Annotated in this window: 48 protein-coding genes (2 of these 48 running past the window's edge); 15 read left to right on the top strand and 33 right to left on the bottom strand. The window is 48.1% G+C overall.

Annotation, left to right across the window (positions count from 1 at the left end; genetic code table 11):
* From PTQ21_RS10690 to PTQ21_RS10660, 7 genes are all read right to left on the bottom strand, one after another.
* Positions 1–968, bottom strand: the 5' portion of a protein-coding gene (locus tag PTQ21_RS10690) for an ABC transporter permease (RefSeq protein WP_274569814.1). Its footprint begins 28 nt before the window's first position; the window shows 968 of its 996 coding nt (coding positions 1–968); its start codon is at positions 966–968; the stop codon falls past the left edge of the window.
* A gap of 41 nt (positions 969–1,009) precedes the next feature.
* On the bottom strand, positions 1,010–2,653 hold the full coding sequence (locus tag PTQ21_RS10685) for an ABC transporter substrate-binding protein (protein ID WP_274569813.1): 1,644 nt from the start codon (positions 2,651–2,653) through the stop codon (positions 1,010–1,012).
* A gap of 310 nt (positions 2,654–2,963) precedes the next feature.
* Positions 2,964–3,476 carry a nickel-responsive transcriptional regulator NikR gene (gene nikR, locus PTQ21_RS10680; RefSeq protein ID WP_274569812.1) on the bottom strand — a complete coding sequence of 171 codons (513 nt, stop codon included), beginning with the start codon at positions 3,474–3,476 and terminating at the stop codon, positions 2,964–2,966.
* A 108-nt stretch (positions 3,477–3,584) separates the two neighbouring features.
* The gene (locus PTQ21_RS10675) at positions 3,585–4,478 is read right to left on the bottom strand and encodes a hypothetical protein (protein ID WP_274569811.1); all 894 of its coding nucleotides are present in this window, start codon (positions 4,476–4,478) and stop codon (positions 3,585–3,587) included.
* Positions 4,479–4,923: 445 nt separating this feature from the next.
* Complete coding sequence (locus tag PTQ21_RS10670; RefSeq protein ID WP_274569809.1) at positions 4,924–6,951, bottom strand: hypothetical protein; 2,028 nt, start codon at positions 6,949–6,951, stop codon at positions 4,924–4,926.
* Positions 6,926–7,828 carry an ABC transporter ATP-binding protein gene (locus PTQ21_RS10665; RefSeq protein WP_072735169.1) on the bottom strand — a complete coding sequence of 301 codons (903 nt, stop codon included), beginning with the start codon at positions 7,826–7,828 and terminating at the stop codon, positions 6,926–6,928. Before PTQ21_RS10665 ends, PTQ21_RS10670 begins: the two co-directional genes overlap by 26 nt.
* Positions 7,821–8,210, bottom strand: coding sequence for a GntR family transcriptional regulator (locus PTQ21_RS10660; RefSeq protein ID WP_053783970.1), 390 nt, complete (start codon positions 8,208–8,210; stop codon positions 7,821–7,823). The genes PTQ21_RS10665 and PTQ21_RS10660 overlap by 8 nt, the downstream gene beginning before the upstream one ends.
* Positions 8,211–8,697: 487 nt before the next feature.
* Between PTQ21_RS10660 and PTQ21_RS10655 the strand changes: the two genes are divergently transcribed.
* Both PTQ21_RS10655 and PTQ21_RS10650 read left to right on the top strand, forming a co-directional pair.
* Entirely contained in the window at positions 8,698–9,570 is an 873-nt protein-coding gene (locus PTQ21_RS10655) for a futalosine hydrolase (RefSeq protein ID WP_269053533.1), read from the top strand.
* Complete coding sequence (locus PTQ21_RS10650) at positions 9,567–10,409, top strand: 1,4-dihydroxy-6-naphtoate synthase (protein WP_063568235.1); 843 nt, start codon at positions 9,567–9,569, stop codon at positions 10,407–10,409. The genes PTQ21_RS10655 and PTQ21_RS10650 overlap by 4 nt, the downstream gene beginning before the upstream one ends.
* A gap of 263 nt (positions 10,410–10,672) precedes the next feature.
* Here the strand turns inward: PTQ21_RS10650 and PTQ21_RS10645 are convergent, their stop codons facing one another.
* Both PTQ21_RS10645 and PTQ21_RS10640 read right to left on the bottom strand, forming a co-directional pair.
* Complete coding sequence (locus PTQ21_RS10645; protein ID WP_072735167.1) at positions 10,673–11,293, bottom strand: pyroglutamyl-peptidase I; 621 nt, start codon at positions 11,291–11,293, stop codon at positions 10,673–10,675.
* 21 nt (positions 11,294–11,314) lie between these two features.
* Positions 11,315–12,316, bottom strand: coding sequence for a Gfo/Idh/MocA family protein (locus PTQ21_RS10640; protein ID WP_063568237.1), 1,002 nt, complete (start codon positions 12,314–12,316; stop codon positions 11,315–11,317).
* Positions 12,317–12,544: 228 nt separating this feature from the next.
* On the opposite strand from PTQ21_RS10640, the gene PTQ21_RS10635 reads away from it, so the two are divergent.
* From PTQ21_RS10635 to PTQ21_RS10595, 9 genes are all read left to right on the top strand, one after another.
* On the top strand, positions 12,545–13,285 hold the full coding sequence (locus tag PTQ21_RS10635; protein WP_269053532.1) for an ABC transporter ATP-binding protein: 741 nt from the start codon (positions 12,545–12,547) through the stop codon (positions 13,283–13,285).
* 9 nt (positions 13,286–13,294) lie between these two features.
* A complete protein-coding gene (locus PTQ21_RS10630) occupies positions 13,295–14,044 on the top strand; it encodes an ABC transporter permease (protein WP_064640349.1) in 750 nt (249 codons plus the stop codon).
* 33 nt (positions 14,045–14,077) lie between these two features.
* Complete coding sequence (locus PTQ21_RS10625) at positions 14,078–15,796, top strand: AraC family transcriptional regulator (protein ID WP_072735165.1); 1,719 nt, start codon at positions 14,078–14,080, stop codon at positions 15,794–15,796.
* A gap of 202 nt (positions 15,797–15,998) precedes the next feature.
* Entirely contained in the window at positions 15,999–16,970 is a 972-nt protein-coding gene (locus PTQ21_RS10620) for a FecCD family ABC transporter permease (protein WP_274570477.1), read from the top strand.
* Positions 16,971–16,972: 2 nt separating this feature from the next.
* A complete protein-coding gene (locus PTQ21_RS10615; RefSeq protein WP_063568241.1) occupies positions 16,973–17,989 on the top strand; it encodes a FecCD family ABC transporter permease in 1,017 nt (338 codons plus the stop codon).
* Positions 17,990–18,079: 90 nt separating this feature from the next.
* On the top strand, positions 18,080–19,027 hold the full coding sequence (locus PTQ21_RS10610; protein ID WP_063568242.1) for an iron-hydroxamate ABC transporter substrate-binding protein: 948 nt from the start codon (positions 18,080–18,082) through the stop codon (positions 19,025–19,027).
* A 202-nt stretch (positions 19,028–19,229) separates the two neighbouring features.
* Complete coding sequence (locus PTQ21_RS10605; RefSeq protein ID WP_063568243.1) at positions 19,230–19,664, top strand: MarR family winged helix-turn-helix transcriptional regulator; 435 nt, start codon at positions 19,230–19,232, stop codon at positions 19,662–19,664.
* Positions 19,665–19,734: 70 nt separating this feature from the next.
* A complete protein-coding gene (locus PTQ21_RS10600; RefSeq protein ID WP_111620346.1) occupies positions 19,735–21,456 on the top strand; it encodes an ABC transporter ATP-binding protein in 1,722 nt (573 codons plus the stop codon).
* Entirely contained in the window at positions 21,440–23,275 is a 1,836-nt protein-coding gene (locus tag PTQ21_RS10595) for an ABC transporter ATP-binding protein (RefSeq protein ID WP_274569805.1), read from the top strand. Before PTQ21_RS10600 ends, PTQ21_RS10595 begins: the two co-directional genes overlap by 17 nt.
* Before the next feature lie 97 nt (positions 23,276–23,372).
* Here the strand turns inward: PTQ21_RS10595 and lpxA are convergent, their stop codons facing one another.
* The 4 genes from lpxA to PTQ21_RS10575 all read right to left on the bottom strand — a co-directional run bounded on the left by lpxA (position 23,373) and on the right by PTQ21_RS10575 (position 27,858).
* Positions 23,373–24,149 (bottom strand): acyl-ACP--UDP-N-acetylglucosamine O-acyltransferase, encoded by a 777-nt coding sequence (gene lpxA / locus PTQ21_RS10590; protein WP_063568245.1) that lies wholly within the window; start codon positions 24,147–24,149, stop codon positions 23,373–23,375.
* Positions 24,146–25,171 (bottom strand): UDP-3-O-(3-hydroxymyristoyl)glucosamine N-acyltransferase, encoded by a 1,026-nt coding sequence (gene lpxD, locus PTQ21_RS10585; RefSeq protein ID WP_063568246.1) that lies wholly within the window; start codon positions 25,169–25,171, stop codon positions 24,146–24,148. The genes lpxA and lpxD overlap by 4 nt, the downstream gene beginning before the upstream one ends.
* Before the next feature lie 20 nt (positions 25,172–25,191).
* Positions 25,192–26,022, bottom strand: a complete 831-nt coding sequence (gene lpxC / locus PTQ21_RS10580; RefSeq protein ID WP_274569803.1) for a UDP-3-O-acyl-N-acetylglucosamine deacetylase — start codon at positions 26,020–26,022, stop codon at positions 25,192–25,194.
* A gap of 279 nt (positions 26,023–26,301) precedes the next feature.
* Positions 26,302–27,858 (bottom strand): ATP-binding protein, encoded by a 1,557-nt coding sequence (locus PTQ21_RS10575; RefSeq protein ID WP_274569802.1) that lies wholly within the window; start codon positions 27,856–27,858, stop codon positions 26,302–26,304.
* 274 nt (positions 27,859–28,132) lie between these two features.
* Between PTQ21_RS10575 and PTQ21_RS10570 the strand changes: the two genes are divergently transcribed.
* A complete protein-coding gene (locus tag PTQ21_RS10570; RefSeq protein ID WP_274569799.1) occupies positions 28,133–28,468 on the top strand; it encodes a hypothetical protein in 336 nt (111 codons plus the stop codon).
* Between the two features lie 63 nt (positions 28,469–28,531).
* Here the strand turns inward: PTQ21_RS10570 and mglC are convergent, their stop codons facing one another.
* The 6 genes from mglC to PTQ21_RS10540 form a co-directional block, all read right to left on the bottom strand.
* Positions 28,532–29,551, bottom strand: a complete 1,020-nt coding sequence (mglC, locus tag PTQ21_RS10565) for a galactose/methyl galactoside ABC transporter permease MglC (RefSeq protein ID WP_274569797.1) — start codon at positions 29,549–29,551, stop codon at positions 28,532–28,534.
* A 15-nt stretch (positions 29,552–29,566) separates the two neighbouring features.
* Positions 29,567–31,072, bottom strand: coding sequence for a sugar ABC transporter ATP-binding protein (locus PTQ21_RS10560; protein WP_090807858.1), 1,506 nt, complete (start codon positions 31,070–31,072; stop codon positions 29,567–29,569).
* Between the two features lie 74 nt (positions 31,073–31,146).
* Complete coding sequence (locus PTQ21_RS10555; protein ID WP_063567849.1) at positions 31,147–32,208, bottom strand: galactose ABC transporter substrate-binding protein; 1,062 nt, start codon at positions 32,206–32,208, stop codon at positions 31,147–31,149.
* 121 nt (positions 32,209–32,329) lie between these two features.
* Positions 32,330–33,391 (bottom strand): substrate-binding domain-containing protein, encoded by a 1,062-nt coding sequence (locus PTQ21_RS10550; RefSeq protein WP_274569791.1) that lies wholly within the window; start codon positions 33,389–33,391, stop codon positions 32,330–32,332.
* Positions 33,392–33,494: 103 nt separating this feature from the next.
* On the bottom strand, positions 33,495–35,312 hold the full coding sequence (locus PTQ21_RS10545; protein ID WP_274569789.1) for a cache domain-containing sensor histidine kinase: 1,818 nt from the start codon (positions 35,310–35,312) through the stop codon (positions 33,495–33,497).
* Positions 35,309–36,928: a response regulator gene (locus PTQ21_RS10540; RefSeq protein WP_274569788.1), complete on the bottom strand. Its 1,620-nt coding sequence runs from the start codon at positions 36,926–36,928 to the stop codon at positions 35,309–35,311. The genes PTQ21_RS10545 and PTQ21_RS10540 overlap by 4 nt, the downstream gene beginning before the upstream one ends.
* Positions 36,929–37,146: 218 nt before the next feature.
* Between PTQ21_RS10540 and PTQ21_RS10535 the strand changes: the two genes are divergently transcribed.
* Positions 37,147–37,668, top strand: a complete 522-nt coding sequence (locus PTQ21_RS10535; protein ID WP_274569787.1) for a hypothetical protein — start codon at positions 37,147–37,149, stop codon at positions 37,666–37,668.
* A 66-nt stretch (positions 37,669–37,734) separates the two neighbouring features.
* Here PTQ21_RS10535 and PTQ21_RS10530 read toward each other — a convergent pair whose 3' ends face one another.
* Positions 37,735–38,661 (bottom strand): tyrosine-type recombinase/integrase, encoded by a 927-nt coding sequence (locus tag PTQ21_RS10530; RefSeq protein ID WP_274569786.1) that lies wholly within the window; start codon positions 38,659–38,661, stop codon positions 37,735–37,737.
* A gap of 169 nt (positions 38,662–38,830) precedes the next feature.
* Between PTQ21_RS10530 and PTQ21_RS10525 the strand changes: the two genes are divergently transcribed.
* Positions 38,831–39,031, top strand: coding sequence for a cold-shock protein (locus PTQ21_RS10525; protein ID WP_062320808.1), 201 nt, complete (start codon positions 38,831–38,833; stop codon positions 39,029–39,031).
* Positions 39,032–39,166: 135 nt separating this feature from the next.
* Complete coding sequence (locus PTQ21_RS10520) at positions 39,167–39,439, top strand: HU family DNA-binding protein (protein ID WP_053783990.1); 273 nt, start codon at positions 39,167–39,169, stop codon at positions 39,437–39,439.
* Positions 39,440–39,710: 271 nt separating this feature from the next.
* Here the strand turns inward: PTQ21_RS10520 and PTQ21_RS10515 are convergent, their stop codons facing one another.
* The 13 genes from PTQ21_RS10515 to PTQ21_RS10455 form a co-directional block, all read right to left on the bottom strand.
* Positions 39,711–40,511 carry an ABC transporter ATP-binding protein gene (locus PTQ21_RS10515; RefSeq protein ID WP_274569783.1) on the bottom strand — a complete coding sequence of 267 codons (801 nt, stop codon included), beginning with the start codon at positions 40,509–40,511 and terminating at the stop codon, positions 39,711–39,713.
* Between the two features lie 60 nt (positions 40,512–40,571).
* Positions 40,572–41,684: an ABC transporter ATP-binding protein gene (locus tag PTQ21_RS10510; RefSeq protein WP_274569782.1), complete on the bottom strand. Its 1,113-nt coding sequence runs from the start codon at positions 41,682–41,684 to the stop codon at positions 40,572–40,574.
* A gap of 4 nt (positions 41,685–41,688) precedes the next feature.
* Positions 41,689–42,525 carry an ABC transporter permease gene (locus PTQ21_RS10505; RefSeq protein ID WP_063567844.1) on the bottom strand — a complete coding sequence of 279 codons (837 nt, stop codon included), beginning with the start codon at positions 42,523–42,525 and terminating at the stop codon, positions 41,689–41,691.
* Between the two features lies 1 nt (position 42,526).
* Positions 42,527–43,537 carry an ABC transporter permease gene (locus PTQ21_RS10500; RefSeq protein ID WP_063567843.1) on the bottom strand — a complete coding sequence of 337 codons (1,011 nt, stop codon included), beginning with the start codon at positions 43,535–43,537 and terminating at the stop codon, positions 42,527–42,529.
* Positions 43,538–43,626: 89 nt separating this feature from the next.
* A complete protein-coding gene (locus tag PTQ21_RS10495) occupies positions 43,627–45,438 on the bottom strand; it encodes an ABC transporter substrate-binding protein (protein ID WP_274569780.1) in 1,812 nt (603 codons plus the stop codon).
* 203 nt (positions 45,439–45,641) lie between these two features.
* On the bottom strand, positions 45,642–46,328 hold the full coding sequence (locus PTQ21_RS10490; RefSeq protein ID WP_274569779.1) for a response regulator: 687 nt from the start codon (positions 46,326–46,328) through the stop codon (positions 45,642–45,644).
* Complete coding sequence (locus tag PTQ21_RS10485; protein ID WP_274569778.1) at positions 46,328–47,545, bottom strand: sensor histidine kinase; 1,218 nt, start codon at positions 47,543–47,545, stop codon at positions 46,328–46,330. The genes PTQ21_RS10490 and PTQ21_RS10485 overlap by 1 nt, the downstream gene beginning before the upstream one ends.
* Positions 47,546–47,599: 54 nt before the next feature.
* Positions 47,600–48,046: a DUF1453 family protein gene (locus PTQ21_RS10480; RefSeq protein WP_072735153.1), complete on the bottom strand. Its 447-nt coding sequence runs from the start codon at positions 48,044–48,046 to the stop codon at positions 47,600–47,602.
* 249 nt (positions 48,047–48,295) lie between these two features.
* Complete coding sequence (locus tag PTQ21_RS10475; RefSeq protein ID WP_079695080.1) at positions 48,296–48,940, bottom strand: Vat family streptogramin A O-acetyltransferase; 645 nt, start codon at positions 48,938–48,940, stop codon at positions 48,296–48,298.
* A 105-nt stretch (positions 48,941–49,045) separates the two neighbouring features.
* The gene (locus tag PTQ21_RS10470; protein ID WP_274569775.1) at positions 49,046–51,031 is read right to left on the bottom strand and encodes a CotH kinase family protein; all 1,986 of its coding nucleotides are present in this window, start codon (positions 51,029–51,031) and stop codon (positions 49,046–49,048) included.
* Positions 51,032–51,258: 227 nt separating this feature from the next.
* The gene (locus PTQ21_RS10465) at positions 51,259–55,608 is read right to left on the bottom strand and encodes an alpha/beta hydrolase fold domain-containing protein (protein WP_274569774.1); all 4,350 of its coding nucleotides are present in this window, start codon (positions 55,606–55,608) and stop codon (positions 51,259–51,261) included.
* Between the two features lie 42 nt (positions 55,609–55,650).
* Positions 55,651–57,201 carry an extracellular solute-binding protein gene (locus PTQ21_RS10460; protein WP_274569773.1) on the bottom strand — a complete coding sequence of 517 codons (1,551 nt, stop codon included), beginning with the start codon at positions 57,199–57,201 and terminating at the stop codon, positions 55,651–55,653.
* A 135-nt stretch (positions 57,202–57,336) separates the two neighbouring features.
* On the bottom strand, positions 57,337–57,671 hold the end of the coding sequence (locus PTQ21_RS10455) for a heparinase II/III domain-containing protein (protein WP_274569772.1). Its footprint extends 2,035 nt past the window's final position; 335 of the gene's 2,370 nt are visible here — the last part of the coding sequence; its start codon lies off the right edge, out of view; it ends in the stop codon at positions 57,337–57,339.

The raw sequence follows: 57,671 nt of genomic DNA, 5'->3' as shown, positions 1-57,671 counted from the left end.
GGATCAATAATACGGTATAGAATGTCGGCAATCATATTGCCTGTAAACACAAAGATCGCACTGCACAACACAAGTCCAAGCAGCAGCGGCACATCACCGCGCAATCCCGCCTGGACCGTTGCTTGACCCAATCCGGGATAGGAAAATACTTGCTCTGCGAGCACAGCCCCACCGAACAATTCACTAAAAGATGCAAATTGCAGCGTCAAAGCTGGCAGTACCACATGCCTGAACCCATGACGACGAAACAGTTGAATACCTCGCTCACCTCGTGCCCTCGCAAAAAGAATATAATCCGAGTCCAGCACATCCACGAGCTTCTGCCGGGTGTGTAAGGCAATAGCAGCTACGCCCGTCAGACTCAACGTCAGCGCAGGCAGAATCATGTGCATGGCCCGATCTCCCCATGTCACTTGATCTGCTGCCATGCCCGCAGGTACACCAAGTCCGATTGGCAGCCAGCCAAGCCATACACCGAATACCATGAGTAATAACAGCGCGATCCAGAATACCGGCGTGGAAGCCAGTGTGTAACAGTACCAACAGATCAGATGATCCAGCCGTGAATCCCTTTTCATGGCAGCAGCGACGCCCAGACCGAATCCAATCAGACCGGATAACACCCATGCCACCGCCATAAGAGCAACAGAATTCATGAATCGTTCCTGGATGATGTCCGCAACCGGCTGTCTATAGATCATCGATGTTCCCAGATCTCCCTGAACTAGTGCCTGCCCCCAAGTAAACAGCCGTTCTACGGGTGAATCATTGAGTCCCCAACGTTCTTCAATAAGACTGCGTTGTTCTGCGCTCACCCTGATCATATCTCCACCAATATAAGCCTCCACCGGGTCCACTGGAGAGAACTGCATTAATATAAACGACACCACGCTGACTCCTGCCAGCAAAGATAACAGCCGTAACATTTTAAATCCGACGAATCTGGCCCATCCCATCCTGTCCTCCATCCAATCTCTCCCCAATTCAGGCTAAAGCTACTGCAGCGTTTCTATTTCAATTCTTCCTCCCAGGACCATTCTTCCAGGTTGGATGTCACCGGCCACCCATGACCATGTGGATGGATCTGCTGTTCACCGATATTCAAACCATTCTTCACCAGATACAGATGATCAATGTTCACCAGCCATGCCCATGGCGCATCGCCTTGGTAACTAAATCCTGTCGATCCATCCCACTCCGCCTTCTGCCAGAAGGGCAGTGCTTCTTCTTCCGTTGTCGCTTGGAGAGCTTGTTGCATCCAGTTGTCCACAGTTGGGTTACTGTACAATCCAGTGTTGTAGTAACCTTCGCCTTTATGGGTACTACTGTAGAGGTTGTATGTCTCAAGCGGATCATGACTTCCCCACCCAAATAATACGGCATTAGTATAAGCCAGCTTTTTGGTCTCTTCCCTGCTCTTTCCCTCTACATTGACCTTGATCCCTGCCTGGGCCACCATATCCGCAGCAGCCAGCGCTAAAGATTGTCTCGTTAGATCCCCTGCAAAATAAATCAGATTGAACTCGGCCTTTGTGCCGTTTTTTTCTACAATTCCATCACCATCTGTATCCACCCAGCCGCCATCAGCCAGAATCTGCTTCGCTTCATCGGGATTCGCATCTGCAAATACAGAATCCGGATTGCTCCACGGCAGGTCGTCGCTAACCGAGTAGGCTGGACGACCTTGCCCCTCCAGTACACCCTCCACCAATGCAGTGCGATCAATTGCGACATTTACCGCTTTACGAATGGAGATGTCGGATGTAACATCATTGCCTGCGGGCAGGCCGTCACCAGACTTCGCGCCTGCGGGTTGCATCGGGAACATGATGCCTCGGTTATCGACTGTTTTCACTGATTCCAGCTTCATGCCGCTCACCTGCTGCTTGCTGAATGCCGCCGGGATAGCCGCAATATCGACTGTTCCGGCTTGCGCCGCTGCAAAGGCTGCATCCTCATCCAGATAGAGGAACGTCAGTTTATGGAATGTGGACTTTTTCCCGTAATATTGTTCGTTAGCCTCGACGATCGCCTGCTGACCCTTATCCCACTGCACCAGCTTGTATGGACCAGAACCAACCGGATGCTCGGCATAATCAGGACCATAGGCGTGCTCAGGTACAATACCGAGTGTAGTCAGAAGACTGATAAACGTGGACTGCGGCGACTTCAATGTAAAGACGACAGTTGTTGTATCCGGTGCTTCCACATCAGCCATATTGGTAAGATCAATGACCGAACCGCTCTTGGCAGCCGTTTCAAACGTAAATCTGACATCTTCGGCCGTCAGTGACTCACCATCGGAGAACTTTACATCATCCCGGAGTGTGACGGTCCAAGTCAGCCCATCTTCACTGACGAAATGCTCTGTCGCCAGATCATTGACCAGTTGGAGTTTGGCATCCCTTTTCAGCAAAGTGCTCTGAAAGAGCGGCGAACCGTACTGTCCCCAACCCGTAGTGGGATCAAATCCACCTTCCGGTTCCGTGCCAACGGCCAGCACCAATTCTTCTTTGGGAAGAGAAGTCGCCGCCTGATGGACGCTCTCTGTTGAGGATGTCCCCTGTGTACATCCCGACAGCCCAACTGTGCATATCAGTAAAATGCCTACTCCCGCTCTAACTGATCGTTTCCCCCATGAAAATCCACGCATTTACGTTGTTCCCCCCTCTAATTTTTACGATTCAATCCAATTCCGTGTTACTTTTTTTGAAAATTGTAGCACAAAATAGATTTATTGTGTCAACAAACTTAACTTCAAAATCCATTTATTTTCATTTACAGGGAATTTAAACGAGATTAATAGAGCTGTAAATAGATGATCCACTACTTGAAGTTAGGTATTATAACAAAACAAAAAGAACAACAGATTATCGGTATTGGACCAATAATCTGCTGTTCTAAATACGTGCTATGGACAAAGTCGGCTAAAGCCAATGAATCGGTTATTGAAATTTTGAAAGTTAATTCGTTGAGGAATCAGGATGATGGTGATGACTTTGTTGATTTTGGCTGTGATCATGATTGTGAGGACTGTGGTGGCTTGCCATTTTGTTGAGTTCATCCACATACGTTACGGACAGCTCTGCATACAGTACTCCTTTTTGAACCTGGATCTGCTGATGCAGATGACGCAATCGTCCTAGGTTGCCCCGTACCGCAATGACCTCCAGACACTGATTATGGTTCAGGTGCACATGCATATTGGAGATGATGTCATGGTGTGCCTCGTGCTGCAGCTCCATTAACCGAATAGGAAGATCACTGATATGGTGGTCATACACCATCACAATAGTTCCAGCTACATCCTGCTCGGAATGCAATGCAGAGGGCTCCAGCAATGTTTTACGGACCAAATCACGAAAAGCTTCCGAACGGTTCTTGTATCCCTGCTCTTCAATATAGCTGTCAAACTGTTCGATCAGAGGCGTGGGAAATGCCACACCGAACCGGGTCAAATCTTCTTTGTCTGCCATTCATATCCTCCTGCCGCCTCGTTTGCTTCGAGTGTACCACAGTCCTGTCTTCTCATCGACTATACTGTTGTTACTCGGTAGTCGCAAAAAGGATAATGTAGCTCGCTTTTATTTAGGACTCTTGGTCAGTTCCTGTCTGACTTTGGCATAGGTAGCACTTACCTTCTGTTCCAGTGTATAGATATGTTGTTTGGCGCCTGCCCATTTCTCTGTCGCTGCAGCCAATGAGTTCAACGAACTTAACACACGTGATGACTGGCCTTGCTTCGTACTCTGCTTGAACTGCTGTAACGCGTTTGAATATCGCTCTTTCGATAGGCTCGCCTGTTTTTTGCCCGTTTGAATCTGCTTCTTCACGGGATCAGCTCCAGCCAGTAAAGTACGCAACCGTTTCACTTCTGTGCTCTTTCGTTTGCGGGCTTCGGCAAGCTCCTTTTTCTTGAAACGAATGTCTTGTCGAGCAAGCTGAACAACTGGTTTCAACGTATCCGCTTGGGTGCGAATAGCCGCACTCCATTCCTTGTTTTTGATCGCTTTGGCGGCGTCGAGCTGCCTATTCACTGAACTGTACAAGGCAAACAAAGACTCATACCGTGCCTCGGTTTGTTTTACCTTTTCGATTAAACCAGCGATCTTTGCATCATCGATTTGCCTTATACTCACACGTAATTGTTCCAGCTCCTTGGTATTGGCGGCATGAATGGTTTTTGTCTTTTGTTCCCAAGCTTGTTCCTGCGTCGTCCAGTTGCCAACGTTCTCGTACGCTCGTTGCAGGGACAACTTGGTCTGCGAATCGGCCTTGCTCAGCACGGTCTCCCACGCCTTCTGGGCTGTTACGCCAAGCTCAGGACCCGCCGCTTCAGCAGCGGAGGAATAGTAAATCACACTGATACTGAAGATGATGATGAGTCCCAGACTCATACGCGTCCATACGTTAGCACAAAGGTTAGGGTGTGCCCCGTATCGGTTGCTAAGGTTGCTCATGAAACTACGATCTCTCATGCTCCTCATATGGGATTGATTCATAGTCTTTTGCCTGTCATCATTTCCCTCAATTATGCGGCTTTGCCTGGCTTGCACTGAACATGAACAATGACCCACCTGATGATTTCCCTTGTCCTCCAAAACTTCAATTTGCATTCTCTTCTGCTCCCTTCAAATTGAATTGATAGTTAGAACCTGCTGGAGTATCTGTGCGGTGACTCGATTACGATCCCTGATATACAAACTGGCAAAAAAACAAAAAAAGCACCCGCAAGTCAGGCGTATTGCCTGCTCTTACGGGTGCTTCCCTCATAAGCCGTTCCATTTGGGATTCGCCGAAATGGTCATCATCTCGAATCGAATCATTACCTTTTTCTAATATATTCCATACTTGTATTCTGGTCAAGTCAGATCGAGAAATCAGCATATTTACCGGGAGAACCCTTCCCGCTTGCAGATTAACTTACTGTCCGGCCAGGATGGCTTTCATTTCTTCTGTCAGGTCTTCTTCCTTCAGGATCATGTAAATATTCTCCCCTTGGGTAACATTCAATTTGATCTGATAGATGGTATCTCTCTCTGTTTGATAACCGGACCGTTGACGCTTGAGCAGTTGGCTGATAATTTTTTTATTTTTGGTTGCGACCTGTTTATTGCCAGTAGCATTCCCGTCCACATACTCTGACTGAGGATAGAGCATCTGAGGATTCCCAGGACTGTTAACCTCTTGCTTCACAAACTGCGCGGAAGCCACCTCATCTACTGAAAATTCCAGTTGTTCGTATAATTTGTTTTCTTTCAGCCAACCCAATACCCGATCATAGCTTGGTTTGATCTCAAAATTCCACATCTCCTTAGGCTGAAAAGGATCATTCGATGAAGAATCCTGATTCATTTCCGCAATTGCAAAAGACTGCCACGGGGAACGTTGTTCCTCGTATGTCTGGTCCATGATATCCTGCTTCAGCAGTTCCTTGAACTCACGAACTTGCTGCGGATTACTGATGTACACTTTCAGATAAGGACTAATCGTTGAGCGAATGCCAATACTTAGCGCGTCCTCATCCAGCTTATACGTATCAAATGCAAATTTTTTGTAAGCCTGAGATTGCTTCAGCGCCATCAATTCCTGACGAAATTCAGGTTCGGGAATGTAATATTTGCGTTTCATCACCTTGCCGTTATCCAGCTTGTAATTAATAAATACATACTCGTCATTACGCATACCTGGATTGATGGGATCATCCAGCAAAGACAGATCAGAATCCACGATCTTCTGATGAAGAGCAATAACGGCTTTCATATATTCAGAATCACTTGAATAGAAAGGGCCATCATCCAACTTCGATGAAACACCGTTAGTATAAGTGTATCTCTCTCCACCAAGCTTGATATTGTTGACCTTGTTCAACTCAGGCACTCGTGCAGCATATCCATTCCAACTGGCAACAGGCACGTACAGAATCAATCCGGCAACAATACCATATAAAACCATCTTGGGCAGCAGCTTGCTGCTCCAGATCAACCACGTCTTGCGAATAATCATCTCGGCAACAATATAACCGACAACTCCACCGAGGATATATCCGAAGATTCCCCACCCCGATGATCCTCTTGGAGCAATAATGGTGAAGTAGGCTCCACTAATTAAAACCAGCGTAAACATTAAACCAAATCGGAATATGGGTTTAACAAGCGTAAACGTCACCGCTTGGGTAGCAGATTCCACCTGTCTCTTCGCATAGAATACGTAAGACAACGGGATGAATAACAGTGTCAATGTCGAATAAATAATGAGTTCCCAACCGATCACAGGAGTTCCACTAATCGAAGCCATGCGAAGAACTAAAGATATTTTTTCTGCATTTCGCCCAACCTCATCGTACGGATATCCAAGCAGGTAATGCTGGAGATGCAAGGAAAAAATGAACCATACAACAACAGGCAACAATAGAAGCGCATACACGGTGAGTCCCTGCAACACGGACTGTCCAATGCACATACCAACCACCACGGTCAGCATGAACATAAACAACGAGTAGATGCTCATACTGAGGCCCCACATCCAGATTGAACTACCTTCGAATATAAATGCGGGCTGATCCAGTGCTGCCCATACCCAGCCTGTAATGGCAGTCGTTATCCAGACCGGAAGCAGGATCATTATAAATCCTGTCAACAAATTAACGGTTAACAGATGCTTTCGGCGCAGCGGCAAACTGTGGAACAGATCTGAAGGTGCACCTGATTGCACATACCGGAACAGAAAAATGCCCGCAGCTACCGGGAACGTGATGGCAAACAGAATTTGCACTTCTCCATTCGCCTGAAACAAACTCGTAATCTTCTGTGGTAAATCCCGATACTCTGTACCGATATGGAGCGGTAGCGAAAACAACAAAGTGATCAGGTACAAGATGCCGATCCATCCATGCTGCCTGAAATTTTGGAACAGGATGCCCCGGTTACAGAACAATCGGTTGAATATCATATCCTGCATCCTCCATTTCATAGATAAATATTTCTTCCAGCGTCAGCGGCAGCACATCCAGCAGATAGGGATCAAATGCACGGAACCGTTCCGTCACAGCCTCGCGATTGCCTTTCACAATAAACAGGGATACACTTCCACGCTGCTCTTCATGCAAAATATTCACCTGTTCGTCCATAGCCTTGGCATGATCAGGATGGCGGAAAGCGACCTGAATTTTATGTGTATCAGCCTTCAGATCATCCAGATCTTTCTCTACGATAATCCGCCCTTTGTGCATGATGGCAACATGATCGCATAGGTCTTCAATCTCGCGCAAATTGTGAGACGAGATCAGAATCGTCACCTGACGCTCCGCTGCTTCCTGGAACAGCAGGTTCTTGATCTGCTGCCGCATGACCGGATCAAGCCCATCAATTGGCTCATCCATGAGCAGCACTTCAGGCATGCAGCTAAGTCCAAGCCATACGGCTGCCTGACGGCGCATGCCTTTGGACATGCGATGCAGTTTACGTTTCACATCCAGTTTAAATACACTGCCGAGCTGTACAAAACGCTCCTCATTCCAGCGCGGATATACCGAACGGTAGAAGGCAGCCATCTGATGGATGGACGATTGCGGGAAAAAGTATGGCGCATCCGCCATAAAAATGGTGCGTCCCTTGAGGTCCATATTTTCATATACTTCTTGTCCCTCAATGCGAACCGTTCCGCTATCCTGACGATAGATGCCTGCCAGTATTTTGAGCAGCGACGTTTTGCCTGCCCCGTTGGAACCGAGTAAACCGTAGATCGATCCCTTATGTACTTGCATCGTGACGCCATCAACGGCTTTTTCCTGTTCAAATGCCTTAATGACCTGATTCAGCTCAATCATGAGGCTCCCCCTTCTCTATACGGGCCATCGCTTCCTCAAATAAAAGCGTCATATCGGCTTTGCTCAAACCGGAATATGAAGCTTCCGCAATCAGCTTCACCAGAGCGGCTCTGATTTCATCTCTCATGGCTGCATTCGGATGTTCCACGGACGATGATACGAAGCTCCCTTTTCCCTGCAATGAGTAGATATAACCTTCACGTTCAAGTTCCCGGTAAGCTTTCTGAATCGTATTCGGATTAACCGTGAGCTGCCCGGACAGTGTGCGAACGGAAGGCAGTTGCTCATCGGGTTGGAGAACACCGTACACGATCATTTCTTTGATTTTGTCCACTAGTTGCTCATAGATCGCCTTACGGCTGCGTACATCCAATTCGAACATCCCGCACCTCCTCTCTATAAAAGTTGTAATACCCTATTGATGAACGATGACTGTATATTGAAGTGTATATATTCAATCCTAAGGTGTATTAACTGTATTACTATTATTAATACAGTTAATACAGATTGTCAACCATTTACTTTGACTTCTTATATGATTCGCGTTAGGTTTATATATATGATTAAAGTGACATATATACAGATAGAAATAGATTATTCTGTTATATAAAACGCGTAATTTCGGGGTTCAGTCTGGTTCAGTCTGGTTCTGACGGGTTGCTACTGTTCGTTAAATCGCTTATCTCGCTAAATACGTTCAAAGCTTGTTCTGATCTTTCCCCTTCCGTTATGATGGAGAAGAACGTTGTGCTCGTTCACTGGTTCACGTGCTCGCTTCGCTCATTGTCAGTAAAGTTGTCACTCCGTCTGGCCTATGCGTACATATTTTATAGATGGCTTTATAAAAACCTCATGAGGGAGAATTCGGGATGAATGAACAGAAAAAGAATGATTCTATAGAACGTAATCGCCCAGAAACTGCAAGCTTGTCAAGTAGCTTTGAAACAAACGCGACATCCACAGCTTCGACACAGCGTGTATTAATCGTAACCGCCGTTGATGCGGAAAAAGAGGCTGTACTACGCGGCCTGGGTGACCAAGCTGCGTACTTTGATGTGATTGCTGCTGGTGTTGGCCCTGCCTCGGCCGCAGCAGGAACTGCTGCCACGCTGGCCTTTGCCTCTGCAGCGGCTGGCGCAAATGCGCTGGCGCAAGGCTCCGCCGCGCCAAGCGAACCCGATGCGGCACAAGCATCTGCCGCATCCTCAAGGCCGGGGCCCCTTGCCGGGACCGGACTGACCCCAGCGTACACGCTGGTGGTCAGTGCCGGCATCGGCGGCGGGTTCCCCGGCCGAGCGGACGTCGGCTCCCTCGTGGTAGCCGACGCCATGGTTGCCGCCGATCTGGGCTCGCAGACGCCAGACGGCTTCCTCAGCGTGGACGAGCTCGGTTTCGGCTCGTCCCGTGTGGCGGCGGACGCGGTGCTTGCCGCGCGCCTGCGCCATGAGCTGCAGCGGGCAGGGCTCGCAGTCAGCGGAGGCACGGCGGTCACCGTATCCACGGCGACCGGAACTGCCGAGACGGCCGCGGAGCTATTGCGCCGCGTGCCGGATGCCGCCGCCGAAGGCATGGAAGGCTTCGGCGTAGTAACTGCAGCCCAGCAGTTCGGCATACCAGCACTCGAACTACGGGCTATATCCAACGCGGTCGGTCCACGCGACCGCGACGCCTGGCGCATCAAGGACGCTCTGGATGCGCTCCAGGCTGCAAGTTCCATTTTACGGGAGGTACTTACATCATGAAAATTGCATTTTCCCCTTGTCCTAACGATACATTTATCTTTCACGCCTGGGTGCATGGACTGATTCCTGGTGCACCTGAGCTTGATGTGCGTTATGCGGACATCGATATTACCAACGGCCTTGCGGCAAATCCGGATGGACCAGATACACCTGAAGTTATGAAAATATCCTATGCAGCACTGCCTTATGTGCTGAATGATTATGCGCTCTTGCCTGCGGGCGGCGCACTTGGCAGAGGATGTGGTCCGCTGGTTCTGACCGCTAACGGTACAACCGATCCAGCCTATCTCTCAGGACGCCGAGTTGCCGTGCCGAGCGAACGTTCAACAGCCTACCTGTTATTCCGTCTCTGGGCAGCACAAAATGTTCCCGGCGGTGTAGGCGAGATTGTCGTTATGCCATTCGACCAGATTATGCCTGCTGTACGGGACGGCAAGATCGATGCAGGTTTGGTTATCCATGAAGCACGTTTCACGTACCAGAATTATGATCTCAAACTTATGACAGATCTCGGTAACTGGTGGGAAAGCGACACTGGCCTGCCAATCCCGCTGGGTGCAATCATCGCCCGTCGTAACCTGGATGCTCATGCTCTTGCAGGTTGGGCACGTGCCTCGGTGGAATACGCTTGGGCGCATCCGGATGAGTCCAAAGCATACGTTATGGAACATGCACAAGAGATGGACCCTGATGTAACTGCGCAGCATATCGGCTTGTACGTTAATGAGTTCAGCGCCAACCTGGGCGATGACGGTTACGGTGCAATTACAGCATTGCTTGGACGAGCGATGAAAGAAGGACTTGTTCCCGAGTTCGATCTAGATTTGTTGCGGATCTAATTCGCACGGTATCAATACAAAATATAGGAGGCTGTGCCCAATTTCGTTTTCCTATTTTCTGTTGGGCACGATCTCAGTGCTATGCTATTGACCTGCGTGTCCAAGGCGCTAACGAATCGTTAACATTTTATTAAAAGTGACTCTAGTTCGTTAGATAATACAAAGGGCTGTCCTATAAAGTCATATTCATGACAATAGGACAGCCCTTATTAATTTATTCCAACAACAAACCGAACCTATACAAAATGTTGATCCAAACTCAATTACTCCGCCACTACCGTGCGAATCATAACCCGCAGAGCATCCAGCATCATGGGAATGGGTAGTGATGGCACCGAAGGCTGAAGCACAGCCATCTCTGTTGAAGCTGGAAAATGTACAAATCCGGCACGAATCGGAAGTTGTCTCAATCGGATATGATCCAGCACCCGGTACATCGTATTGTTGCAAATATACGTACCTGCCGTATTGGACACCGCAGCCGGGATGCCTGCTGCCCCCATGTTATTCACCATTGCACGAATCGGCAATGTGGAGAACAGGCCATCCGGGCTGCCTTCCACTATGAGCTCGTCCACGGGATTCTGCCCTTGGTTGTCCGCATAGGAGCCAGGAGGAATATCTTTGACATTAACAGCAATCCGTTCAGGTGTAATAGCTGTCCTGCCTTTGGCCAAACCACAGGCGATGACGACATCCGGTTGATAGGATTCCATCTCTGCGATTAGCAGATCCGCACATTCATCGAAGTGCACAGGCAGCAGCACTGTTTTCAGCTCCGCTCCCTCTATCACTTCATGCGCAAGTGCCTCCATCAGTTCTCCCGTCGGATTCACCGCATCCCCGCCAAAAGGTTCAAATCCGGAGATCAGAATTTTCACCATCGCTTTTCCACTCCTGTCTATTTACTCGGATTTGTACCGCAGGCCCCACTGCCCACGAATCGTGTCCATCAACTTCATGATTTCCAGGGATTCGTCCAGTTGGATCGTTCTGCTCTCCGTACGTCCTTCCAGGATGCAGCGACCTGCTTCCTCCGCTTCAAACGCATATCCAATACACGTCCGGTCATCGATAAATGTCTCCGGTTCGTCCTGACCGTTCACATGTAGATAAGCTTCTTTGCCTGCCAGGAAAAGTGGTAAACGAATGTACCCTTCTGTGCCATATATGACAGCCTCGTTGCTCAAGTTAAGACGAATGGCTCCATTCAGCGATGCAGAACGACCTTCGGAATAAGACAACAGTACGGAGAACTGTTCATCCACACCCGTCTGTCCAATGTTCGCCGTACTCCACACATGCTGAGGCTGCTCGCCAAAAATCATGGACGCGAAGGAGATCGGATATACGCCTGCATCAAGCAAAGCACCTCCACCCAGATCCGGGTTAAGCAACCTGCCTTCCGGCTCCCAGCCTACGCGGAAACCAAAGTCTGCTTTGACCAAACGTACCTCGCCGATTCTGCCTTCCGCAATCCAGGCTCTGGCTTGGGTAATCGGTGGCAGAAAGCGTGTCCACATGCCTTCCATGAGGAAAAGATTGCGCTCACGCGCCTTATCCACCAATTGCTCCAGCTGACGGGCATTCATCGTAAACGGTTTCTCACAGAGTACTGCTTTACCCGCTTCCAGACAAGCAAGCACATTTTCCTTATGTAACGGATGCGGTGTTGCCACATAAATAATGTCCACTTCAGGGTCCTGCAGCATCTCATCATATGAACCGTAAGCGCGTGCAAAACCATATTCAGCTGCAAACTTCTCTGCGCTTTCAGATGTTCGTGAACCCACCGCAGCTTTTACGGCGTTTCCGGCATGCTCCAGATCTCGTGCGAACTGGGATGCAATCCATCCTGTACCCATAATGCCCCAATTCACCTTGTCCCGTCCAACAACTTTCGTCATCGTAAAGCCTCCCCTGATATCAACATATTTTAAAAAGATCACGATCTCGATTAGGCCAACACGGAGTCTTCTTTATTTTACCAAAAAGAACCGCTTGCGTCAGACCCGTTTCATCTTTCACATTCCATGTTGTCATTTTAATGATCTAATTGAGATTCACTCTCATTTCAATTTTTTCGTATTTTTGCTAAGATGATTGCAGATCACGGATGAAAGGACGACCCGACTTTGTCCACACTTTTAACCATTGATAAACTAGTAAAACGTATCGGTTTAACCGAGCAGCGTATTTTATTTGAACATGTGAACGCAGAAGTGGATCAGGGAGAACGTATTGCCATACTCGGTGCATCCGGCCAAGGGAAGAGCACATTGCTCCGCATTCTCGCCCTGCTGGATATTCCTGATGAAGGAGACCTGATCTGGAAAGGAATTTCTTATCGGGATTCGGACCCTCGTATCTGGCGCACACGAATGACTTATGTCGCACAGCAAGCTGTCATGCTGGCAGGCAGTGTGGAAGATAACCTGAAAACAGTGCATCTGCTTCACAGGCAGCCATACGATCAGGATCTCGCCCGCCGCCTGCTTGCAGGTATGGGACTGGAGAATCTTGATATTCATAAGCGGGCCATTGACCTCTCCGGTGGGGAGAAACAGCGCATAGCTCTTATTCGTTCCATGATGCTGCGTCCTGAGGTCCTGCTTCTGGATGAAGTGACTGCTTCCCTGGATCGGACCAACGCACGCCTGGTGGAAGAACAATTGACCCGCTGGAGCCAGCAGGAAGGTACTTCGCTCGTCTGGGTTACCCATGATCAGGAACAGGCACAATCATTCAGTACAACCACCTGGTTTTTGGGCAATCAGACACTGCTAGAGCGCCAGCCGACAGCTCATTTTTTTGACAATCCGGCCACGGACCTGGCTAGACAATTCATTATGAACCCTGCCCCTGCGGCAGAATAAGGAGAAATCATGTCACTCATCGCTCTGAGTTTTACCATTATATTTGTGATGGTCACCATGCTCATCTCTGTCTGGCAGAAGCTTGATCTGGAAAAGGATATTGCTATAGGCACTGTTCGTTCCGCTGTACAGCTGTTGCTTGTCGGATATGTACTTCAATTTATTTTTAACTCGGATCACCCCGTTCTTATCATTGCCATTGTCGGATTCATGATTATCGTAGCCTCCATTAATGCTGGCAAACGTGGCAAAGGACTTCGCTGGATTTCCTTATATATTGCGGCTGCAATTACGGTCACGGAGCTGCTCATGATGGGACTGTTGTTAGGACTGGGAATTGTAGAACCTACTCCCCAATACATAATTCCATTGAGCGGGATGACCATCGGTAATGCCATGGTGGTGTCCGGGCTGTTCCTGAATCAGATGAAACGCGAGGTCGAATCCTCCAAAGGAGAGATTGAGTCCCTGCTTGCACTTGGCGCAACGCCAAGACGTGCTTTTCAGGACGTATTGAAACGTTCTGTAAAATCCAGCATGATCCCCACGATCGATGGCATGAAAACGGTAGGACTCGTACAGCTTCCTGGCATGATGACAGGCATGATTATTGCGGGTGCTGATCCGGTTGAGGCCGTGCGTTACCAGATTCTGATCGTGTTTGCTTTTACCAGCTCAGCCGCCATTACCAGCATTCTGCTCAGCATGATGACGTACCGACAGTGGTTCACATCGGATATGCGGCTGCGCTCGCTATGATATATCAACCTCGCGAGGAAAGGAGGTCACACCATGTTAACCCATCCAAGCACCAATAATAACGGCAATACCTCCAACACGTTGACCCAACCGGATCACCCGAAACGCACTGATGAATCCATGACACGAACGGAAATGGATGCTTTTCTTAACGATGCGCTGCTCGAATTGCGTCTGGCAGAGCTGGTTACCGTGAATACGCATTGGCAATGGAGTCAGACTGAGCTCCCTCACCATACCTTTGTCTACATGCATAAATTCACGGGCAAGCTGGTAGCGAACGGTATCGAATCCCTTGTCACACGTAAGTCCGCCTTCTTGTCTACACCGGGAACTTCTCTGGAGCTTTTCTCTGATGCGGACCATGAGATTGAATTGTATATCATTCATTTCGATCTGTTTCGGGTTGCTGAGAAAACGAAAGAACGGCGAATATATGAGCGAGAGCTTGGTTCACCTGTAACTGGGTGGATTCAGGGCCCTTACTATGGGATACAGCGAATTGCCGCACAATTAACAACAGAAGCTTCACAGACCAGCTTGAAAGTGCAGCTGCTTTTGACCGATCTGTTTCATACGCTCTGGCCGCAGGAAGGTCAGGAGCATGCGGAAGCACAGGACGAGCCAGAACAGTGGCTCAGATCCACCTTGCAGTATATGCGGGAAAACTATATGAACGAAATCAAGCTGGAAAAGCTGGCCGAACTGGCAGGTATGCATCCGTCGTATTATTCACAGCTGTTTAAGAGTCGGATGCAGAAAAATCCTATCGAATATATCACTCATTTACGAATGAATCGGGCCAAGGAATTGCTCATGACTTCAGATCTGCGTATTCGTGATGTAGCCCGCCAGGTAGGCTATCGGGACGAATTCTATTTCAGCCGCCGCTTCAGGAACCATGCCGGTTATGCGCCAACTTCCTATGCCAAGCAGGTACATCGAAATATCGTCTCACTCTCCTATCCATACACCGATCACCTGATGACTCTTGGCATCACACCATGCGCAGCGCAGATCCAGGGCCATCTGCCCCATGTTCCCAAATCGTTGACGCTGCCGTTCCATGCCTATGAACCGTGGGAACAGGGACGACAGGCATTCCTTGATGTGAATCCCGACTTAATTCTGACCAAGGACAACGCAGCCGCTAAAGCGATGGAACATATCGGAGATGTCGCTCCCATCATCACCATCCCTTGGAATCAGACAGACATGTTTGGTCATTTGCAGAAAATTGCCTCTATCGTGGATCGTACTCAAGCGGCAAAGGAGTGGCTGGATCGGCATGAGCGTAAGGCGGAGCGGGCACGCAAAAAGATCAGAGATACAGCAGGTCAGGTCACCGTCGCGATCTGTACCTTAACTGCAAAAGGACCGCGCATGTACAGTAATCGCAACTTCGGTCATGTATTTTACCGAAGCCTGCAACTGTCCGCTCCTGATCGAATTCAGAAAGAACTAACAGGCAAACCTGCCGGTGTGGGATTCAACTGGATGTCTTTCACGCCTGGAGAATGGGATGGATTGGAAGCGGATGTGCTGCTGATTGCGGTTACGTCCATGCACGAACGTACTACTCTGTTACAGCAGATTACGGCTGATCCGTTGTGGGAAAACTATCCTGCGGTAAAAGCTGGGCGTGTGCATGTCATAGACTGGAATTCATGGGTGGTATACGCTCCTTATTCCATCAACATCCAGCTCGATGAAGCGCTCTCTATGTTGACGAACAAACCAGCATTTCTGTAATCTAAAAAATGTCCATCTCTATAATCTTAATTTATGCCATGTACGGGCCTGAATTAAGATTTTATAATGTTCACTAATTGATAATGATAATCAATAACAACAGCAATGCGTTGTTGGTAACAAAGGAGTGACCCGCATTCAACATCCGGGACTGTCACAACGTCCGTCCAAATCGAGAAAATCCGCAGTGACGGTTGGCCTGATGTTTTTGGCGGCCATTGCCGCACTGCTGCTTAGTATGTTTATCGCCATTTCTCTTGGTGCCAAGGGGCTGACACTGGAGACCGTGTGGACTGCCATATTTCAGTACAATCCGGCTTTGACGCCGCATCAGATTATTCACGAGCTAAGGCTGCCACGTGTCATTGCTGCTGCTGTGATTGGCGCAGCCTTTGCTGTAGCTGGAGCGCTCATGCAGGGAATCACACGTAATCCGCTGGCAGATACCGGCATTCTGGGGATCAATGCAGGCGCTACCTTTGTCGTGGCGCTCAGCTTCGCCTTCTGGCCAGGATTGCCTTATGGCTGGATTATGTTCCTGTCATTTGTAGGGGCTGTGCTTGGCACGCTGCTCATTTTCCTGCTGGGCATGGCGGCACCCGGAGGACTGACGTCCATCAGGCTTACCGTTGCGGGTGCCGTTATTGCAGCCATGCTGAGTTCGCTTAGCACCGGTGTCGCCATATATTTTGACTTGAGCCAGGATTTAGCCTTCTGGTATGCGGGTGGTTTCGGGGGAATTGAATGGCGGCATCTGAAGCTGATTCTGCCTGTTCTGCTGGTTACTCTCGTGCTCACTTTGCCTATGGCCCGTCGGATATCTCTCATGTCGCTAGGAGAAGAAGTTGCGATTAATCTCGGAATCAACCTCCGCTGGACCAGACTGTTTGCCTTGACGGCGGTTGTTGTGCTGGCTGGCGTATCCGTTTCTGCTGTAGGCTCGATCGGCTTTGTTGGACTGGTCATACCACATATTTCTCGCAAATTGGTTGGCGTGGATTATCGACTCATCATTCCGATGTCCTCCCTGCTCGGAGCCGTCTTGCTGGTGCTCGCCGATCTAGGATCACGCATTGTGAACCCGCCTCAAGAACTGGCTGTAGGCATTATGGTTGCCTTTGTCGGTGTACCTTTCTTCCTCTATCTGGCCCGTAAAGAAAGGAGGGCCCTATAGCGATGAACACGAATACACCTTCACGAGGCAAACGTTCCATAGCGGTCAGCGTTGCGCTGCTCTGTATCGCCTGTGCCGTTATCGTTATCAGCCTCAACTCGGGAACAATTCGCCTATCACCAATAGCCGTGCTTCACACCCTGATTGGCTATGGTACGCCGGATGATCAGATTGTATTGTTCGACTATCGACTGCCACGCATTCTGGTTACTGTACTCGCCGGAGCGGGACTCGGTGTTGCCGGTGCTGCGCTGCAAGGCATTACACGCAATCCATTAGCCGATCCGGGCATCCTCGGCTTGCATGCAGGAGCGGCTTTTGGATTGATGGTATTCGTAAGCTTCTCCCATTCCATGAATGGTTCGGTGGCCTTGCTGATTCCGCTGTTTGCTTTTGCAGGCAGTGTCGCCGCGGCGTTGATTATCATGCTGCTATCCTATGACCGACATAACGGAGTATCCCCCATTAAGCTTATTCTGGTGGGCATTGCCGTAGCAGCCGGTTTCCATGCCCTGACGCTCTATCTGTCCCTGCGTTTGGATGAAGACACCTATTCCTTCGCCGCCCGCTGGCTGGCAGGTAGCGTCTGGGGCAGAGACTGGGTTCATGTTCAGGCGCTGCTTCCATGGGTTGTGCTGTGCATCTCGTACATATGGAGCCGCTCCAAAACGCTGGATGCCTTCAATCTGGGAGATGCTGCCGCGACCAGTATTGGTACACCCGTCAGATCCCAACGTGTTATTTTGCTATTGTGCACGGTAGCATTGTCTGCCGTCAGTGTGTCTATGGCTGGCGGGATCGGATTCATTGGTCTGGCGGCGCCGCATCTGGCCCGCAGACTGGTTGGCCCGATGCATCGCCATCTGATCCCAGCCGCCGGACTCATCGGCATGGTGATCCTGGTTGCTGCCGATACGGTCGGGCGAACGATCTTTCAGCCTAATTCCATTCCGGCAGGTGTTGTGGTCGCTGCGATCGGCGCACCTTACTTTTTATATCTGCTGGTACGAACCAAGTAATAAATTTATCGGAACAATCCGAATAATTTCACCGGTACACCCAACATAAAAACAACATCCATGAGATGTTCAAGGAGATTGAGATTACCCATGTTAAAGAAAAACCTTATGCTCTTCATGAGCATCTGTCTCGTGCTTGTACTCGCAGCCTGCGGGAACGCCAATAATTCATCCTCTGCGTCGGAAGGTTCTACTACGGACACTTCGAACGCTACACAGGATACCAATTCCGCTTCCGGGGATCAACGCATCGCATCCATGTCGATCCATCTGACCAATGACCTGCTGTCTCTCGGCATTACACCGGTTGGTTCGGTGATCGGCGGGGAAGCCAAAGCCTTCCTGTCCCATGTGGCTGACCGTCTTCAAAATACAACGCCGCTCGGTCCCGTTAAGGACCCGGACATGGAAGCCTTACTTGCCCTGAAACCAGATGTCATCTATCTGGACGAAGAATTCTCCGGTGATGATATTGCCAAATTCGAGAAAATCGCCCCTGTACACGTCTTCAATCTGGATGATGGCACTTGGCGCGACCATCTGAAAGACATTGGTAAACTGGTCAACCGCGAGAAAGAAGCAGAGCAATACATTCAGGATTATGCAACTGAAACGGAAGAAGTGAAATCCCTGATTCACGATACAATCGGTGACGGCACCGTAATGGCTATCCGTGTTACCGCCAAAGAACTGCGTGTATTCAGTACACGCCGTCCAATGGGCCCAATTTTGTATGAAGATCTGGGGTTAACTCCAGCTAAAGGCATTGAAGAATTCGATTCGTCCAAACCGTATCAAGTTGTTTCACGTGAAATACTGCCGGACTTTGATGCAGATGCGATCTTCGTTGTCGTGAACTCGGATGATGAAGCTCAGAACATGTTCAAAGAACTGCAAAATAATCCGATCTGGCAAGGACTAAAGGCTGTCAAAGCAGGTCATGTCTACCCAATCGGTGCTCAACCTTGGTTGGACTATTCTTCAATCGGCAATAAAATGGCCATGGATGAAGCCAAAGAAATGTTCTCTAAGAAATAAAATAATCCTTACGCACGACATATAAAAAAACACCAAAAAACCTCTCTTTGTAGATAGGAACAGAGTCAGCTAACATGCTCTCTTCATCCACTCAAAGCAGAGGTTTTTTTGTATCCATTTTAAAAAATCAAAATCACTTGACGATATGTCAAATGAAACTTATCATTTAGTTAGTCGACTAATTAAAAGGATGGAAGCGCTTATGAAATCAGATCGAAATGAACGGTTAATGGGACAGTTATCAGAACTCGTCAAGCTACAGCGTTACAAGGTTCATGAGAAACTTATCAACCACCCTGAGTTGTATCCTGGACAACCGCCGCTGCTATTCCAGCTTGAACGGGAAGATGGTCAGACCCAGAAACAACTGGCCGAACAGCTTCGCCGCGCCCCTGCAACGGTAACGGTAATGCTGAAACGTATGGAAAGCTCGGGTTTTATACGGCGTGAAGCTGACCCGAAGGATCTGCGCAGTCTGCGTGTCTATCTGACCGATCAAGGCCGTGCTGCGCTTAAGGAACTGAGAGAAGTATTCCAAGAGCTTGATCGCCAAGCCCAGAAAGATTTTACACCTGAAGAATCGCAGCTGATGTCAGCGCTCGCCCAGCGTATGGTTCAGAATCTGCGAGAATATTAAGTGAGATTCATCTGTCTGCATAAATTTTTGCAACATGATTATTTCATATCGAATGAGGTGATTTTTCCCATTGTGGACGTTAAAACGATTTCTTACCCCGTATAAGTCAGCGGCCATTCTTGCTCCGCTACTCATGGTCCTTGAGGTTGCTATGGACCTGCTTCAACCCAAGCTGATGTCCAGCATTGTGGATGATGGTGTTCTTGCAGGGAACCTGTCCCACATTATGACTACAGGTTTGTTTATGCTTCTTTTTGCGTTAATCGGATGGGTTGGCGGTGCAGGATGTACGCTGTTTTCAAGCAAAGCTGCCGTTGGATACGGAACCGATCTGCGCCAGGAATTGTTTGATCATATCCAGAAGTTCTCGTTCCGTAATCTGGATACCTTCCAGGAAGGCTCGCTTATTACTCGCCTGACGAGTGATATCACCCAGATGCAGACCTTTGTACAGATGCTTCTGCGTATGTTTATCCGTTCGCCGATGCTGATCATCGGCAGTATTATTATGGCGTTTACGATCAGTGTCAAATTGGCGCTCATTCTCATTTTGTCCGTGCCGATTCTGTTTATCATCTTATATATCCTGATATCCGCTTCCTATCCGCTGTTCGCCAGCGTTCAGAACAAACTCGACAAGGTGAACGCGGTTCTTCAAGAGAATCTGGCCGGCATTCGTGTCGTCAAAGCTTTTGCACGCGCACGTCAGGAGAAGAAGCGTTTCCAGCAAGCCAATGAAGACTATACCCATACGGCAGTGAAAGCTTGGCGCATCGTATCGCTGAATGCACCGGTATTAAGCCTGATGCTGAATGCGACCATTGTAGCGGTGCTGTGGTTTGGGGGCTTTCAGGTGGTTGGAGGCGATATTGCTGCCGGGGACTTGATTGCTTTTATCAACTACGTAACGGTTGTACTCTCGTCGCTCACTTCAATCGGTATGATGATGATGAGCTTCTCCCGCGCCAAAGTGTCTGCAACACGCATCAACGAGGTGCTTCACACCCAGCCTGATATTCAATCGGGAGATGATATGTCTCGTAAAGGAGCAGGTCAGGTGGAATTCAAGGACGTATATTTCCGCTATGATGGAGAACATACCCTCTCCGGAATTACACTGACGGCTCGGCCGGGAGAAAAAGTGGCCCTGCTCGGATCTACAGGATCAGGCAAAACCTCACTTGTACAGCTGATCCCCCGCTTGTATGATGCCTCACAGGGTGAAGTGCTCGTGAATGGAGTGAACGTGCGTAACTGGGATCTCCAGGATCTTCGCAGCCGTGTGTCCATCGTATTACAGGAATCCATCCTGTTCAGTGGCAGCATCCGGGATAACATCTGCTTCGGCAGACCTGATGCAACGGAAGCTGAACTACGTGCCGCATCTCAAGCGGCGGCGGCTGATGATTTTATTATGAATCTGAAAGATGGATATGACACGGAGTTGGGCCAGCGCGGGGTCAATCTCTCAGGTGGGCAGAAACAGCGAATTTCTATCGCCCGTGCCCTACTCATGCAACCGGAGGTTCTAATTCTGGACGACAGCACCAGTGCCGTCGATCTGCGTACCGAAGCAAGCATTCAGAAGGCGCTCCATTCACTAATGAAAAATAGTACGACCTTCTTGATTGCACAACGGATCTCTTCTGTAAAGGATGCAGACTGTATTTACGTGCTTGATGAAGGAGAAATCGTGGCAAGTGGTACACATACACATCTCATGGCCCATTCATCACATTACCAATCCATCTATTATTCGCAGCAACGGAAGGAGGATGTTCAATTTGGCTAAAAACGCTTCTTCCTCCATCCATCAAACCGTTGTCCCACCGATGATCGGAAGACCTGGGCCACCCGGCCGAGGCCCGGTTCCCAAAGTAAGAGCCAAGAACGCACGGCACGCGATCATCCGAGTATGGTCATACATGGGACGTCATCGCAAAGGGGTTATCACTGCTCTGGTACTGACGGCTCTTGGAACGTTACTTAATCTGGCAGGACCTTATCTGCTCGGCCGTGCGGTCAATGAACATATCGTTCCCAAAATTACGGACGGTCTGCTGAAAGACTGCATGTTATTGCTGACCGTATACGTCCTCGGCTCGTTCATGATGTGGGCTCAATCCTATGTCATGATCGGTGTTTCCCAACTGACCGTAAAAGATCTGCGCCATGCTCTGTTTTCACGGCTGCAACAGCTGCCGATCAGCTTTTTTGACAAAAATCAGAGCGGTGATCTGATGAGCCGGGCTACCAATGATATCGATAACGTGTCCACGACGCTGAATCAAAGTGTAACTCAACTGATGTCCAGCGCCATCTTGCTGGTTGGCTCTCTGTCCATCATGTTTGCACTGGATGTCCGACTGACACTGCTCAGTCTGGTCACTGTTCCCCTGATTACGATCGCCACTCGGCTGATCGCTTCAAGAACACGCAAACATTTTACCGCCCAGCAAAAGTTGCTTGGTGAGCTTAATGGCTACGCTCAAGAAACTATTGCCGGACAAAAGGTGGTTGCAGCCTATAATCGTCAGGAGCAGGCACAAAAACATTTTCAGAATCTGAACGAGAAGCTTCGCACTTCCAGTACCCAAGCTCAGAGCGTATCTGGTCTGGTCGGGCCAACGATGAATGTCATGAACAATATCGGCTTTGCCATACTGGCAGCGGTAGGTGGATGGATGGCTTATCATGATCTGACGTCCATCGGGCTGATTGTAAGTTTCCTTGCTTACTCCCGCCAGATTGAGCGGCCCATCAATGATTTGGCGAACCAGTACAACCTGATTCAGGCAGCTATTGCAGGTGCCGAGCGCGTATTCCACATTATTGATACACCAAGTGAATACGTGGAAGAACAGAAGAAACAACTGCAGCAGATTCAGGGGAAAGTTGTATTTGAAGATGTATCCTTTGGGTATAACTCCGAGAGGGAAATCCTGAAAAAGGTCAGCTTCACCGCCAAGCCAGGCGAGATGATTGCACTTGTCGGACCGACTGGAGCCGGTAAAACGACCATCATCAACCTGCTGCCCCGTTTTTACGAGATTACGGGCGGACGGATTACCATTGATGGCTGTGACATCTCCGAACTGGAGAAGGACCAGCTAAGGCGCAAACTTGGCATTGTGTTACAAGATGCCTATCTGTTCTCCGGCACCATTCGTGACAATATTGCCTACGGCAAACCCGATGCAACGGACGAACAGATCCAGCAAGCAGCGAAGTTGGCAAATGCCCACTCCTTCATCCGCAAATTATCGCAGGGTTACGATACCCCGATCATTTTCGGTGGCAGCAATCTGAGTCAAGGACAGCGACAACTGTTAACCATCGCTCGTGCCATTCTTGCTGATCCGTCAATTCTTATTCTGGATGAAGCAACCAGCAGCATCGATACACGCACCGAAATGCAGATTCAGGAGGCGATGAGCACCTTGATGAAGGATCGCACCAGCTTCGTCATTGCCCACAGGTTAAGCACGATTCGTGAGGCCGATCAGATTCTCGTCATTGATGACGGCAAAATTGCCGAACGAGGCAGCCATGATGAGTTGATGCAACAGCAAGGTTTCTATTATCAGTTGCATCAGGGACAGCTTACCTGATTGGGTTCGTGTTCATTGATGATTAAAACAAAGAAACACAAACAAAAACGCCGCTTTAGGTTCCGCTTCATTCCGGACCTTTGCGGCGTTTTCCATTTTATCGCTTCATTCGTACAATTCCGCGTGTAGATTTATATAGAAAATTCAATGTGTGTTCTTTAAATTCAGAAGGAGGTAAGTTGTTTATTTCTTCAATAGATTGATCAAGAGTTCGCTTTTGGCGAAATAAAATGGTATTAATCTTTTTTATCGTGCTTATTTCTTCATTTGAAAATCCATTTCTTCTTAGACCAACGGTATTGATTCCATGTATGTACGAACGCGGACCATCTGCTAAAGAATATGGAACGATATCTTGTGAAACTTTACTTCCCGCTCCAATCATTGCAAACCTTCCTATGTTACATGATTGGTGTACACCTGAACCACAACCAAAAGTGATATAGTCTTCAATATTAACATGTCCGCCAATCTGCACATTATTGACGATGACGTTGTGATCTCCCATCAATACATCATGTGCGATATGAGCATAATTCATAATAAAGTTGTTACTTCCTACTCTCGTGAAACAATCTCCTTTTGATGTGCCTTTACATATGGTGACATACTCTCTCACGGTATTATTATCTCCAATAATGAGATACGATTCTTCGCCTTGATAACTTTTATCTTGTGGATCTGAACCGATAATGGCACCATGTGAAATATAGTTATCCCCCCCCAATATCGTGTTAGCCCCTATGATAACGTAACTTCCAATCCTACACCCGCTACCTATTTTTGAATTTTCTTCAATAATACTGAAGGGTCCGACTTCGACATTTTCTCCAATTACTGCTGTAGGATGAATAATGGCTGACTGATGTATCATTTAGCACCTTCCTTTGTTTTGGAAAGTTCATCAAGTTTTTCATTTAGTTTTTTTATCGTTTGGGGGAGTCTGGAAAGTGCAGCGGATTCTCGTAGTTGTCTCTTATGTGAACGAGCCGTATACCCTGACACCATTGAGTTCGCGGGCATGTTTTTAGTAACCATGGTTTTAGCTAAAACAACGCAGCTATCTCCAATAGTAATATTATTAATTACCGCACTCCCGCCAGCCATTATGACACGATTACCTATTTTTGATGAGCCCCCAATTGCACTTGTACCTGCGATAATGCAGTGCTCACCAATTTGAACATTATGGCCAATTTGAATAAGGTTGTCCATTTTGGTCCCTTTACCAATGGTTGTTGAATCAATCGTTCCGCGATCAATAGTGGTGTTTGCGCCAATTTCAACATCATCAAAAATAATGACATTTCCGATATGCGGTATTTTAACTTGTTTTTGACCATCCCATTCAAAACCAAAGCCGTCAGCGCCAATCACTGCGCCTGAGTGAATAATGACATTATCTCCGATGAAAGTATCCTGTAGAACAGTGACATTAGGGTGGATCAAGCAATTCGTTCCAATGGTCACGTTTTTTCCAATAAATGAATGCGCAGAAATGACAGAATGATCCCCAATAGACACATCTTCTTTGATTACCGCGAATTCGTCGATCTGCACATTGTAGCCTAACGTTACCGAAGGCTGAATTGCTTCTGATGATACTACACCATTACTTTTGATTTTCTCACTAAACATTTCAATTAAACAAATAAAATCGAGTCTGGGATTTTTCACCTTAATAACAGGTACTTTAAATTCTATTATTGTCGTTTCTGGCACAATGAACGCTGAAGCATTACATTTATCTAATTTATTTAGATTTTTATCCGTTACAAAAGCAATTTCTCCCTCTTTAGCAGCATGAATTGAACCTACGCCTGTTATAACGACATTGCCATCACCTATTAGAATCCCATTTAACTGTTCAGAAATTTCATTTAAATTACATGGCATGATATCGTCTCCTTTTGTATTTAGATTAGATTATTTAATAATTCTCTAGCAAAAAGAGTGTTCAAATAATGAGAGGTTCCCGATCCTATGATTTTTGCATGAAAAGGAGGATTCAAAGCTAAATCGCCAATAAGATCCAGCAGCTTATGACGAGATAATTCATCATGAAAACGTAAATTGGGATAAATTTTCTTTTCACCAATAACTATTCCATGCTCTAAAGAAGCTCCTTGAATTAAACCTTTGCTTTTTAAGTACATTATTTCTTCTTCAAAACAAAATGTTCTAGCTGGTGCAATATCCGTTAAGTAATTGTTTTCTATAAAATTAAAATTGGATGTTTGATCTGAGAGGTAGGCAATTTTGTGTTCATTTTTAAAACACACGCAATAGGAGATCATTGAAGAGGGATGAGCTTCAAGAAAAGAATTACCGTGCTCAACTCTAATTTTTTGTTGTAAATGAAGATATGTTTTTTTAATTTCTTGCTGCAGATGGCCAACTTCTGAAATCTTTGCTGCAATACCGGTAGAGCTGCCATCAAAAATGGGTAATTCTTCACCATTAACATCAATAATCACGTTATCGATACCCATCCCTCGAACAGCAGACAGCGTATGTTCAACCATAGATACAGCGTATCCATGGTTGTTTTTAAGCTGTGTGCAACGGTCCGTATTGGATACATTACCGATTTTAGCTTCAATAATTTCATATGGATCTATATCCACTCTTCTAAAAATAATACCCGTGTTTGGTTGTGCAGAATGCAGAGTAATCTCTGACAAATTCCCACTATGTATAGCAATACCGTCTAATGTAAAACTATTACGAATCGTTTTTTGGTACATAGCATCGCCCCCTTTGACATAATTCTCACATTCGGATCCTATTTACATGTATTATATCGATTATGATTATCTGATGTTGTCGATATTTGGAGGCTCGTCAAATTCACACGGATATGTAGCTGAGAATAAAATGATCCGCAAGTACGCTGAAAAAAGCGTCACCGCGCAGAGTAGCATAAAAGAAACCTTAGCACGTTATCCGAGCTAAGGTTTCTAACCGAACCATTTTTTTAACTGTCTACTTGACGGGGAGTAGTTCAGCGTTTTTGTTTGTTGGAATTATGCCCCCATAGGTAAATGAAGGGTGAATGTAGAGCCAATCCCCATTTCACTATGAACGGTAATTTTGCCATAATGATCCTGAGCGATTTTCTGACAAAGAGCCAGTCCAAGTCCGGTACCTTCTTCCTTGGTCGTATAAAACGGATTAAAGATCGTCGCCAGAGAGTTCTCTGGAATGCCGCTGCCCGTGTCGGTAATCGAGATAAGTGCTTTATCTCCATCATGTAACAGATCAATATGCACCTCACCAGGGTCTTCCATCGCTTCAAAAGCATTACGGATCAGGTTGATTAGAACCTGTACGATCTTGTCCCGATCCATATTAACCACGACTGGCTCCCCAGTCATTTCAAGTGTAATTCGGTGGCCCCGTGATGCTGCATCCGACTCGGTTAACGACATGACACGTTCGAGACAATGCCCTACTCGTTCAGGTTTCATGTGATTGGTGTGTGGTTTGGAAAATTGTAAAAACTCAGCCGTTAGCTCTGTTACACGCGTGATCTCCCCCATGATGACTTCATACCATGGTGCGATATTGAAGGCCTGCCCCCGTGAAAGCTGCAGGAAACCTCGAATCGCAGTCAGGGGGTTGCGAATTTCATGAGCCATGCCCGCGGCCAGTTCACCAACAGCCCGAAGTCTTTCGGAACGAAAGACCTCCTCTTCGTTTTTCAACCATTTATTGCGCTGCTGCTGGAATAACCTGTCCTCCGCCACCGTAATAAAGTGCTGCAACGTCTCAGACATTCCCGGATACAGGGAAATGCTGTAGTTCACCTGCAACCCCCGTAACTCCCCTGACAGCAGTGACGACATGCGTTCTTCAATATTTTGTATTTCAGGCATAATGACGGCATAGCGATCTCCTGCATAGCGGGATATCCCGTATGCATCCGAAAACTGTGTCGTAATAATTTCGCCTGTATTTCCTATTACGCTGCACCAGTTGTCTTCGACCTCTTTGTCAAACCCGTTGAAATTCTGAATATTCAGGATAATCAGTAGAAAGGAGCGGTGCTCCTCCACCGTTTTATTAAGAGCATCCATGTACCCTTCATAATTCAGCAACCCCGTGAGTGGGTCATGGAGGGTGAGGAATTGAATTTTCTCCCGTAGCCTGCGCTTCTCTGCCTCGCTGTTAATCAAGGTATGATATAAAAATATAATGACAATCACAGTTAACATGTCAAACAGGGATACCAGCAAAGCATATGTATCAATCGGTACATAGGAAAGCCGAATCACTGTATATTCGAGCACAAGTAGCATCGAAATGGGTAACGTCTGGGTAACACGTTGTTTATCTTGAATCATCGACATGATGAGCAGGTAATACAGTATATTGCACCAGTTCAGTTCACTGAAATAGTGGAATATACCAAGAAAGAGCCAATGGATATTACGCATTTCAGGATAACGTTTCTCCCCATATATACTTGCTACAAATAACACACCAGCACATATCATTAACGCGAGATGGGGAGTAAGCCCTAGAAAATAAGAGGACAGGATAACAAGCAGACATCCCAGCGGGAAAATAAGCATTTTCATCGTGTAACTTAGCAAAAGGCCTCGCCCCCTTTGACATTTTACTCACATCAATACCTCAATTACATGTATTATATCGATTATGTTTAGCTAATGTTGTCGATTAGTGGAAGCTTGTCAAATTCACATGAATGTATAAATTTATAATTAAAATAGGACAAACGGTTTATAGGAAAACGGAGATTGCGAAACTATCATACATCACATTGATCAATACTGTGTTACAATACATTAATGGATTTATTTAGGATAAAAACTTGGTTATGGAGGGATAAGCATGATACAACAAAGAAAACCTTTGGGCATCGGGACACTTTCTTTGCTGGTGCTCGCAATGGGGTTGGCCTTTAATTTTTCCTGGGGCACAGAAAAGGTACAGATTAGCCACTATTTGTTTAATCTACTGAACTTGCCTATCTATAGTAATGGAGACCAGGGACTTCACCTTCCCTTCGTGGCGGCGGCAATCTTCTGGATACCTGCTGTAATTATCGCTAGCAAGTATCGTTCGCACTATGGTACAAAGGTAGCCTTTAACGTAGCCACGTTTATGCTGCTTCTATGCATCGTTGGTCCTGTGGTTAATATGGTGGACAGGTTTGTAAATTCATAAAATAAAGAAGCCAGCACTCTTGAATGACAAGAGTGCTGGCTTCTTTGATTCAATACTACACTTCTATTTTTTCGCCATATACTTGCGGATATCAAATGCCACAGCAGCCACAATAATCAACCCTTTAATAATCAGCTGCCAGTAAGGACTTACACCGATAAAGGTCAGACCATAGTTGATGACTCCAAAAATCAGCACCCCTGCCATTACACCGGGCACCGTACCAATACCACCCGCTGTGGAGACGCCCCCCACGACACAGGCCGCAATAGCATCCAACTCATACATATTGCCGTAATTGTTCGTTGCCCCGCCCGTACGTGCGGCTTCCAGTACACCGCCCAGTCCATACAGTGCACCTGCAATGGCATACAACGCAATCAGATTGCGTGCCACATGAATGCCGGACACATGCGCAGCCTGAATATTGCCACCGATGGCATACATATTCTTCCCAAGGCGGGTCTTGTTGAAGACGACCCAGCAGATCAATGCCACCCCTATAGCAATCAATACAATATACGGAATGGAATAACCACCGCCAAGATCAATGTAACCAGATCCAATAACGGTAAAATCCGATCTCAATCCACCAATCGGTTGTGACTGATTGGGCTCTGTATCAAAGTAAATCGAGTTCAGACCATATACCGCAACCATTGTGCCCAGTGTGGCGATAAAGGGTGGAACATGCAATTTGGCTACAATGATGCCGTTGACGAGACCCACTGCCAGGCCTGCGAGGATCCCGATGACGATCGGCAATCCCACCCATAGATGTGGCAGATCGGGAAAGAACCGATTGGCATATTCGTCGATTTGCAGCATCGATGCGGAGACAACAGCCGTTAGACCAACAACCCGTCCTGCCGACAAATCGACCCCGCCCGTTACCAGGATAAACGCCGCCCCCAGCGCAATGATGGCCCGTGTGGAGGACTGTTGTAATATATCCCGCAGTGTAGAGAAAGCAAGAAAGTGCGGATCGGCAATGGCAATGCCAATGACGAGTAGGATCAGCACAATAAAGATCGCGCGCTGCGCCACATACTGCTTCACCTGATTGATAACTTGTGTATTCATGTATTTCCCTCCTGACTAAGCCATCCGCTGCTGTGCGGCCAGCCTCATGATATCCTGCTCTGTTGCCTCAGCACCGTCGACGATTCCGGTAAGCCGCCCTTCGCTCATGACCATGATTCGATCCGACATGCCCAGCAGTTCGGGCATCTCCGAGCTGATCATAATAATGCTTTTGCCCTGGCGGGCCAGTTCCGTAATAATGGTGTAGATTTCAAATTTCGCGCCCACATCAATCCCACGTGTCGGTTCATCGAGCAGTAGAATTTCAGGGTCAGTCAACAGCCATCTAGCCAGAAGTACCTTCTGTTGATTACCACCAGACAGGTTGCGAATTAGCGTGTTAACTGAAGGGGTTTTAGTTCTAAACTTCAGAGTCTGCTCACGTGCCTCATCTCGGCCTTTCTTCTCATCCAGCAGACCAATCCGATTCCGGTAACGTCCGAGACTCGCGATAATCGTATTTTCATACACAGACAACACTGGAAAAATTCCTGTGACTCTTCGCTCCTCGGTCAGCAGGGCAATGTTATGACGCTTTGCTGCGGCAGGTGACTTGATCTTCACCTTGCGCCCATGAATCGAGATCGTCCCTGAAGCAAGTCCGCGTAAGCCAAACAATGACTCAATCAATTCCGTCCGCTGTGCCCCAACAAGGCCGCCGATTCCAAGCACTTCGCCTTTCCTCAATTCAAACGTCACATCACGGAACGAATTCGGCTGGCTGGAGGTTAAGCCTTCTGCCTTCAAAATCACTTCTCCAGGTACGTTCGTCCTTTCCGGGAACCGTTCATCCAGATCACGTCCAACCATGCGGGTAATGATCAGGTCGGTCGTTAAATCAGCAGCATCCCAGGTACCGACCACAAAACCATCCCGCATAATCGTGACCTCATCCGAGATCGTCAGAATTTCCTCCATCTTGTGCGAAATGTAGATAATAGACACCCCGCGACTGCGCAGCTGATTAATAATGGCGAAGAGCTGGTCTACTTCCTTGCCCGTGAGCGAGGAAGTTGGCTCATCCATCACGATAACTTTAGATTGGAAAGAGACCGCTTTGGCAATTTCCATCGACTGTATTTTGGAAACGGATAAAGTTCCCGCCTGAGCCTTGGGATCAATGTCCAGATTCAGGTCCTTGAACAAGGCTAGTGTATCAGCGTACATTCGTTTCTCATCCACCAACAACCCCCTCATCGGAAACCGCCCCAGCCAGATGTTCTCCATCACCGGACGGTATGGCACCGGGTTCAGTTCCTGATGAATCATCGATATGCCATGTTGAAGCGCCGCTTTCGAACTCGGAATTTCCACCTGATTGCCGTCCATCCGAATCGTTCCTTCATCCGGGCGATACATACCGAATAGACATTTCATCAGCGTGGATTTGCCCGCACCATTCTCTCCCATCAGCGCATGAACCGTACCCGGCTTTACCTTCAATGTGACCTGGCTTAGTGCCTGCACACCCGGAAATGCTTTGGATATTCCGTCCATCTCAAGCAGGTAAGGTGATTCCATCTTTCATCCTCCCCTTCCGTAAACCCGGCAAAAAAAGGACGCCATCTCATGACGGACGTCCCTGTTTGCTGCTGTTATTGGGCGTCGGCAATGTTGTCTTTCGTAATTTTTTTGTAGGCAATCCAGACGTATTTGCCATCCGTAATGTCATAACCCGTGTTTTCCTTCGTTGGCGTCTCTCCCTTCGCAAGTACGGAAGCCAGTGCAACCGTTGCTGCGCCCTGGTTCTTGGCATCATTCAACACCGTGCCCAGCATCGTTCCGTCCTGAAGGGCCTGAATGGCCGGAGCCGTTGCATCGACGCCGACAACCGGCATCGTTTTGCCGTCTTTGAAGTATCCCGCTGCTTTCAACGCTTCAATGGCTCCAAGTGCCATGTCATCATTGTTAGCCAATACCGCCTCAATCTTGTCTCCGTGGGAGGCAAGGAACGCCTGCATTTTCTCCTGTCCTTTGACCCGATCCCACATCGCGGTGTCTTCCGCCAATGCTTCCACTTCAATTCCGGCATCCTGGATTGCCTGAACGGAATATTTGGTCCGTAGCTCAGCATCCTGATGGCCGGGCTCGCCTTTCAGCATGACGTATTGCAGTTTGCCATCACCGTTTTTATCTGCTTCCGGGTGGGCCTTCCAGTAGTCCACAATGAGCTGACCGGAGATCGTGCCGGACTCTTCCGCCTTGGCTCCAACGTAATACACTTTATCCCACTTGTTCATGTCTTCAGCAACCGGCTCACGGTTCAGAAAGACAACTGGAATGCTGGCCGCTTTGGCTTTATCAATAATGACACCTGCTGCGGTCCGGTCAACCGGATTCACAGCCATTGCGTTGTATTTCTTGGATACAAACAGATCGACTTTCTCATTCTGGGTCGGCTGTGCGTTCTGGCTATCCACGATATCGAGTGTGGCTTTGCCTTCCGCTGCTGCGGTCATTGCATTCCGCACACCCGTCATGAACGTGTCATCGAACTTATAGATCGCCACGCCAATCTTCGGCGTTTCCGTCCCTGCCGCCGTCTTGCCTCCTGTATCTGTTCCTGTACTTCCGCCTGCGCTGTCTCCGCCACTGCTGCACCCCGCCGCCGCAACCATACACGCTGTAAGCAACAATGTCATCCACGTTTTCTTCATATCCTAATGACCTCCCCCAAGTTCATTCGGCTTTACCGATGTCTTTATTATGAAAGGGTTTACAATAAATTCGAATACAATATCTTCCTCTGTTTTATCGAAATCTTCCTCAATTGAGCCTTTACTGTACAAAAGGAAACAACAACTTCTGATTATCCATCCAGAACATATTGTCCGTACTGACAAGCTTCGTTTCTAGCGTTACCCTGGCTTGCACCTGTTGATTGTTCAACCGTGCAACAGCCTGATTCACACCAAGATAACCTGCACTGAATCCATTTTGCACGATCAAGTGTTGAATTCTGCCTTCCTGTAACTGCTCTAACTGCTGCTGTTCACTGCCAAATCCCACAATCTTCACCATGTTCCCATTGTTCTCGGACGTACGTCGATTCAATTCATCCGCTGCCCCCAGAGAAGCAGGTTCCTGAAGTGCAATCAATCCATCCACCTGCTGCTGGTCAAGCAGTTGCTTCGCCGCCTGCCAGCAACTATCACGCGTGCTGCATACGGATTGAGTCTCCACATGAATGTCCGGATATTGAGCCAGTGATTCCTCTACCCCTAGCTCCCGGTTAATCAGAACAGGATTTACAGGATCAGGACCAAGCAAGGCTATACGTCCTCGTCCACCCAGAAGCACAGCCATGGCCTGACCCGCCTGCCGTCCAGCCTCAACGTTATCTATCGAGATAACACTTGTTATCCCTTTTACAGGAAACTCGTCATTCAACAAAATGACGGGGATAATCACTCCGTTGTCATCCTTAGTCTGTACCTTCTGGATGATGTCGCTGAGTGTCTTCTCACTCAAGGGATCGATCAACAGGGCCGATGCTCCCTGTTCCAGTGCCAGTGATACTGCATCCACCTGAGCTTGTTCACGCTCGCTCAGTGGATAAGTCCCATTTTGCAAGTGCTCTTGCTTGACCTTTCCCTGTCCTGCTGTGAAGTCGGGGTTAGATGGCGCGTAAGTTAACCCCTCTGAGGGAAAAGCCTCCACCGTAATGAGCTCCGCTCCCGCTTCTTTGGCAGCCGCTTCGGCCCCAAGACGTATCGCTTCTGCAAGTTCTCCGGTTCCCGCTGGCGTAATCAGTGCAATACGCGGCTGTGATCCCGCCGGATCAGCATTGGACATACCGCACGCTACACATAACAGCAGGCAACAAATTGCTACTGTCATGGCCATATAACGAAGGAGAAGAACTCTCATCCGTATGACTTCCACGCGAGGGCAGATGTTTATTTTCATAACTAGATGCCCCATCCAGTCCGTTCTATTGATCTTATTCGCTTTCATGAGCATCGTCCTCCTCTCGTTCCGATTGGATCGGAATCCGAATCCAGACGGTCGTTCCTTCCTCCAGCTCACTCTCGAATTCAAGACCGTAAGCTTCGCCATAATAGAGCTGAATCCGATCATGCACATTGCGTACAGCTACACCTGATCCTGCACCACTTTTCACGATAGGACTGCCCATCAAAAGTTTCGACATCTGATCTTCTGTCATGCCGACCCCATTATCCGTAACACGAAATACCAGCTTGTCGTCCTCCCGGTATACACGAATCTCAATACATCCCTCGTCCATATGATATTCAATGCCATGCACGATCGCATTTTCAATGAGTGGCTGAAGCACCAGCTTAAGTGTCAGACAGTCCAACGTATCCTCATGCGCCGTCATGCTAAAATTAAATTTGCACTTGAACCGCATCTGCTGAATCGTCAGGTAATGGTGGGCGTGCTCCAGTTCTTCCCTGACCGTAATAATCGTTTTGCCTTGACTGAGACTGATGCGAAACAATCGGGATAACGAAGTGATCATCGTAATGACTTCCTCATTCCGGCTCATGCCCACCATACGCACGACCGAATTCAACGTGTTGTAGAGGAAATGTGGATTGATCTGAGCCTGCAAAGCTTCCAGTTCGAGACGACGCTTCTGCTCCTGTTCATGAATGATTTCATTCATCAAGGTCCGAATTTTATAGACCATCAGATTAAAACGACGGGATAAACGTTCCACTTCCAGCGGCCCTTCGATAGGTAGCTCCACGTTAAAATCCCCTCGCTCCACAGCCTTCATCTTTCGTTCCATCCGCCGGATCGGACGTGTCAGACTGGAAGAGAGGAGCAGCGAGACGAGGATGACCAGTACCAGCACAACCAGCAGTACCCGAATCAGATATCCATTGACCTCCTGGCGGGTTGTCATGATCTCATCCAGATAGGCCACACCTACGATTTTCCATCCAATATTGGCGACAGACTTGACCGCATTCAACCTTTTCTGCCCATCCGCCTCATCTTCATAACTGCCGGTTGCAACCAGTGCCTGTTCGATATTTTCACTCTTGAGCCCCATGTACATCAATTGCTGCTGCGGATGGTAGACGATATTGCCTGCACTTTCGTCGATAATGTAGACGTATCCCCGCTGCCCCAGACTGACTCGGCGGCTCAGTTCGTCCATTTGTTTGAAGTTGATATCCACCAGCAGAATGACCTGCCGATCCTGACCATTTTGACGTACAGTAATGCCTTTGCTCATAGAAACGACCCATTTGTATGGGCCTGTGTACATGTTCTGGATATGAGGCAGTGAGAAACTAAGGTGATCCGGCACTCGGAGTGCAGATTGAAACCACCCTTGCTGTGTTACATGCGCACTCGGTTTTAATTCAGCTGAAGGTCTGTTCTTGAGCAAATGCCCTGTTGAATCCAACAAAGTAATGGAGATGATATCTTCGCGGCTGCTGAGTAGCGTGTCGAGCTGTTTATCTACCTGATCCCCTTCCCACGTACCATCCCGCAGCATATGTTCTTCGATGGCTCGATACAGATGCGACATGCTGCGAACATAATCCTCCAGATTGTAACTGACCTGATCCACGATCTGCCTCGTCGTCAGCTCCGCACTTCGCTCCGCGGCCTGCGTGAATTTGTCATGCAGCAGCATCGCCATGATGGTCAGCACCAATACAATGAAGACAGAGAAGGACCACGTAATAATAAAGCGGATACTGCTGACTCTGGATGAACGCAACCTGGACCGAAGCTTGAGCCAAAGGGATCTTATCCATCCGGCAAACGTTCTCATCGACTTGTGCCTTCACTAGCTGTTAGTGCAGTCTGTTTGCGATATTCTTTGGGCGAGACGCCGATATGTTTTTTGAAGCAAAAACTGAAATAATTCGGTTCCGCGAAACCTACCTGACCAGCAATCTCAAACGACTTCATCTCCGTGGATCGAAGCAACTCCTTGGCCGCCTCCATACGGATTTGCATCAGATATTGCAGGAAGGTAAGCTGTACTTCTTTTTTGAAAATGCCACAAAAATAACCCGAACTGATATGCAGATGCCCACATACTTTCTGAATGGACAGATCCGGATCGGCGTAGTGTTCTTTGGTAAACGACAATGCCTGTTCCACAATATCCTTGTATACATGCTGCCTTCCGCTGGCAATGCGATGTTGAACGAGCAGACAAACCTCATGCACCTTACCTTGTGCCTCAGACAACCCAGGCAAACGGAACAAATCGGCATACAACTGGAACCCTGCCCCAAAAATGTCCTCCATGGCCTCGCCCGATGCCTGAGCTGCCTTCCAAACGTTTGTTAAAACTTCAATCAGATACAGTTGAATGTCACTTCGCCCATGCTCCACCGTAATTTCCCGGAAAATGATCTCTAGCGCGTCCTCCAGCTCCGCCTGCGTACCCGCTTTCAGACAACGTGTCAGCGTTTGCTGCTTCAACTCGTCAAAACGCAATTTGCCCGCCGTCTGCCGCTCCACATCTGCAATATAGATAAGGGGATCGGTCCCCGGTACAAGTCGATAATCCAGTGCCAGTAGTGCATCCTCATAGGCATGCTTCACACCTGCCAGTGTGTTCACGATTGAGCCCGATCCAACAGTGGCAGGAATACGCAAATAATGATTGATGCTGCGCATTACATTTTCCAGCGCCTGCTGCTGTCGTTTCTCTCCATCTTCTCCACCCCACCGATCTACATAGAGCAGCACAATCGTCTCCTGATGCATAAAAGCATGTCCGGCCCCGTGTTCCGTCCATACCTCTGCGGCAATGTTTAGCGCAGCGAACTGTTTCAACTCCGCATCCGCAGATTGGTCTCCGTCCATATGCAGGGTCAATACGGATACACCATAGCGTTCACCGTGCAGATCCAGTCCGCATTGCTTTGCTTTGCCATGGATATATTCCGGTGATTTTTGCCGATGCAGCAAAGTGGCCATCAGGTCCGCCTGTAACAGGGGCAGGCTTGTATAATAATGGTCGCGCAGCTGCTGTACATCCTCTCGTTCGGCCACTTCAGCCGCCATCTGCGCACGCAACCTTGTAAGCAGTTCTGTCAGATGCCCCGCCGAGAATGGCTTCAGTAAATATTCATCCACACTCAGCGAGACCGCTTGTCGGGCGTAGTCGAATTCATCATATCCAGTCAAAATCACCACTTTCACAAGCGGATTTCGCTCCCGCAACCTTCGAGCAAGTTCAAGTCCATCCATAAATGGCATGCTGATATCCGTTACCACAATATCCGGCTCCACTCGTTCTGCCATCTCCAGTGCTTCACGTCCATTCTCCGCCAGACCAACTATGCGCAGATCGAGCGCTTCCCAATCTACCTCTACAACCAACCCTTCGCGTACATCCTCTTCATCATCCACCAGCAATACCCGGTACACGTCAGATTCCTCCTTTATTTAACGGGCCATTAAGCCCAAGCAATAATGTATATGTTGATACGATCCAAGGTTGCCATCATAATATACAATATAAATTTAATTATGTAATCGCTTACTTTTGAGATGATAAGATTGATATAATGAGCGCTCACAAACGAAATATATGGTAAATTATTGAAAGGAGTAAATTGAGAAATAGGAAAGGAATCCATTAACTGATGAATTACTTGAAATCCGGAATGATAACGACCGGTATTGCCGCAATATTAATTTGCAGCGGTGCAATCACGGAGACAATTCGAACCGATCGATTTGAAGCATCCACCGAGTCTTCACTCTGGGAGAACCAACCTCAAGAACTTCAAGAGAAATTAACAAAATCATGGAGGGGAGGAATAAAGGCGATACGTACCACGCTGAATGAGAATAGTGAGAAGGAGAATATAACTGAATGGAAACTGTTTTACAGCTTGGAGGATTCATTAAACACCCTTTCCCATAAAGATCACTCTTCCTTCATCGCTGCCTATTATAGTAACGAACGAAGAACCATGCTGGAAAACGGAGATGTCATGTCTGCCTTGCTTTTACATCCCGATCATACAAAGGCGATACTTTGTTGGGAAAAGCTTGATGGAACCTATGCCATGATTACATTAGAATCGCAAATTAATGCAAACAACAAGCCTGAATGGGATGTAAGTCATTCTTGGATAACCAAACAACCCTCATCCACTTGAAGTGGGTCAGGGCATCATTGATCCTATATCCATTCGTAATGCCTCATAAAGAGTGCTGCATGTACTTTAATGCGGTTCCGTTTCTCCATCCTCTTCTGCTGACAAAGATAAATTGGCATTTAACCCCTTCACATAAATCATCGTGGTATCCGGATTGATATGCCCCATCATTTCTGCCAAGCGATGCAGTGGTGTATGCTCGGCCATAGCGTATCCGAACCGATGACGCAGATCATGGGAACTTAGCCCTTCCAGACCGGCTGTAGTCATCACCTTTTTGATCAAATGGCGCAGCGCCCTCTCCGTTAAGCGATCACTGGTTTTCTCGGAAGGAAACAGGTAAGGACTATCCGGTGCGAGGCCAACCATGTACATCTTCAATAAAGCAATACATGTCATGTTCAGCGGAATTTTCCGTTGACCGTTTCGTTTATCGGCCCGCACGGTAAGTTGCCCGCTTCGTTTGCCCAATTCAATATCACCGGGAGCGAGGTTGCATATCTCCATCGTTCGTATACCGGTATGAAACATGAGGGTAAGGATAGTCTGATCCCGAAGCGAGTTACCGTCTTCGACGGCAGATATGAATGATTGTTCTTCCTCGGTGGTCATTCGGCGGGGGCTAACCTTGTCTTCCGGAATGAATTTCAAAGGTTTGGAAGGATTACTCTTGATCCTGGCTTCCGATGAAGCCCACTTAAAAAAACGCTTCAATGTAATCAGTCTGCGATTAATGGTAGACGGCTTCAATTGCATTACCTTTTGTGAATCTTCCCGATAACGGACCAAAGTCGATGTGTGCACGTCTTCGATTCGAAATGAAATCTCTTCACTCCGAGAATCGTTCCCTATATACCATTCGGTAAAATGCTTCAAATCACTCGCATATTCCTTCAAGGTTTTGGGAGTCAATTCTCCCTGGTTCGTAAGCATATGTATGAATTCCTGAACAACCATTTCCCCTTGTACCGAAGTACCTGAACCCTTATCCATTAGAAAAAACCTCCAAATCTTGACTTATATTAGCGGACATGGTATTATCATATTAATCGATACATTAGCGGACATCAAGTCTGTGGGTTGAATATACCTGATTAGCGTTGATTCTAAAATTAACCTTTTCAAAATGGTCGTTTAAAAACTTATTTTTTGGAGGAACTACATGCAAACAGGTACAGTGAAATGGTTTAACGCGGACAAAGGATTTGGCTTTATCGAAACTGAAGAAGGAACAGACGTATTCGTTCATTTCAGTGCAATTCAAGGCGACGGTTTCAAAACATTGGATGAAGGACAACGCGTCCAATTCGAAGTAACTCAAGGTAACCGTGGTCCACAGGCTGAGAACGTTACTAAAGTTTAATTATATTAAAGCTGCCTTGTACAAGGCAGCTTTTTGTTTTATTACATGAGCATTTTGCATAGATTCAAAGAGCGTCTTTCAAAATGCTGACTTTCATAAACTTATCATCCAAAAACGAAAAGCGAGGTATGACAAATGGATAAAGAACAATTGATCACAGAAGTAGCCAAAAACGGCGGATTCTCCAAAAAGAACGCTGAAAAGGCCGTAACGGTTGTACTGGATTCGATTTTGGAAGCTTTAAAAGAAGGTAAAGAGGTTCAACTGGTGGGATTCGGCAAATTCGAAGTGCGTAATCGTGAAGCACGTATGGGTAAAAGCCGTCGAACTGGTAAGGAAATTCAACTTCCAGCAGGTAAAGTTCCTGTATTCACAGCAGGATTAACAATGAAAGAAGCTTTAAACTAAACAGCAACAACAAGATCGGAAAAGAGGTTTTTATTCAAACACACAACGAACATTTTGATGTAAATGTCGTGTTTTCTACGGTTGATGATATCATTAACTTTTATTCGGGCAAGCAGACAAACCAGAATAACGCGGAAGATCACACCCATTCAACACCCCCATCAACAGAGTCTGCACAGACACCACAACTACCCACTCGCTAAAACGAACCTTTCATCTTGGACAATAAGAAGCCCTGTTCCGCTCAAAACGGTCCAGGGCTTGATTTGTGTCAATCGAGCACCCAGGGAGAATGAATTTTGGGTACGTCATTGATTAATTGTTTGGTATAGGGATGCTCCGCATGGTGAATAACTTCCTCCGCTCTCCCCGCCTCCACCATTCGTCCATGCTCCATAATACAGATCGTGTCGCTCACATAATAAGCCAGACCCACGTCGTGCGTAATAAACACAATCGTCATGCGGTTCTCATCGCGCAGCTTGAGCAGCATATCCAGGATCGTTGAACGCGAGCATGCGTCCACCATGGACGTTGGTTCATCGGCGATCAACACCTTAGGATGCAGCATGAAAATGCGGGCAATCATAAGCCGTTGCATCTGTCCACCGGACAGCTCAAACGGATATTTGTTGTATAACTCTTCGAACTTCAAGTTGACGAAAGAACAGGCTTCCTTCATTTTGGCATATTCCTCGTCTTTGTTCAGCTTCAGCCCCTGAAGTTTGATACAGTCCACCAGCAGCTTTTCCACCCGGTGAAATACGTTGAACGAAGAGAACGGGTCCTGGAAAATGGCCTGTATATCCTTCCAATAGGCTTTACGCTCACGGTACCGCTTCATTTGTCTGGGCTTGCCATCGTATTCAATCGCTCCACCCGTTTCCTTGAGCAAGCCCATGATCATTTTCGCGAGTGTCGTCTTGCCACTGCCACTCTCTCCGACAATGGAGATAATCTCCCCTTCATGAAAATCAAAGCCCACATCGTCCACGGCTGCCTTTTTGCGATTGCCTGTACCGTACACCTTGGTCAGATGGCGGCCGCTGATCAGCACCTTGCCCATCGCCATACTACCTCACTCCTTTCGGGGAGCCTTGATCCGAGCCCATTACGCCCAGAAAGAATCATTTCATTGGTCTGCGATATCGTCTGTGTCAGATTGAACATCTCGGACATCTTCTTTATTTGAGTCATTCTCCTCCTGATTTTCTTCCCTCTCCTGGGGCTCTTCGTTCATGCTCTCCTGCTCCCTGATCTGCTCCAGCATTTCTGGTGTCAGGAGACAGCGATATATGCGCCCATCGACATGAATGTTCTCGATTTTGCCCTGGCGGCACTCGTCGGTCACCAGTGTACAGCGCTCTGCAAAGCGGCAGCCTTCCGGCACATTCTTCAGATTTGGTGGTGCACCAGGAATGGCAGCCAGTTTGTGCTCCTTCATGCCCTCTTCCGGCACAATGATGGAGCCCATCAGTTTGCGAGTGTACGGATGCAGCGGATTGAAAATCATCTGCTCTGCCGTGCCTCGTTCCACAATCTCACCGGCATACATCACCATAATTTCATCCGTGACATGGTACAGTAACGGCAGCTCATGCGTGATGAACACCAGTGATTTGATTACTTTGCGCTTCAACAAATCCTTCAATAGACGAATGACCGCCTTCTGGGAGGTTACATCCAGTGCCGAAGTAGGTTCATCCGCAATGAGCACGTTGGGATTCAGAATTGTTGAGATGGCGATAACCGTTCGCTGCTTCATGCCGCCGGATAATTCATTTGGATACATATCCAGCACATCCGGCGACAAGTTCAGTGATTGGAAGCGCTCCGTAGCCATCTTCCGCACATCCGACCGTTTCATCTCCGGACGATGCTCCTTCATGATATCTTCAATAAACCTGATAATACGCAGCGTTGGGTTCAGTGCATTCATGGCAGCCTGCGGAATATAAGCAATTTCCTTGCCCAGAATGCGCGAACGAAGCTGCTCTTTGTTCAGCTGCATAATATCGGTACCATTAATCCGGATCGAACCACTGCCATAATGAAGCGGCGGGAAATAAAAGCCCATCAGGCTGAGCGCCAGCGTCGATTTTCCACAGCCCGATTCACCTGCAATGCCCAGCGTCTGCCCTTCTTTCAGTCCGAACTCCACCCCGTCGACGGCAAAGACATTCTCCTTGAGCCGGGTACGGTAATAGGTTTTCAGACCGCTGACCTGAAGTATAGGTTGGTTCATGGTCTTAGCTCCTTATTTTCGGATTAAAAATTTCGTCCATGCCCGTATTCATCAGATAAAGCGAGAAGGTAATGACGGCAATCGCCAGCGCCGCAGGAATGAACGCCCACCACGCCCCTGCTACTGGCGCTTCAAACACCAGTGCCCAGTTCATAAGAATGCCGAGCGAGATCGTATTATACGGCCCCAGTCCCAGCATGGAGATGGATGCTTCGGACAGAATGCCCGATGCCGTCTGGAGCACAAAAGCCATCACCACATAAGACGCGATATAGGGCAAAATCTCATGGATAATGATACGCGGCGTACTGTGTCCCGAAATTTTCGCAATATGCACATGATCCCGGCTACGCAGAGATGTCGTCTGGGCTCGCACAGCCCGGGCCGTCCAAGGCCAGCTGGTTATACCGATAATGATCGCCGTCACCAGGGAACTGCGTGAATCAATGCTGACCGAGATCAAGATCAGGATGATGAACGAAGGAATAACAATGAAAATATTGGTGATCGCCGTCAGAAAGTTATCTAGCATTCCCCCGATATATCCCGACACCAGGCCCATAACCAGACCGATAACGGTTGCAAACACACCTGCAATCAGCCCCACACGTACGGATGTCTGGATGCCATACATCAATTCAAGGAAAATATCCCGTCCAAAATTGTCCGATCCTAATAGCAGGCCATCGCCAGGTGGCTGGAACGCCATCGCAATCATCTCAAGGGGATCACTGCGATTAATGAGCGGATAGATCGTAACCAAGAGCAGCATGCCGACAAAAGTCACCGCGCCGATCATGAATTTGGGTGACTTCAGCAAAATAGAGATCGAATGCTTCATATCACTGTTCCTCCATTTGAGCGGCCTTGATGCGCGGGTCAATGAAACCGTAGATGACATCAATAGTGAAATTTGCAAGCAATACAGCAATGGCAATCAGCAGCGTACACCCCGAGATTAGTGGGTAATCCAGTTGCCTTATGGCCGTGAACAACCATGTGCCGATGCCTGGATAACTGAAGACAATCTCACAGATGAGTGACCCACCGACCATCGTACCGATGGAGAGCGCAAGTCCCGTAATTTGCGGCAGCATAGCGTTACGGAACACATAACGCGCAATTCGGCCGTCGCGAATACCCAGCAGTTTACTGTATAACACATAGTCTGAATTGAGCTCATAGATGGACATCTCCCGCATGCCAATGGCCTGACCACCAATGGTCACAAGCACGATGGAGAGGAACGGCAAGGTATGGTGGCGAACCACGGACATGATAAAGTCGAAGCTCAGCTGCGGTACCATCTGGAAGTCATATCCGCCCGATAAAGGGAACCATTTCAGTGATAACGCAAAGACATACAGCATAATAATAGCCAGAGTAAAAAAAGGAATGGAATTGATAAATAAAGCTACCGGAAACAGTACTTTATCAAAAACACCTTTCCGGTACGCTGCAATCGCACCGAGCAAATTACCAATGATCCAGCCGACCAGGATGGCCGGAAGTTGAAGCCCCACCGTCCAAGGGACGGCGGAGGCCAGAATGTCCGTCACAGGCTTCGGATACAGTCCAAAGGAAGTGCCCAGATTGCCTGTGAACAGATTTTTCAAATAGATGCCGAATTGGGTCCATAGTGGCTGATCAATGCCGAATTCAACCGTAAACGTCTCATACACCCGCTTGATGGAATCCGAGTCAGTCATCCCTGACGTCATTTTGGAAGCGATCATGCTCACCGGGTTACCTTCAATCAGTCTAGGCAAAATAAAATTCAGTCCGATGGCAATGACCAGGGTCAGGCCGTACCAGAATACTTTTTTGGCGACATATCTGGAATAGGCATTCATAGGATTTAGCACCCCCAAGTTTAGCGGATAAGGGCCTTATGTCTGAAGTGGCGTGTCACTTCATCGTGTCCTGATTCAATATGAGTTCCTTAATTGTGGATCTGATACAATGCCTTAATACCTGCGCCGTCCATCGAGATTTGCGGCGGAATGTTGGTGCCATCTCCTTCTGTCGGGAAACCTTTCCAAACCGATTCGTTCACGGTGTCAAACACCCATGGTCTGTACATTAGCGGAATAGAAGGGATATCTTTCAGCCAGATGGTATTCAGTTCAGTGTACAGTGACTTCAGCTTCGCCTCGTCAGACACGGATGGAATCTCTTCAATAATGGCGTCTGCACGGTCATTCTGGTACCGTCCCCAGTTCCAGAAAGCCATCTCACCCATTGGGGCAACCCCTTTGGAGTACATGATCGTCATCGCACGGTTCCACGGCTGGCTTGGGCTGACCCCGCCTGCAGGCGTGTTCATGATAATATCGAATTTGCCGGTTTGCAGATCATTGGTCCATACCGGGGATTCCGGGAATTTGGTGCGAATCTCAATCCCTATGGCCTTGGCGCTCTGCGCTACGATCTCCAAGGCAGCGTTCCAGTCAGACCAGCCGTAAGGACATTCAACCTCGAAAGGTCCAAGGCGTTTGCCGTTAAGAACACGGATGCCGTCTTTACCTTTGGTTGCTCCAATCTTGTCGAGCAGAGCGTTGGCTCCTTCAATATCCATCGTCCATTGCAACGACTTGATGGCATCTTGGTCAATATATTTGGACTCGGCATCCGAGTTCAAGGTCAGGGAAGGCTGCATCGGTGCGGAATATCCGCTCATGGCCAGCTCCGAGATTTTGTCATAGTTGATGCTCATGGCTATCGCACGGCGAACGTCAGCATTATCGAGTCCGGCTTTGGACAGATTGAAGAAAATGCTTGGCATGGAACCGGGCAGATAATACGGCGCATCCTTCAGATACGTTTTGACAGCAGCCCCGCCTTCCCACATCTTCCACACTTGAGGGATAAACTGCTGGGAGACGTCCACTTGCCCACTCTTGAACGCCAGATCACCTGCGGCATTATCCTTGTAGATCACGTGAGTGATGTACTTCGGTGCGGGCAATTTGCCGAACAATTTCTGCCCCCAATAGTTATCGTCACGGACAATCGTAATTTTCTGGTCGTTGTAAAAATGAAGCTTATAGGCTCCGGTTCCTACTGGATTATCATTAACCTCTTTACGAATCGCGGTCAGATCATTATTGTTCTTCTTCTCGATCTCTTCCCAGATATGCTTCGGCAGCATCGGGATCAGTTCAATGCTGTCCAGTACGGTCAGCTTGTTGGGGTTATCAGGGTTCAGCTTAATTTCCACGGCCTGTGCTCCATCTGCTTTCACTTCACTGATGTAGGTCCAGAAGCTGCTCCAGTTGATATCGTATTTTTTGCCCAGTTCATAGGTGTATACAACATCATCTGCTGTAAAAGCCGTTCCGTCGCTCCACTTCGCATCCGCATTCAACTCAATGCGCAGAGTCGTTTCATCCGTCCATTCATACGAATTGCCCAAGAGAGGTTCAAGGCCACCGTCCAGCTGGTTTACCATAAACAGGGTTTCGTACACCAGTTCCCTGGAGTTGCCGTAATTCACTGGAAATGCGGGATTTCCGCTCAACAGATTGAAGTTGGTTGGTGGCCCCCATTGCAGTCCATTGATATACAAGGTCTCATTACGTGGTGTCTCCTTGTTGGTCTGAGGTGCAGGTTCGTTCTGGGTTGTCGTGGTCGGTGTATCCACCGTCCCTTGTGGTTCACTTACTGATGGCGGCTGAACACTTTGGCATCCGGCAAACAATGTGACCGACATGAACAGAGCGACGAGCGGTGTGGCAGCTCTCTTAAATCGCATTCTGAACCCCTCCGTGAATTCATATTGATGTTATTGGAAGCGCTTACTTAAAGTTATTCTATGACTTATCTCACACAACATTCCATCTCTTTTCTCAATTTTGAGACATTGTTTTTGTGGTCATACAAAATAACCAGCTCCGCATGGGGCAGCTGGTTATTTGCTGAATTTGGATCACTACTCCACAGAAGATCAAGAAAGGTTTACTTGACGAATCCATTACGAATGGCAAAGACGACCGCCTGTGTGCGGTCTTCCACTTGAATCTTTTGCAAAATGCGATGTACATGAGTCTTGACCGTACTCTCTCCGATAAAAAGCTTGCGAGCAATCTCCTCATTCCGTAATCCATATGCCATCTGCTGCAAAACCTCCAATTCCCGTCCCGTAAACGGTTCCGGCAATTGTTCGTTTGCTACCGTCTCCTTCACTGAATCCGAATGACTCGGAGTTGAACGAATAGCAAGACCGATCACCTTGGCTGCCACCGCCGTGCGGTAGATCGCCTCCCCCCGATATGCAGCACGAACCGCATCAACGAGTTCGTCTGGCGCCGCATCCTTGAGCAGATAACCAACAGCTCCGGCACGTATTCCTTTGTACACATAGTCCTCATGATCGAATGTGGTCAGGATGACCACTTTGCAGTCAGGCAGTATCTTCATCAGCTCCGCTGTCGCTTCCAGTCCGTCTCCTGCTTCCATCTGCACATCCATCAATACGACATGTGGACGAAGCTCTGCTGCCAGAAGGACTGCTTCATGTCCCCCACCCGCTTCGCCTACCACTTCCATATCCTGCTGTGCATTAATAATAAAACGTAAACCATGCCGGACCAGATGCTGGTCATCCACGAGGAGTACACGTATGTCCTGTATGTCTTGCTCCATTATTGTTCATCACCTCCCATAATCTCCTTCACATCTTGAGGGATGGTAAGGGTTAACCTCATTCCATGTGGATCGACTGCATCAATGGATAAGGAACCGCCTGCCCTTTCACATCTTGCTCTCATACTCGACAGTCCGAAACCGGGAGAGATCGGATTCTCTTTGCGATACATTCCGTTGTCCTCCACAATCATATGTAGCTGATGCTCCTTCTCCAAGATGTCCACCTTCACTTGCGAAGCCTGGGCATGACGAATAATATTCGTTAACGCTTCCTGAAGTACACGATACAATAATTCGGACGTTTCTGGCGTCCAATGACTCGTCTGCTCTTGGGGGGTCAGTTTGATCGTGAAACCTGCCATCTCCCGTATCTCATTCACCAGACTCGTCAAGGCGACCAGCCCGAGGCCTGCTTCATTGCTGCCCATCTGATGAGCAACAGTCCGAACCTCCTGGAGACATTGTCGGACTACTTCAAGCACCGTACCCATCGCTTTGTCGGCTTCCGCTGCATCCATCTTCATCATATATGGCAATGCCTGAAGCTGAACAATAATGGATGTCAATCGGTTACCAACACTGTCGTGCAAATCCATTGAGATTCGGCTTCGTTCTTCAAGTACGGCATACTGCATCAATCGCACGGTAGCCTGCTCCAACTCCTGATGTGTATCCTGAAGCTCCTGATGGGCATGTGTCAGTTCAGCGTGCACCTTCTGCAATTCCTCATAATGTCGTTTGCTGTCCTGTCTGCTTTCCCGCCTGATTCTCGCAGCCCAGCATAGAATATAGGTTACAGCGTGAGCCATCGAATACACCAGAATCTGATTGGGTTCGTATTCATCCATATAGAGCAGCGCCGCATTCCCAATGATGATAACGAAGCCAAGCAACGAAGAACGATGGATGGGCAATTTTAGCGCAGTATATCCGATGAGATAAAAGGTTAATTCAAATATACGATACTCGGCCTGGAAGAACTGGGCATAGAGCAGCGTCACCATCCAAATCACCAATATCCCTAACGTTCGCATCCGCTCATTTCGAAGTGACTGTGGAACCCAAACCAACATAAGGTAGGGCAGTCTAACGATCAGTCCTGCACCCAAATCGACCCACGCCAATTCTTTGAGGGGCTCAATCAGACTGGAGAGCAGCAGCAACGTTAAAATAAGATCTGCTGTATGATCCAGTATCACCTTTCGAATTTGCATCCATTTCGAATCGTTCTGCATAGCTATCCTTTCCAATCCTAAAGTTTGAAATGATTATACACCTCTGCCTTGAAAACGCTGGACTTTGGCATACAGAAAATAACGCCGGGCAACGATGCTTCCCAGAGGTAGAAACAACAGAGCATTGCTCAGTGAAACCACCGTATGATGCACATCCCATTGGCTGGCGAGCTGTCTTAACACCATAACCGCGATCAGAAGCAAGCTACTGGCCAGCGATCCCTTAGACATCATTTTACCTGTAGTTGGATGGATTCGAAGCTGTTCCAGATGTACCCGCCACGCACCAATCCCGCAACCTATGATGAGAAAAACAATATATAACAGAATGTTGCCCACCGTTAATGGTGTATTTACTACGCTCGAAAGCACCCAATACGCAATAATCGCTGGAAAGACCCATAAACGGGATGTCTTCACTTCCTTCTCCCTTAGCGATAACAATAGAACAATGACGGCTACAATAACAATATTCATCATGTTTTTTTCCTCACCTTCTCCACGTGTTCTCTGATCTACATTTAGTGCAGCCGAATTCAACGGGAGTTAAGTCCACCTACAGATGGATTGGCTCTCTTAACTTCTTCCATCCAGGGGCTTAGTGTGGATATGCAAGGTTCCATGAAGTGTGATGATGATGAGCATATGGAGTGCAAAATAAAAAAACTGGCTCCATAAGGAACCAGCGATAGTCTCGTTTTTTTTGCAAATTAATTCACGTACACCAACCTACTTACTCTTCAGAAGCTCACGCAATGTCTGCGGATCGTATGTAGAGACCAGTCGTTCCAAATGTGTGTCCAACCACGCCTCATCTTGATCCCACCATTTCAGTTCCAGCAGTAAAGCAATGATCTCGTCGTCGAAGCGCTTTTTGATTGGTTTGGCCGGATTGCCACCCACAATGGTGTAAGGCTCGATGTCCTTGGTGACTGTCGCATTGGAAGCAACGATGGCACCGTCTCCAATCGCGACACCCGGCATGATAGTTACATTTTGCCCAATCCAGACGTCATTGCCCAATACAGTGTCTCCCTTAAAAGGCAGTTGATCCAGCGTAGGAGTTACTCTCTCCCAACCACCACCAAAAATATTGAAGGGATAGGTTGTCATGCCCTCCATCCGATGATTAGCACCATTCATAATGAATGTCACACCTTCGGCAATTGCACAAAACTTACCGATCACCAGACGATCGCCTAGGAAATCATAATGATGCTGAATGCGGTCATAAAACTGCTCGGGTGGACGACTGTTGTCACTATAATACGTATAATCACCGATCAGCACATTAGAGCGCGGCGGCAAATTCTGAATGTAACAAACGGTACGAATATTATCGTTAGGGAAAAGTTTTGTTTTATCGGGAGCCATATGTGTTCCCTCCTTTTCCCTCATTGTACCAGAAAGGGATTCGATCTGATCATCGAATCCCTTTTCTCGTTCTCCGTAGAACAACGTTTCTCTACAAGAGAGATATTATTTGGATGTAAGTGTTACTTGTGCAGCCGTTTGATCCCAATCCACGGTCAGTCCCAGTCCTTCAGAGATGAAGCGTACCGGCACAAGCGTGCGACTGTTTTTGATAATGGCTGGTGCATCAATTTCGAGCGTTTCACCATTCACCGTTGCTGTGCTGCTTCCGATCTGGAGCACAAGCGTCTGGTCATTCAGTACAGCTGTTACCGTTTTCGCTGTTTTGTCCCACGTTACTTCTGCACCCAAAGCTTCAAGGATGGCGTTCACTGGTACCATAACCCGGCCACTTTGCTCTAGCGGGTCCTGATCCGGGAACGTAATCGCTTTGCCATCGAGAGTTACCGTAATCGCTTTGTCGGTCGTTCCTGTTCCGTTATCCGTGCCTGTATCTTCTGAAGTCTCTGGCAAAGGCGTTACTTCACGTCCAAGCTGCTCTTGCAGATTGGCAAGTCGGTTCAGGGCAAATGTCGTCAACGATCCCGCTGCCATGGAGCCCATGCCTCCACCTCCGCCAAAGTTACCGCCCGGACGTGTTTGGGTATTGCCTGTGCTGTCTGTTGTTCCTGTTCCCGTTGTGCCATCCGGCGGTGTTGTACCATCGGGAGGTGTCATGCCTTCAAAACCTTCCGGAGGCGTCATACCTTCCATGCCCTCTGGTGGTGTCATGCCTTCGAATCCTTCTGGTGGTGTACCACCCATGCCACCCATACCACCTGTTGCATCAGCGTTGGCAGAGTATGCAATGTTGGATTCAAACTGTTCGGTTGTGTAGAACTTCGTTGGATCTGCTTCTACATATGGCCGAATGATGTCAGCCAGACCTGTGATACGATCCTGGATGCCTTCCATATAATCCGTCAACTCATTGACGTAGCTCAAGTATTTTTCCTTATACTCAGGCACGGCCAACAGGTTGTTGATCATCGGTACATTTTCCATGCTAATGCCCAGTACTGGCTCGTCCACGGATACGTTCGTTGCATTGGTGTTGGTCGTGGTTGATCCAGTTGTTGTTGTACCACGTCCCCCTCCACCCGAGTATCCATTAAAGGACATGTTAAAGTCCCAAGGTACAACGGTGAATTTGCCAGCCGCATCTCCGTAAAGCATGTAGTTATGCCCTTTGTCGCCGCTATAGCTGTCATAGTTACCAAAGACCATGTTGCCCGCGATATATTTCAGTGCCGAATCCACATCCAGCACACTCTCGATATCACCTTTTTCACCTTCAGGCATGTCGTTCAGCGTTTTGATGAAGTTTTTGAGTTTGGTTTTATTCTCGTCCGTACCCAAATCTTCGGTGATGGTGCTGTAGTCACTGCCTTCTGAATATTGCAGGTAACTCTTCTCATCCGTATCGTAGAGGACACCGTCCTCATAATCTTCACCGTAATTGCGTTCCAGGTAGCTGTCATCTACTGCTTCAACCCCGGTATAGAAACCAACCAGTTCGCCGTTGATATACAGATTAACGTAGTTCGTCATCGGTACATCCATGCCAATGCTGCGCAGAGCTTCATAGTGAAGAACTTCACGCATGTACGATGGATCGGAATAGTTGTTGTTAAGGACCATTTTATCCAGACCGAGCAAGGTTTGTGTTTTGTCGTATTTATCGAACTTCAGTCTGAAGCTGTAACGGTCAGAATCTTGCATGGAGGCTACGGATTTCAAAGTCAGATTACCCTTGGTGGAGAAACCAACGTTATCTAGCTTGTTGCCGTCCACTTCCACACTTACCTTCTTATAATCCTTATCCAGCGGGCTTTCGAGCATGCTCTTCCAGTCTGCATCATCAATCGTAACATTCACATCAATGACGTTGTCCGTTTGGAACAACGATTCATAGGCTTGCGTGACGCCTGTGCTGGTGCTTGTATCCTCTGCGGCAAACGCAGCGTTCGGGCTTCCTACCAAGGCAAAAGATGATGTTACCATCGTCACGGACAAGGCCGTTACTGCAACTTTACGTAGTAAACTATTCAAATGATGAATCCTCCTTCTTGGTTTCTGTTAAGCAACTTAGGCTTATGAAACCATGGTAGAGGACAAACCTTTAATGAATCTTAAATCAATGATTCACAACAAAAAGTAGCCCATCAGGCTACATAAGTTGAACTATAAATGGTACACCTGATCACTCCGATTGCAGTATAGTGTAAAATTGAGCTTCAACTTATATAGACGCCTGCTAGGCTACTTGCTCTGATCCTTTACAGCTCGGTAACTGTAACACCTGCTGCTTTGTAATAGTCCTCATTCACATTGTTTAGAATGTTGGCCTTTAGCAGAATGCCGACTCCGGCAAAGAGTCCAATTCCGTTTGTGTTACCTTCGATTCGGTTATTTTCAATTAACACATTCTCGGGGTTTCCTTCGCCAATATTGCCGGCTCCGGCATCACCTTTGTCGCGCTCAAGACGCACGCCCCAGTAACCGCTAGCGGTATTGTTACGGATCACATTGCCTCGAATTACCGTGCCCGGTCCATTCAGCACTTTGATTCCTGCCGTATCTGTAATCGTGGTTGTATTCTCGATCAGATTATCCTCGATTAGAGTATCGGGGGTGCCCATGGTTACCGAAATGCCGATTTGGCTGTTCCTGATCGTGTTGTCATGAATGTAGTTTCCTTTGCCCGACTTGCTGTGATTGCTGGGTGCTGAACCCCCTGTATTGCCAAGTCCAATCCCTGCGCCTGTCAGCACATCCGTAATGACATTGCCCGAGATTTCATTCAAATACTCCAGTTCACCATGAAGATCAATAGCATCCAACTTCGTTCCGTTAAATGTATTGCCACGCAGCACGTTGTTATGGGCGACAAACTGGATCAACGCTCCATGTCTGAGATAAGGGCCCTCAAACGTACTATCCTCCACCACATTCCATAACGTATCATTGTCAAAGCCGAGCCGATCAGTCTTGGCCGTTCCCTGAATGGATATTCCGTAGCCTGAACCCCCAGGGCCCAGATCTGTTGCATTGCGGAATGTTGCATGCTTCACAACGACATCTCGGCTGTGTTCGATGCGGATAGCCATTCGTTTAAATTTCTCCACAATTACACCGTCGATCGTAATGTCATACGATGGTTCCTCACCATAGTTAGCGATGTGGATCATGCTATCCGGCCCCCCTGCGGAGGGATTGTTGGATTTGTGATCGGTCGTGTAGCTGCCAGACCAGGATGAAGTTAGGGTCATATTGGATACGAGAATGCTGTGCTGAGCCGATGCTTTCAGGACGGCGCTGCCCGTCACCTGATCCAACGATGTCTTGAGCACGGTTCCTCCACTGCTCTCTCCTCTCAGGTTCACCCCGGATTTGAGCATCAGGTTGGTAGTTCCATCCGGCCCGGACAACAAATTGTACACTCCATCAGGCAAAAACACTTCATCACCAACGCTGGCCTCATCAATGGCAGCCTGTATTGCAGGTCGGTCATCACTCGTATGATCAGCCAGATCTGCTCCGTAATCCCGTACATCAATCGTACGTCCGGTTACAGCATGAGGAGGATGGACTGCATGTGGTGTTCCATCTGTCTCCGTCAGACCTGGAGCGATAAAGGACTCCGTTCCCTCCGGTGGTTGAGGCTCAATGTATGGAATCAGGGCAACAGGCGTCCCTCCCCCTGCAAAAGGAGCATACAAATGCACATCGGTCAGACTTGTATAAATACTTGAATCAGAATTGCCATGTCCGGTGATCCGTACGTAACGTGCAGAAGTATCCGGGATATCAAATGCCTGCATTTCTGTTGTATCCCCGCTGCTTTCGCCGCCATATACCTGGGTCCAATGATCACCGTCAACAGACGTTTCTATTTCAAAAAAGGTCTTCCTGACATCCCCTTTGTAAAAACCAATCCCAACATAGCCCACTTGCTGTGCCTGCCCCAGATCAAATGTGATCCATTGCCCCTCTCCGGCAACAGACCAGCGTGTATAACTGTTATTGTCGATGGTATTAGTCGCCAGGTTGCCGTCGCTACCGCTTGCCGAGACGGAGGCAACAGGCAGGGACGATACCGGAACGGTAAGGGTGGTCAAATCGGATGATAGGGCACTGCTGACGTTGCCAGCTTCATCAATCGCCCTCACTTGAAACGTGTACGATGTTCCAGCAGCAAGTCCGCTGTCATGAAATGACTGCTTACTTTGTTCAGCCAGCAAAACTCCATCCCGATATATCCGGTATGCAGATACAGCTGTATCATCGCTGGCAGCGGGCCATCTCAGTTCCGCAAAATCCGTTCCCCAGTTGCGAATCTCAAGTATAGCTCCCTGCTCCCATTCTGGTGACTGCGCGTCACTGCCTTCTTCGATTAAAGCAATGACCGATAACTGTGGACGCGGATTGCTCGTTCCGTTGGCTTCCTTGGTATAGACGTTAACGGAAACACCTGTTGATCCCGCATCCGCGAGCAAAAATGCAATCTGCCCCGCATCTGGACGACTCTTCACATAATCGGTTACATCCACTTCATAGACGGCCGGGCTTCCACTACGATCTGCCGTGACCTGGAATTTGCCAAGCAGCGAACTTTCGCTGAGACTTTGGACCGGAGCATTCGACCAGGTTAACGATGATTCGCTCCAGTCTGTTTCATTCAAACCGTAAAGAGACAACTCTGTATTGATATTTGATGTGCCTTTTTTGGCGGCAATCCGTAGTCGATACCGATCTCCTTCGGGCTCATTTCCGGACATATCAAATTTGAAATACACATATTTCTTGGTCGATGAAGTGGAAGAGATGCTTAGTAATCCGGTGCTGGAGCCCGTTGCCTGATTGAAATTCAGATCAGGCTTGCTGCTGTCAATCGCCGCATCGTCACTTGGCAGCTTGCTGGCGATGACCTTTTCAATCAACGGTTTTTCTTCTTCGGCTCCAGGCGAAGTGTCTTCGGGATTGTTTTTGAACATAATGGGCTCCGTAACGATCCGGTTCTTCACATGTTCATCAAGAAAGGCCCATGCCGCCGCATTGGCAACCTCGGAAGCCGTCCCTGTAAATCCATGGCCCTGACCAGGTACGATTTTCATATCCACTATCGGGACACCCGCAGATTGAAGCTGTCCCGCGAAAGTAACACTGTCTGTGTAAGGAATGGTGGCATCAGCATCACCGTGCCGAATCCAGAACGGTGGATCATCCGGTGAAGCATAAGTTCCCGGCATCGCAAGTCTGGCCTGCTCCGGTACATCGAATGCACGATGTCCGCCAAGCAGAGCCGTGACCGAGCTATAGTTATTGGCAAATGTCGTTGTAAAATCAGCGGGTCCGTACCAGTCGGCAACGGCCTGCACTTTGTCGGAATACTCAGGCCATCCGCCAGAACCTTCAAGATCAGGTACATCTACCGTCACCCCTGTATCGAGCATTACAGTGTCACCAGCCACAATGTCCCCTGTTGTACCGAGCAATGCAGCCAGATGGCCGCCCGCAGATGATCCCCAGACGCCTATACGACTCGGGTCCAGGTTGTACTGCGCCGCATTTGCCCGCAAATATCGGATAGCAAGCTTTACATCCTGAATCTGGGCAGGGAAAGGCGCCTCAGGCGTCAGTCGGTAGTCCAGAGATACACCGATGTAACCGCGTTTGAGTACATAATTGCAAATGGAGTTCAATGCCTGCTTTCGGTCCCCGTGATTCCATCCACCTCCATGGATATAGACCATGACCGGCATCGGTTCAGCTGCCGCTGTCTCAGGAACAGCAATGGATGAATAGATTGCTCGCCCACCAGCCGTGCCAATCTCCACATCCTCGTATAAAGTCACTCCTTGTGGTGGCGTAAATTCAGTATTCTCCTCTCCAGGCGGAACTGGCGATGGGGCAGGCGTTATACCGGGAATAGCCTGACCATAAATGGCAACATTGTCGATATACATGTTGGCCTGCATGGCATCTCCTGTCCGAAAACGAATTTTCACCGTGCTGTTATTGTTCGCTTCCGAACCCAGCGCCCAGCTTTTTAGCGTATTACCTTCCTTGTTCTTCACATCTGGAGTGCCTGGGGGAAGTTCAAATGTCTCCAGCGTTGCCCAGGAACTGCCCCCGTCCTTCGACCATTCGATAATAATGCTTCCGCTGATATAGGACGAGGCGCGTGTATAGTAGCTCAGCCGGATATTTCCGTATCCAGTTAGATCAAGTGGCAGCGCGAGTGCATCGGTTCCGTCAATCTTGATCATGTTGGGCAGCGAGGGTGCGGTTGTGGAAGATGATGTTTTGGCCTTGCTTCCACCTACTCCTTCCTGCAGCCAGGGAGCTCTCAGTGCAATTCCGCCTGTAGAGCCAAAATTGTCCGGGTCATCAAAGTTTTCCGCGTAAATCTCCAGCTCCGGGCCCTCCGGATCTGGGATATTTTCTTCCTGCGTAGTATTTAAAATAGAATGAGGATCAGCGTCTTCCATCGCCCGGACTTCATGCACGGGAACGGTAATACCGCTAATGAGTATGACAGACATGGCAACAAGTACAACCCGCTTCTTCCACGTTTTGAACACGTCAATCACTTGTATCCCCTCCGTATTCAGCTGACTTGCCACTCCGATGACAGAACAACCTTCCGATCGCTTCGACTTATATAGTTAGCGACGCGGTGCGGACACGCCTTCACCTTTTTTAAATTTCTCCGTGGCTTCTTTGATTGCCTGATCGCCGCCCTTGGATTTCCATTCCTCTACCACTTTTGGCCAATCGGAAATTGGCTCCTTACCATAAACCATCTTGATCATGTGTGTGAGCAATACCTGAGGAGGTGTATCCGAATTGGGAGCAATCTCGGGATTCTGTACAAAAGCTTCCAAACGCGGATCAAAGTTGATGCCATCCCGACCTTCTTTGGCTAAGATGGTATCGTAAATATTCATCAGCTTTCTGCCTTCTTCTGTCAGCGATAACGAGCCTTTATTGTACGTCGTGTCCTGTACGAACCATAAGAACGACTGACGGTAACGCTCTTCGTCCACGCCAGCGGAGTCTGTTGGAGCTTTGTAAGAAATCACACCATTATCCTCTGTGTAGGTCTCTCCTTCTGTGCCGTATGTGAAAAACTTCTCGGCTTCGTCAGACACCATCCAGTTAAAGAAACGGATAATGGAAGCCGGATCAGCCGCATCCTTATTAATAAAGTAGGCACGTGTCACCGGACCGTACAGATAATAACCGCCCTTTCCGTCGGGGCCGACTGGGGAAGGGATAATCTCGATTTTGGCATCGGGAACCGATGCTTTAATCTGCTTCTCCCATTGGATCAGTTCGTTGGCGTTCATGGACCACATACCTGCCTTGCCCGAGAGAATCGTATTTTTGAATACCGTGGAATTGATGGTCGCGAACTCTTTGTTGATGAGCCCTTCCTCGTACATCGTCTTATAGACAGTTAGGGCTTGTTGCATATTCTCGTTATCCATAAATTTCGGTACAACCTGGTCGCCCTGCTGCTCCATCATGGACAGGAATTGCTGGACGTCATAGGCACCGAAAAAAGTATCTGCATATTTGAAATCCTCACGTCCCATATACGGATTCTCCACGCCGAGCTTCTTAAAGGCGCGTAAAACGTCCATAGTTTCCTCAACCGTAGTTGGCACCGGTAGTCCCGTTTGATCCAGCAGATCCTTGCGAATCCACGTTGCCCGGCGGGATGGATTGGATAAATATTCGGGGATGGCATAGATATGGCCGTCATGGGTTACCTGGTCCCAGGCTTCCTTCGGCACGGCTTTGAGCAAATCTTGCCCGTACTGCTGCAACAATTCATCCAGCGGCTGAAATACTCCAGCTTCGACCGAGCCTGCCATCTCTTTGCCGTTGACGCCGCCGTCACCCTGCACCACGTCAGGAATATCATTGGTGGCAAACATCTGGACCATTTTCTGTTCATATTCCTTGTGGGGCACCAGGACAATTTTCAGATCGGTATTGGTCAGATCCTCCAGTTTCTTCACCCATTGATCCTTGTTAATGTCCGGTGACTTCTCCACATAGGTATACGCCAGCGTCCGTAGTGAAATGGAGAATTTTGTTTTGCCGTCTCCCCCGCCCTCACCGGATGTTGCTCCACTCCCTTTGTTGCACCCCGTCATGACAGCTGCCGCCAGCAATAGCGCCATGCCTGAGACCATCCACTTTTTCATGCTACCCCTCTTTTCATCCTGATTTAGGTACTACTCATTGGTGAAGCGCTTTCAAATAGATGTTAAAACATCCCCACCGCCTGCAACAATGGGGATGTTTTAGATGAGATTGCGTTTTCTTTAGGTCAGCACTCCCTAGTACGTCTTGGATACCTCGATCTTCTTCGTTACACCGTTGTCGGTAAAATAGAGATGAATGCCGTGATCCTGGTCATCAATGAAATAAGGGACATACTTCGGCTCCTCGATCTTATATGGCACAAGCAGCGTTACAATTCTATGGCTTGAGGCAGGCCGCGTTTCTGCGCTCAGATGATAATGTCTTTCCAACCCTTCGTACTCTGCCGGGTCCACCTCTGCGAATTGATCCGTCTGGCTGAGCGACAACTCACCGGAGGAAGCATATACAAACGTCCCTTCAAGCCCCGCCTTATTACCGTTCAGACGGAAGCTCTGCCCTTTCAGCTGTA

Origin of the sequence: Paenibacillus marchantiae, from assembly GCF_028771845.1 — a bacterium.
GTDB lineage: Bacteria > Bacillota > Bacilli > Paenibacillales > Paenibacillaceae > Paenibacillus > Paenibacillus marchantiae.
The sequence above is the reverse complement of the archived record's forward strand: the minus strand, read 5'-3'. Positions and strand labels throughout refer to the sequence as shown.

What these genes read in the sequence shown, in the direction of transcription:
- lpxD (WP_063568246.1), bottom strand. Translation starts at nt 25,171, where the DNA reads ATGCCATGTAATTTAAATGAAATTTCTGAACAGTTAAATGGGATTCTA.
- PTQ21_RS10570 (WP_274569799.1), top strand. Translation starts at nt 28,133, where the DNA reads ATGATACAACAAAGAAAACCTTTGGGCATCGGGACACTTTCTTTGCTG.
- PTQ21_RS10630 (WP_064640349.1), top strand. Translation starts at nt 13,295, where the DNA reads ATGTCACTCATCGCTCTGAGTTTTACCATTATATTTGTGATGGTCACC.
- PTQ21_RS10670 (WP_274569809.1), bottom strand. Translation starts at nt 6,951, where the DNA reads ATGATATTCAACCGATTGTTCTGTAACCGGGGCATCCTGTTCCAAAAT.
- PTQ21_RS10535 (WP_274569787.1), top strand. Translation starts at nt 37,147, where the DNA reads ATGAATTACTTGAAATCCGGAATGATAACGACCGGTATTGCCGCAATA.
- PTQ21_RS10675 (WP_274569811.1), bottom strand. Translation starts at nt 4,478, where the DNA reads ATGAGAGATCGTAGTTTCATGAGCAACCTTAGCAACCGATACGGGGCA.
- PTQ21_RS10495 (WP_274569780.1), bottom strand. Translation starts at nt 45,438, where the DNA reads ATGCGATTTAAGAGAGCTGCCACACCGCTCGTCGCTCTGTTCATGTCG.
- PTQ21_RS10475 (WP_079695080.1), bottom strand. Translation starts at nt 48,940, where the DNA reads ATGGCTCCCGATAAAACAAAACTTTTCCCTAACGATAATATTCGTACC.
- PTQ21_RS10575 (WP_274569802.1), bottom strand. Translation starts at nt 27,858, where the DNA reads ATGAAAATGCTTATTTTCCCGCTGGGATGTCTGCTTGTTATCCTGTCC.
- PTQ21_RS10595 (WP_274569805.1), top strand. Translation starts at nt 21,440, where the DNA reads ATGTTCAATTTGGCTAAAAACGCTTCTTCCTCCATCCATCAAACCGTT.
- mglC (WP_274569797.1), bottom strand. Translation starts at nt 29,551, where the DNA reads ATGAATACACAAGTTATCAATCAGGTGAAGCAGTATGTGGCGCAGCGC.
- PTQ21_RS10500 (WP_063567843.1), bottom strand. Translation starts at nt 43,537, where the DNA reads ATGAATGCCTATTCCAGATATGTCGCCAAAAAAGTATTCTGGTACGGC.
- PTQ21_RS10660 (WP_053783970.1), bottom strand. Translation starts at nt 8,210, where the DNA reads ATGTTCGAATTGGATGTACGCAGCCGTAAGGCGATCTATGAGCAACTA.
- PTQ21_RS10515 (WP_274569783.1), bottom strand. Translation starts at nt 40,511, where the DNA reads ATGGCGATGGGCAAGGTGCTGATCAGCGGCCGCCATCTGACCAAGGTG.
- PTQ21_RS10610 (WP_063568242.1), top strand. Translation starts at nt 18,080, where the DNA reads ATGTTAAAGAAAAACCTTATGCTCTTCATGAGCATCTGTCTCGTGCTT.
- PTQ21_RS10685 (WP_274569813.1), bottom strand. Translation starts at nt 2,653, where the DNA reads ATGCGTGGATTTTCATGGGGGAAACGATCAGTTAGAGCGGGAGTAGGC.
- PTQ21_RS10605 (WP_063568243.1), top strand. Translation starts at nt 19,230, where the DNA reads ATGAAATCAGATCGAAATGAACGGTTAATGGGACAGTTATCAGAACTC.
- PTQ21_RS10550 (WP_274569791.1), bottom strand. Translation starts at nt 33,391, where the DNA reads ATGACAGTAGCAATTTGTTGCCTGCTGTTATGTGTAGCGTGCGGTATG.
- lpxC (WP_274569803.1), bottom strand. Translation starts at nt 26,022, where the DNA reads ATGTACCAAAAAACGATTCGTAATAGTTTTACATTAGACGGTATTGCT.
- PTQ21_RS10480 (WP_072735153.1), bottom strand. Translation starts at nt 48,046, where the DNA reads ATGATGAATATTGTTATTGTAGCCGTCATTGTTCTATTGTTATCGCTA.
- PTQ21_RS10560 (WP_090807858.1), bottom strand. Translation starts at nt 31,072, where the DNA reads ATGGAATCACCTTACCTGCTTGAGATGGACGGAATATCCAAAGCATTT.
- PTQ21_RS10460 (WP_274569773.1), bottom strand. Translation starts at nt 57,201, where the DNA reads ATGAAAAAGTGGATGGTCTCAGGCATGGCGCTATTGCTGGCGGCAGCT.
- PTQ21_RS10510 (WP_274569782.1), bottom strand. Translation starts at nt 41,684, where the DNA reads ATGAACCAACCTATACTTCAGGTCAGCGGTCTGAAAACCTATTACCGT.
- PTQ21_RS10505 (WP_063567844.1), bottom strand. Translation starts at nt 42,525, where the DNA reads ATGAAGCATTCGATCTCTATTTTGCTGAAGTCACCCAAATTCATGATC.
- PTQ21_RS10525 (WP_062320808.1), top strand. Translation starts at nt 38,831, where the DNA reads ATGCAAACAGGTACAGTGAAATGGTTTAACGCGGACAAAGGATTTGGC.
- PTQ21_RS10625 (WP_072735165.1), top strand. Translation starts at nt 14,078, where the DNA reads ATGTTAACCCATCCAAGCACCAATAATAACGGCAATACCTCCAACACG.
- PTQ21_RS10665 (WP_072735169.1), bottom strand. Translation starts at nt 7,828, where the DNA reads ATGATTGAGCTGAATCAGGTCATTAAGGCATTTGAACAGGAAAAAGCC.
- PTQ21_RS10615 (WP_063568241.1), top strand. Translation starts at nt 16,973, where the DNA reads ATGAACACGAATACACCTTCACGAGGCAAACGTTCCATAGCGGTCAGC.
- PTQ21_RS10530 (WP_274569786.1), bottom strand. Translation starts at nt 38,661, where the DNA reads ATGGATAAGGGTTCAGGTACTTCGGTACAAGGGGAAATGGTTGTTCAG.
- PTQ21_RS10545 (WP_274569789.1), bottom strand. Translation starts at nt 35,312, where the DNA reads ATGAGAACGTTTGCCGGATGGATAAGATCCCTTTGGCTCAAGCTTCGG.
- PTQ21_RS10650 (WP_063568235.1), top strand. Translation starts at nt 9,567, where the DNA reads ATGAAAATTGCATTTTCCCCTTGTCCTAACGATACATTTATCTTTCAC.
- PTQ21_RS10640 (WP_063568237.1), bottom strand. Translation starts at nt 12,316, where the DNA reads ATGACGAAAGTTGTTGGACGGGACAAGGTGAATTGGGGCATTATGGGT.
- PTQ21_RS10555 (WP_063567849.1), bottom strand. Translation starts at nt 32,208, where the DNA reads ATGAAGAAAACGTGGATGACATTGTTGCTTACAGCGTGTATGGTTGCG.
- PTQ21_RS10655 (WP_269053533.1), top strand. Translation starts at nt 8,698, where the DNA reads ATGAATGAACAGAAAAAGAATGATTCTATAGAACGTAATCGCCCAGAA.
- PTQ21_RS10620 (WP_274570477.1), top strand. Translation starts at nt 15,999, where the DNA reads ATGTTTTTGGCGGCCATTGCCGCACTGCTGCTTAGTATGTTTATCGCC.
- lpxA (WP_063568245.1), bottom strand. Translation starts at nt 24,149, where the DNA reads ATGATACATCAGTCAGCCATTATTCATCCTACAGCAGTAATTGGAGAA.
- PTQ21_RS10645 (WP_072735167.1), bottom strand. Translation starts at nt 11,293, where the DNA reads ATGGTGAAAATTCTGATCTCCGGATTTGAACCTTTTGGCGGGGATGCG.
- PTQ21_RS10520 (WP_053783990.1), top strand. Translation starts at nt 39,167, where the DNA reads ATGGATAAAGAACAATTGATCACAGAAGTAGCCAAAAACGGCGGATTC.
- PTQ21_RS10485 (WP_274569778.1), bottom strand. Translation starts at nt 47,545, where the DNA reads ATGCAAATTCGAAAGGTGATACTGGATCATACAGCAGATCTTATTTTA.
- nikR (WP_274569812.1), bottom strand. Translation starts at nt 3,476, where the DNA reads ATGGCAGACAAAGAAGATTTGACCCGGTTCGGTGTGGCATTTCCCACG.
- PTQ21_RS10490 (WP_274569779.1), bottom strand. Translation starts at nt 46,328, where the DNA reads ATGGAGCAAGACATACAGGACATACGTGTACTCCTCGTGGATGACCAG.